The sequence below is a fragment of the Shewanella frigidimarina genome, assembly GCF_003797125.1.
In the GTDB taxonomy this organism is placed as follows: Bacteria; Pseudomonadota; Gammaproteobacteria; order Enterobacterales; family Shewanellaceae; genus Shewanella; species Shewanella frigidimarina.
In genome coordinates this window covers 1038084-1095754 of the sequence record NZ_RKKE01000001.1, presented here as the reverse complement: position 1 = coordinate 1095754, position 57671 = coordinate 1038084, and the positions used below count along the sequence as shown (strand labels likewise).

The 57671-nt window shown below is 42.7% G+C and carries 41 protein-coding genes (1 of these 41 only partly in view); 30 read left to right on the top strand and 11 right to left on the bottom strand.

All coding sequences use genetic code 11. The features are described from left to right. The 24 genes from EGC86_RS04820 to EGC86_RS04705 all read left to right on the top strand — a co-directional run. On the top strand, window positions 1–184 hold the 3' end of the coding sequence (locus EGC86_RS04820; protein ID WP_011639165.1) for an ExeA family protein. It extends 761 nt beyond the left edge of the window; the window shows 184 of its 945 coding nt (coding positions 762–945); the start codon falls outside the window, past its left edge; its stop codon occupies window positions 182–184. Then, on the top strand, window positions 181–1476 hold the full coding sequence (locus tag EGC86_RS04815) for a tetratricopeptide repeat protein (protein ID WP_123776791.1): 1296 nt from the start codon (window positions 181–183) through the stop codon (window positions 1474–1476). Before EGC86_RS04820 ends, EGC86_RS04815 begins: the two co-directional genes overlap by 4 nt. Beyond that, window positions 1473–3233, top strand: a complete 1761-nt coding sequence (locus tag EGC86_RS04810) for a GspE/PulE family protein (RefSeq protein ID WP_123776790.1) — start codon at window positions 1473–1475, stop codon at window positions 3231–3233. The genes EGC86_RS04815 and EGC86_RS04810 overlap by 4 nt, the downstream gene beginning before the upstream one ends. Before the next feature lie 2 nt (window positions 3234–3235). After that, window positions 3236–4450, top strand: coding sequence for a type II secretion system F family protein (locus tag EGC86_RS04805; protein ID WP_123776789.1), 1215 nt, complete (start codon window positions 3236–3238; stop codon window positions 4448–4450). A gap of 44 nt (window positions 4451–4494) precedes the next feature. Then, window positions 4495–5073 (top strand): hypothetical protein, encoded by a 579-nt coding sequence (locus tag EGC86_RS04800; protein WP_123776788.1) that lies wholly within the window; start codon window positions 4495–4497, stop codon window positions 5071–5073. Between the two features lie 109 nt (window positions 5074–5182). After that, window positions 5183–5788: a prepilin-type N-terminal cleavage/methylation domain-containing protein gene (locus EGC86_RS04795; RefSeq protein ID WP_011639160.1), complete on the top strand. Its 606-nt coding sequence runs from the start codon at window positions 5183–5185 to the stop codon at window positions 5786–5788. A gap of 65 nt (window positions 5789–5853) precedes the next feature. Then, a complete protein-coding gene (locus EGC86_RS04790; RefSeq protein WP_011639159.1) occupies window positions 5854–6375 on the top strand; it encodes a type II secretion system protein in 522 nt (173 codons plus the stop codon). Window positions 6376–6615: 240 nt separating this feature from the next. Beyond that, entirely contained in the window at window positions 6616–7095 is a 480-nt protein-coding gene (locus tag EGC86_RS04785; protein ID WP_011639158.1) for a prepilin-type N-terminal cleavage/methylation domain-containing protein, read from the top strand. Beyond that, complete coding sequence (locus EGC86_RS04780; RefSeq protein WP_123776787.1) at window positions 7085–7621, top strand: type II secretion system protein; 537 nt, start codon at window positions 7085–7087, stop codon at window positions 7619–7621. The genes EGC86_RS04785 and EGC86_RS04780 overlap by 11 nt, the downstream gene beginning before the upstream one ends. Then, window positions 7621–8448, top strand: a complete 828-nt coding sequence (locus EGC86_RS04775; protein ID WP_123776786.1) for a prepilin-type N-terminal cleavage/methylation domain-containing protein — start codon at window positions 7621–7623, stop codon at window positions 8446–8448. The genes EGC86_RS04780 and EGC86_RS04775 overlap by 1 nt, the downstream gene beginning before the upstream one ends. Next, window positions 8438–8893, top strand: coding sequence for a hypothetical protein (locus EGC86_RS04770; RefSeq protein ID WP_011639155.1), 456 nt, complete (start codon window positions 8438–8440; stop codon window positions 8891–8893). Before EGC86_RS04775 ends, EGC86_RS04770 begins: the two co-directional genes overlap by 11 nt. Continuing rightward, window positions 8883–13481: a DUF6701 domain-containing protein gene (locus EGC86_RS04765; RefSeq protein WP_245423099.1), complete on the top strand. Its 4599-nt coding sequence runs from the start codon at window positions 8883–8885 to the stop codon at window positions 13479–13481. Before EGC86_RS04770 ends, EGC86_RS04765 begins: the two co-directional genes overlap by 11 nt. A 192-nt stretch (window positions 13482–13673) precedes the next feature. Further along, window positions 13674–14723 carry a rod shape-determining protein gene (locus tag EGC86_RS04760; protein WP_011639153.1) on the top strand — a complete coding sequence of 350 codons (1050 nt, stop codon included), beginning with the start codon at window positions 13674–13676 and terminating at the stop codon, window positions 14721–14723. Between the two features lie 63 nt (window positions 14724–14786). After that, window positions 14787–15743, top strand: a complete 957-nt coding sequence (gene mreC, locus EGC86_RS04755) for a rod shape-determining protein MreC (RefSeq protein ID WP_123776785.1) — start codon at window positions 14787–14789, stop codon at window positions 15741–15743. Continuing rightward, window positions 15740–16231 (top strand): rod shape-determining protein MreD, encoded by a 492-nt coding sequence (mreD, locus tag EGC86_RS04750; protein WP_011639151.1) that lies wholly within the window; start codon window positions 15740–15742, stop codon window positions 16229–16231. Before mreC ends, mreD begins: the two co-directional genes overlap by 4 nt. 57 nt (window positions 16232–16288) lie before the next feature. Then, window positions 16289–16876 (top strand): Maf family protein, encoded by a 588-nt coding sequence (locus tag EGC86_RS04745; RefSeq protein WP_123776784.1) that lies wholly within the window; start codon window positions 16289–16291, stop codon window positions 16874–16876. A gap of 81 nt (window positions 16877–16957) precedes the next feature. Continuing rightward, window positions 16958–18448, top strand: coding sequence for a ribonuclease G (gene rng, locus EGC86_RS04740; protein WP_059747760.1), 1491 nt, complete (start codon window positions 16958–16960; stop codon window positions 18446–18448). Continuing rightward, window positions 18448–22728 (top strand): YhdP family protein, encoded by a 4281-nt coding sequence (locus EGC86_RS04735; RefSeq protein ID WP_123776783.1) that lies wholly within the window; start codon window positions 18448–18450, stop codon window positions 22726–22728. Before rng ends, EGC86_RS04735 begins: the two co-directional genes overlap by 1 nt. After that, window positions 22652–23482, top strand: a complete 831-nt coding sequence (locus tag EGC86_RS04730; protein WP_123776782.1) for a carbon-nitrogen hydrolase family protein — start codon at window positions 22652–22654, stop codon at window positions 23480–23482. Before EGC86_RS04735 ends, EGC86_RS04730 begins: the two co-directional genes overlap by 77 nt. Before the next feature lie 95 nt (window positions 23483–23577). Then, the gene (gene tldD / locus EGC86_RS04725) at window positions 23578–25026 is read left to right on the top strand and encodes a metalloprotease TldD (RefSeq protein ID WP_059747763.1); all 1449 of its coding nucleotides are present in this window, start codon (window positions 23578–23580) and stop codon (window positions 25024–25026) included. Window positions 25027–25209: 183 nt separating this feature from the next. Continuing rightward, window positions 25210–26643, top strand: a complete 1434-nt coding sequence (locus EGC86_RS04720; RefSeq protein ID WP_245423098.1) for a TolC family protein — start codon at window positions 25210–25212, stop codon at window positions 26641–26643. Next, window positions 26633–27622 (top strand): HlyD family secretion protein, encoded by a 990-nt coding sequence (locus EGC86_RS04715; protein WP_123776781.1) that lies wholly within the window; start codon window positions 26633–26635, stop codon window positions 27620–27622. The genes EGC86_RS04720 and EGC86_RS04715 overlap by 11 nt, the downstream gene beginning before the upstream one ends. Before the next feature lie 12 nt (window positions 27623–27634). Then, complete coding sequence (locus EGC86_RS04710) at window positions 27635–28807, top strand: ABC transporter permease (RefSeq protein ID WP_123776780.1); 1173 nt, start codon at window positions 27635–27637, stop codon at window positions 28805–28807. After that, window positions 28804–29949 carry an ABC transporter permease gene (locus tag EGC86_RS04705; protein WP_102036057.1) on the top strand — a complete coding sequence of 382 codons (1146 nt, stop codon included), beginning with the start codon at window positions 28804–28806 and terminating at the stop codon, window positions 29947–29949. The genes EGC86_RS04710 and EGC86_RS04705 overlap by 4 nt, the downstream gene beginning before the upstream one ends. Window positions 29950–30127: 178 nt before the next feature. Here the strand turns inward: EGC86_RS04705 and EGC86_RS04700 are convergent, their stop codons facing one another. The 5 genes from EGC86_RS04700 to yjgA form a co-directional block, all read right to left on the bottom strand. Then, on the bottom strand, window positions 30128–30640 hold the full coding sequence (locus EGC86_RS04700) for a tetratricopeptide repeat protein (RefSeq protein WP_102036056.1): 513 nt from the start codon (window positions 30638–30640) through the stop codon (window positions 30128–30130). A gap of 395 nt (window positions 30641–31035) precedes the next feature. Continuing rightward, entirely contained in the window at window positions 31036–31926 is an 891-nt protein-coding gene (locus EGC86_RS04695) for a LysR family transcriptional regulator (protein ID WP_207893031.1), read from the bottom strand. Between the two features lie 336 nt (window positions 31927–32262). Then, the gene (locus EGC86_RS04690) at window positions 32263–32664 is read right to left on the bottom strand and encodes a YajG family lipoprotein (protein ID WP_011639139.1); all 402 of its coding nucleotides are present in this window, start codon (window positions 32662–32664) and stop codon (window positions 32263–32265) included. Between the two features lie 309 nt (window positions 32665–32973). After that, window positions 32974–35454 carry an autotransporter outer membrane beta-barrel domain-containing protein gene (locus EGC86_RS04685; protein ID WP_123776779.1) on the bottom strand — a complete coding sequence of 827 codons (2481 nt, stop codon included), beginning with the start codon at window positions 35452–35454 and terminating at the stop codon, window positions 32974–32976. A gap of 47 nt (window positions 35455–35501) precedes the next feature. Then, window positions 35502–36035, bottom strand: a complete 534-nt coding sequence (yjgA, locus tag EGC86_RS04680) for a ribosome biogenesis factor YjgA (RefSeq protein ID WP_123776778.1) — start codon at window positions 36033–36035, stop codon at window positions 35502–35504. Window positions 36036–36194: 159 nt separating this feature from the next. Here yjgA and pmbA point away from each other — a divergent pair, with 159 nt between their 5' ends. Beyond that, the gene (gene pmbA / locus EGC86_RS04675) at window positions 36195–37574 is read left to right on the top strand and encodes a metalloprotease PmbA (RefSeq protein WP_011639136.1); all 1380 of its coding nucleotides are present in this window, start codon (window positions 36195–36197) and stop codon (window positions 37572–37574) included. A gap of 199 nt (window positions 37575–37773) precedes the next feature. Beyond that, entirely contained in the window at window positions 37774–39141 is a 1368-nt protein-coding gene (locus tag EGC86_RS04670) for a hypothetical protein (protein WP_123776777.1), read from the top strand. Between the two features lie 136 nt (window positions 39142–39277). Here EGC86_RS04670 and EGC86_RS04665 read toward each other — a convergent pair whose 3' ends face one another. Then, a complete protein-coding gene (locus tag EGC86_RS04665; RefSeq protein WP_123776776.1) occupies window positions 39278–40717 on the bottom strand; it encodes a methyl-accepting chemotaxis protein in 1440 nt (479 codons plus the stop codon). A gap of 579 nt (window positions 40718–41296) precedes the next feature. On the opposite strand from EGC86_RS04665, the gene exeM reads away from it, so the two are divergent. After that, entirely contained in the window at window positions 41297–43909 is a 2613-nt protein-coding gene (gene exeM, locus EGC86_RS04660) for an extracellular exonuclease ExeM (protein ID WP_123776775.1), read from the top strand. A gap of 122 nt (window positions 43910–44031) precedes the next feature. On the opposite strand, the gene EGC86_RS04655 is transcribed toward exeM, so the two are convergent. Together EGC86_RS04655 and EGC86_RS04650 are read right to left on the bottom strand one after the other, a co-directional pair. Further along, window positions 44032–46176, bottom strand: a complete 2145-nt coding sequence (locus tag EGC86_RS04655) for a TonB-dependent siderophore receptor (RefSeq protein ID WP_245423097.1) — start codon at window positions 46174–46176, stop codon at window positions 44032–44034. 369 nt (window positions 46177–46545) lie between these two features. Further along, window positions 46546–47649, bottom strand: coding sequence for a phosphoribosylaminoimidazolesuccinocarboxamide synthase (locus tag EGC86_RS04650; protein WP_011639131.1), 1104 nt, complete (start codon window positions 47647–47649; stop codon window positions 46546–46548). A gap of 208 nt (window positions 47650–47857) precedes the next feature. Here EGC86_RS04650 and EGC86_RS04645 point away from each other — a divergent pair, with 208 nt between their 5' ends. Then, on the top strand, window positions 47858–48826 hold the full coding sequence (locus EGC86_RS04645; RefSeq protein ID WP_123776773.1) for a DMT family transporter: 969 nt from the start codon (window positions 47858–47860) through the stop codon (window positions 48824–48826). Between the two features lie 337 nt (window positions 48827–49163). Here the strand turns inward: EGC86_RS04645 and EGC86_RS04640 are convergent, their stop codons facing one another. The 3 genes from EGC86_RS04640 to uvrA all read right to left on the bottom strand — a co-directional run bounded on the left by EGC86_RS04640 (window position 49164) and on the right by uvrA (window position 55191). After that, entirely contained in the window at window positions 49164–51053 is a 1890-nt protein-coding gene (locus EGC86_RS04640; RefSeq protein ID WP_102036559.1) for a DEAD/DEAH box helicase, read from the bottom strand. A gap of 254 nt (window positions 51054–51307) precedes the next feature. Beyond that, window positions 51308–52279 carry a M20/M25/M40 family metallo-hydrolase gene (locus EGC86_RS04635; RefSeq protein ID WP_123776772.1) on the bottom strand — a complete coding sequence of 324 codons (972 nt, stop codon included), beginning with the start codon at window positions 52277–52279 and terminating at the stop codon, window positions 51308–51310. A 50-nt stretch (window positions 52280–52329) separates the two neighbouring features. Then, entirely contained in the window at window positions 52330–55191 is a 2862-nt protein-coding gene (uvrA, locus tag EGC86_RS04630; protein WP_123776771.1) for an excinuclease ABC subunit UvrA, read from the bottom strand. A gap of 244 nt (window positions 55192–55435) precedes the next feature. On the opposite strand from uvrA, the gene EGC86_RS04625 reads away from it, so the two are divergent. Further along, on the top strand, window positions 55436–56803 hold the full coding sequence (locus tag EGC86_RS04625; RefSeq protein WP_011639126.1) for an MFS transporter: 1368 nt from the start codon (window positions 55436–55438) through the stop codon (window positions 56801–56803). A 65-nt stretch (window positions 56804–56868) separates the two neighbouring features. Beyond that, window positions 56869–57597, top strand: coding sequence for a single-stranded DNA-binding protein (locus EGC86_RS04620; RefSeq protein WP_011639125.1), 729 nt, complete (start codon window positions 56869–56871; stop codon window positions 57595–57597). Window positions 57598–57671 lie beyond the last annotated feature (74 nt).

The window sequence follows — 57671 nt, the reverse complement described above, 5'->3', positions numbered from 1 at the left end:
GACGTCTCAACATTGTCTGGCTGCAATAACGGATACAGAAGATATTAATTTACAACATAAAGTAGGGTTTTCTCGTGTCAGCATACTGATAATTATGTTGCTTGTAACAGTGATGGTGGTTATTGGGTTCAATGGTGATAATTGTTGTGGTGAATGGATGACACAAATAGGCGAGATTAAATGAGCGTGATTATCAAGATGTTGAAAGATTTAGAGCAGCATCAGCAACCCGGAACAGACAAACCACCGGTGCAACCCGCGGGTGAATTTGTGCGACCTCAAATTCAGTATCAATCCGTTGCTAAATCTCGCTCACCATTGATTAGCCTTATTGTTGTTGCCGTACTATTGATCCCTACATTGTGGTTTGGTGTATCTATGTACCGCCAAGCCAATATTCAAATGGCCAATCAGCCAACAGATAGCAATGCATCGGTTACCGAAGATACTCAGTCATCGCTGGCGAGTCAGCCACAAGATAATGGTGTTGCTGTTGAGCTGAAGTCTGCTCAAATCTCAACTGAAGTACTAACCCAAGCACCAGCTCAAACGCTAAATCAAGTACCTATTCAAGCGAGCACGCCAGAAATCACTGCTGAGGTTATTGAACCAACGGATCGCATATCTGAGCTTGAACTATCCGAAGTGAGCACTGCATCAGTCGTTAATAACGAAACCGTCAACACACAAGCAGTGCTAGCTTCAACCGTAGACGCAGAGAAGCCCAATATTTCGGTAGATCATAATTCACAGAATATGGCTTCACTGCTGAATACTGAACTCACTCAAGATCAAATCACAGCGCAAACATCTCGCTTCTTACCCGCAGAAGTACCCGCAGAAATCCCTGCTGCAGCAAAAACTGTTGATATGAGCGTTAACGAAGTGGTGCTTTCCAAAACACAAATGGCGCAGCTGCAATATCGCAAAGCGATGGATGCTGAGCAAGCGCAACGTCTGGACGATGCGGCGGGTTACTATTTAGAAGCCATTATTTTACAACCGAGTTTACATAAAGCTCGTAAGCAATTAGTCGAAATTTATTTTGCGCAAAATAATCCAACAACTGCGATGAGATTACTCGAGAGTGGGATCAGTATGTTTCCGCAACAGTGGGAGTTTTATGTGATTTTGTCGCAAATTCAAACCGCAATTAAAGCTTATGATGAAGCCTTAACTACGGTGGCGATGATCCCAGATAGCTCATCGTGGGCTCGTGATAAGTGGATCGCACAAACGGATTTGGCACAAAACTCTAAAAATTTTGCTTTAGCTGAGGAAGCTTACCGAAACTTATTGGTATCTGAGTCGACTCAATCTCGCTGGTGGATGGGGCTAGGTTATGCGCTCGATTCACAACAAAAATATCCACAAGCCGCGCAAGCTTACCGATCGGCATTAAGCTATGAAGGGTTATCAACTTCAGCCATGACATTTATTGAACAACGTTTAGTTCAGCTAGGAGAAAACCGATGAAGCCTAAGTTAAAGATGCGGTTAGGAGATCTTCTTGTTCAAGAGCTGATTATTACTGACACCCAATTACAGCAAGCATTGGCGGAACAGCGCAATTCAGGTAAAAAGCTCGGCCGCACCTTAATTGATTTGAAGAGTATTACAGAAGACCAGTTACTTAAGTTTTTATCTCAACAACTTAATTTACCGTACCTCGATATTAGTCGTCGTCCGATAGCCGCTGAAGTGGTGAATATACTCCCCGAAGTACAAGCGAGGCGCTATCGAGCATTAGTGGTGGAAAGTCATTCCGACCACGTGTTAGTTGCTATGAGCGACCCTGCCGATTTGCAGGCTATCGATAATATTGAAGTGTTAGTTGCTCCTAAGCAGTTGATGATTGCGGTGGCACCAGAGCAACAATTACTCGATGCGTTTGATAACCTTTATCGCCGTACTGGGCAAATCGCTGAGATTGCCGGCAAGCTTGATGAAGAATATGCTGCAGATGACATGTTCGATTTGGCTAATTTGACTCAAAGCGACAGTGATAACGAAACCACGGTGGTGAAGTTATTGCAGTCAATTTTTGAAGATGCGGTGCAAATGCGTGCGTCAGATATTCACATTGAACCTGGCGAAAAAGTATTGCGGATCCGTCAGCGTATTGATGGCCAATTACATGAAAACCTCCTCAGTGAAGTTAATATTGCTTCTGCTTTAGTGTTACGACTTAAGTTAATGGCAGGACTGGATATTTCAGAAAAACGTATGCCACAAGATGGCCGTTTTCATATGGAAATAAAAGGTCATAAAATCGACGTGCGAATGTCGACCATGCCGATTTATCATGGTGAGTCAGTGGTGATGCGTTTATTGGATCAAACCACAGGTTTACGTACGTTAGATGAAACTGGTATGCCACCGCATATTGTGGCACGTATTCGTAAACAGATTAAACGCCCTCACGGTATGTTGTTAGTCACAGGGCCAACAGGTAGTGGTAAAACGACTACCCTGTACGGTATTTTAAGTGAGCTTAACACTGCCGATAGAAAGATTATCACTGTAGAAGATCCGGTTGAGTATCAATTACCGCGAATTAACCAAGTGCAAGTCAATCACAAGATTGGTTTAGACTTTTCTAACGTATTGCGTACTACACTTCGTCAAGATCCCGACATTATCATGGTGGGAGAGATGCGTGACCAAGAGACCGTGGAAATTGGCTTACGAGGTGCGTTGACTGGTCACTTTGTATTATCGACTTTGCACACTAATGATGCGGTTACCAGTGCGTTGCGATTACTCGATATGGGTGCGGCAAGTTATTTGGTCGCTAGTGCGCTGCGGGTCATTATCGCTCAACGTCTTGTTAGGCGCGTTTGTCACAATTGTGCCATGGATTATCAACCAACAGCAGCTGAACGCAGTTGGCTTGTAAGTGTGACGAAAAGAGATATCAGCAGCGCCACCTTTAAAGTAGGTAGTGGTTGTCAAACCTGTAATGGTTCTGGTTATCGTGGTCGAATTGGTATTTTCGAAATACTTGAACTTGACGAAAATATGATAGATGCCATGCGAACAGGTAATCCGCAAGATTTTGCCCGTGCAGCACTGCGCAGTCCTAACTTTATTCCCCTCGCGCATTCTGCGATGGAGTATCTATTCCTTGGCACGACAACACTCGAAGAAGTGTCAAAACTGGTTGAAGATGTCAGTGAATCAAAAGTGCCTTTATCGGAAGATATCGTTAGCCAACAAGATATTGGGTTATAACAATGCCAATATATCAATATCGAGGACGTAATTCACAAGGGCAGGCGGTCAGTGCACAGCTTGAGTCTGCTAATGAAAGTTCTGCGGCCGATGCGTTACTTTCTCGTGGGATCATTCCGCTAGAATTGCGCGAAGTGAAAACGAAGCAATCTTTTTCGATGAGCTTATTTCAAGGCAAAGTGTCGCTGGAAGAATTGCAAATTTTTAGTCGACAAATGTATTCGTTAACGCGTTCTGGTATTCCTATTTTAAGGGCTATTGCTGGCTTATCTGAAACGACCCATTCCGATCGAATGAAAAAAGCCTTAGATGATATTTCTGAACAGCTGACGTCGGGAAGACCGTTATCTTCGGCAATGAATCAACATCCAGATATATTTGATTCGTTGTTTGTATCGATGATCCATGTTGGTGAGAACACCGGTAAGTTGGAAGATGCCTTTATCCAGTTGTCTGGTTATATCGAGCGAGAACAAGAAACTCGTCGACGGATTAAAGCTGCAATGCGTTATCCGATGTTTGTCTTGATTGCCATTACCATAGCGATGGTTATTTTGAATATTATGGTGATCCCAAAATTTGCCGATATGTTCTCTCGTTTTGGCGCTGAATTACCTTGGGCGACAAAAATATTAATCGGCACGTCTAATCTATTTGTTAATTTTTGGCCTCATATGATTGTGCTATCAATCGGCATCGTAGTTGCGATTCGATATTGGCATCACTCTGAAAAAGGCGAGAAGCAATGGGATTTATGGAAGCTGCACATACCTGTTATTGGATCAATTATTGAACGCTCAACCTTGTCACGTTATTGTCGCTGTTTTTCGATGATGCTCAGCGCGGGAGTTCCGATGACCCAAGCACTCAGTTTGGTAGCAGATGCGGTCGATAACGCATATATGCATGACAAAATAGTCGGTATGCGCCGGGGTATTGAATCAGGTGAGTCAATGCTAAGGGTATCAAATAGCAGCCAACTGTTTACCCCATTGGTATTGCAAATGGTTGCTGTGGGTGAAGAAACCGGTCAAATAGATCAGCTGCTCAATGATGCCGCTGATTTTTATGAAGGCGAGGTTGATTACGATTTAAAAAATCTCACCGCAAAACTCGAACCTATTTTAATCGCATTTGTTGCTGGCATTGTATTGATATTGGCACTGGGTATTTATCTTCCTATGTGGGATATGCTGAATGTGGTAAAAGGCGGTTAGCAAAGCATGCAACAAAGAAAGCAAACAGATCATTGGATATCGCGATGTTGAGCCAGCAAAAAGCGGATGGTGATCTGCTTAAAGTCTATGGTCGGGTTATTGCTATTGTTGTGGTGTTAACGCTGCTGGCTATTTTTGGTGGGCGTTATGTCAATACTACTTCAAACATAGGTGGGCGTGGTTTAGAGTTTGAACATAATCGTTTTTTGAATGTCTTAGCTATGGTGCATAGTCAATGGTTAGCTTCTGGCCGACCACATAAAATGCAGTTGTCCTGGCATCATATGGCATCGAATGTAGCATCGAGTAAAGTAAGCAATGACAATGCTGTATTACAAGACGCTGCGAGTAAAATAGATGCTATAGATACTGATACCGATTTGGTTGGCACCGATAATTGGATTTCTATGTCTGATCAAGGTTGGCCTACCATTGATACTAATGATGTCCAAGGTTGTGAGCAACTGTGGGGCCATTTATTGGCAACTAATGTTCAAGAATTAAATATAGCGGTAGATTATCAGTCTGATGAGAACATTTGTCGCTACCATTCAGGTAATGAAGCCAGTTTAAGTTATCAACTACAAACAGGAAGAGTTATTTTTTTGATGCGTGACCGATAAAGTTTGTGCCATTAGTGTTAAATTTTTAATAAGCTGCTAATATTAGTGAAGTTATAGCTGAATTAGTATTATTTCCTGTTGTAGGCGCTATAGATAAGAGTGAGTTATTATGAAATTGAAACAACAAGGTTTTTCATTGATCGAGTTGGTCATTGTTATTGTCATCCTCGGTTTATTAGCCGCTACAGCGATCCCGCGTTTTTTAAATGTAACCGATGATGCTGAAGACGCCAGCGTTGATGGTGTTGCTGGTGGTTTAGCCACAGCAGTGAGCTTTGTACGTGCACAATGGGAAGTTGATGGTCGTCGTAACAACAGCGTTATTTTAGATGGTACTAGCGTATCACTCGATACACGTTTTGGTTTTCCAACTGGCACAACCAATACTGATGTTACCTCAATGACAAACGAAACATGTCAGGAAGTATTTGATTCAGTTTTGCAAAATGCTCCAAGAAATGTACTGTTCGATCAAGACGCCCGTAAACATCGTTATACCGTAAGAATGCAAAATGGTGTCGGCGGTTCATCTACCAGTATTGATGGTCAAACAGTTACAGGTCTAGATTTGTGTGTTTATCATCAAGTAGCTACTTTAGCGCTAAATCAGACTTCGGGTGTCGCAGACCCAGCGCCTGATTTAGACACGGTTGGTGCTAACGGTGTAACATATAATGCAGGTACAGGTCAGGTCGTATCATTTACTAACAACTAATTTGATTTATCACTGTCCGCAGTGATGTTGGTTTACCCATTTATTTTCTATAGAGGTTATTTAATATGCAAAAACAACAAGGTTTTACATTAATCGAATTAGTGGTTGTGATAATTATTCTAGGTATTTTAGCGGTTACGGCAGCGCCGAAGTTTATTAACTTGCAAGGTGATGCGCGCGCGTCAGCATTATCAGGAATGAAAGCGGCAATTCAAGGTGCAAACACCTTAGTTTATTCAAAAGCGGCTTTAGCGGGTAAAGAAAAGGGTGGTACCGGTGGCGTTGCGCTTTTAGATATTGCTGGTACAACAGCTACAACAGATGACGTTAATATTGTTTATGGTTATATTGCTGCGACAGAAGCTGATTTAGAAAGAGCATTGGATGTAACATTTGCTGCTGGTGCTGATGGCACTGCTACTGTTACGGATCCTGTGACAGTAGGAGATTGGATTATAGAAGCAGGTACAGGTAGTGTCGAAATTTGGCAAGCCGGTGCACCTGCTGCTTGTTCTTTTACTTATACTCAAGCAACTTCAACTGCAATTCCAGTGCTTTCTCAAGTTCCTGATGCTGACGATTGTTAACACTTGATTTTTAAGTAATAAAGCCTGCTCATGCAGGTTTTTTTTTGAGTTTTTTGATTTTAAAAAAATATTAATTGACTCACTTAGCTTCCCTATAAAATGGTACAAGGTAATAAATAAACAGACAATCTTGGTTGTTTTTGCCATACTAAATTCGATAGTATAACTCTATGACATTATTATGATTTAGCTTTTTTAGGTGTCGAAGTATTCATTGAATTAAATGAGGAAATCATTAAAGTGAGTCAACAACGTAATGTTCAGCTTGGGTTTACCTTGGTTGAATTGGTTACCACCATGATTGTGATTGCTATTATTGCCGTGGCGGTGTTGCCGCGTTTGATGTCTGATTCATCTTTTAGTGCCTACAGTTTACGCAGTGAATTTATCAGTGAGTTACGCCAGGTCCAGCTTAAAGCCATTCAAAATACCGATCAGTGTTATCAAATTGATGTGACATCAAGCGGTTATACGTTACGCCATTTTAGCGAAAGGGCCGCTAGCTTATGTACAAACCAGGTACGTATTGAGCAACAACAAACTTTCAGTGGCAATGCTCATATTGCTTTAAGCAGTAATGCTAGCCAAGTATTTTCGATTACCTTTGACAGCTTAGGTCGCATGCTGTCTCCAGCGTGTGCAGGTAATTGTTTTAATGTAGTAGCAGATGAGACCTTAACCATTGCGGTTGAGTCAGAGGGGTATATTTATGCTCCGTAACATTCAATTTCATCGTTTATCACAACCTACTCGTGGTTTTACTTTAATCGAACTCGTCATTGGTATGATGGTGATCGGCATTGCGATAGTGATGCTCACTAGCATGCTATTTCCCCAAGCAGATAGAGCTGCATCGACATTACAAAGAGTACGTTCGGCAGAATTAGCTCATTCGGTAATGAATGAGATCTGGGGTAAACGATATGATCAAAATACTAATCCTAATGGTGGTATTCCGGCGTGTAATGCACCTACAGGTATCGCTTGTACAACAGAGTCAGCATTAGGCCTAGACGGTGAAAGCCGAGACACGTTCAACGACGTTGATGATTATAATGGCTTGGATGAAACCGATAACATGCTCGACTCTAGCCAAACTTATACCCAAGCTTATCCTCGCTATCAGTTGCAAGTGTCAGTTGAGTATCTTGACGCTGCGACGAAGGGACAAAAATTAATTACCGTTGCAGTAACAACGCCTGCCAATGAAGTGATCACTTACCAAGCGGTAAGGAGTAACTACTAATGCCTTTACGACGAGGATTGAAAGCTGCAGGTTTTACCTTAATTGAAATGGTTACGGTCATTTTAATCTTAGGGATTATTATTGTTGGTATCAGTAGTTTTGTGATTTTTGGCACCCGCATTTTTGTTGAATCAAGTGCGGTAGATCAGGTGCTCAGTCAAAGCCGTTTTGGTATCGAGCGTATGACCCGAGATATTCGGCGTGCAGTGCCCAATAGTGTGCGGGTACTTACCGCAACCGATGGCAGTTATCAGTGTTTGGAGTTACTGCCTATTTCGGCCAGTACTTCTTATCTTGATGCGCCATTTGTGCCTCAATCTGCGCAAAATACTTTAACCGCGATTAAAAGTATTCGTCCCATTAATGCGGCTCAGTCAGTGCTAATTTATCCTTTAACCAATAGCGAAATTTATAATCCTCAAGGGACTATCGCCAAACGATTTATTGTGCAAAGTGTGGCTGAAACAAGTGATCAACTCACCATTACATTAACTCAAAATGTGCGTTTTACCGAGGCCTCACCGTTAAAACGCTTATATGTTGCCGATAGCCCATTAAGTTACTGTTTTGTTAATACAGCTAGCAATGTTGATCTGCTCCTGTACCAAAACTACGGTTATAAGGTCAATCAGCCTGCACCAGCTGCAATGGGCAGTGGCGCATTGATGGCACAAAATGTCACTAATGCCTTAACTGTTAATCCCGCGGTGATAATGACTCCATCGACACTGGTGACTAATGCAATTGTGCATTTACAGCCACTATTTAGCGTTAATGGCGAAACATTTCAATATCAACATCAAGTGCAGGTGATGAATGTTCCCTAAGCTGAAATTAACCCAGCATTCACAACAAGGTAGCGCACTCATCATTGGTGTGTTTGTGCTAACGGTGATGTTTTTACTTGCCGCGAGTTTAATTCGTATTGTTGGCGATGCTGATGAGTCCGTGAACATGGAAGTGTGGGGCACTCGAGCTTTATTTAGCGCTAATAGTGGCGCCGATGCAGCGCTGGCTGAGTTATTTCCGGTTGGTGGCACTGTGGCAACTTGTACTAGTGTTAGCTCTACATGGACACCGCCAAATAACGCCGTTGGATTCCATAATTGTAGTGTCACCATTAGTTGTAATACCGCTAGCGTTGGCAGTGTTGTTCAATATCGAATTAATAGTTTAGCGGTATGCGAAACAGCTAACTGTGTAGGAAACTCAAACAGTTCAACATGTTTGCGAGTCAGTCGCCAAGTGGAGGTAGAAGCCCGTGGGAATTAATTCAATTAGTCGCTTTGTTGCTAGTTCTTTTGTGGTCATGGCTTTACTGGTTCAGAGTGTTTTTGCGTTTGATATTATTGATGAGTCTGTAATGTGGCCTGACGTAGCTCAAGGGCATCACCAGTACAATAATAATAGTTGTCATAAAATTACGAATCCCCAGCTAATGATGCAAAGCGGTTCAAGAATCAATGGTACGTTAGGGGATAGTTTAGCGTTTTGTTCAATTAATACCGGTTCAGGTTTACCTAGTGATAGTTGTGACACTGCTACTGGAGGCGATCGCTATTGTGATGTAATGAAAAGTGATATAAGTGGATTGCAATTAACTGGTGGCAATAAATTTCAAAGTAGTAAAGGGACAAGTGGTGGATTGGGCTCTTGTACAGGCAATCAAAACATTGTTTTGGGAAATACTGGTCTAAACCAATTTAATTCAATTACGCTATATTCTGCTTGTACTGTAACAATGTCTTCGACACAACAAGAATATTATTTTAACAAAATAGAAGCTGGAAATGGGGCTAAATTAATTTTTCCAGCCGGTGATTATTGGATCGATTCTTTAATATTAAATCAAAATGCAGAAATCGTATTACAAGGGGATGTTAGATTATTTATCGGTAGTGATTCTGAATTAAATAACGGTAAAATAAATGCTGTAAATTCGAGTGCTTTACAACTAATCGCGTATAAAAATTTAACTTTGAATACTGGTTCTGTTATTGGTGGGTATATTTATAGCGATGAAAAATTGACTCTTAATAACAACTCAATTATTAACGGGCGCGTAACATCTAAATATTTATGGCTTAATTCTAACAATCAAATTAATGATACCGTTTCAACACCTGCTGTGTTCCATATTCAATATGGTAAAGCGACGGCAAATAGTATTACTTTTGACAAACAATTTCCTACAGGTGTGACGCCCTTAGTCTTTTTAATGCCGACTGTAGAGAATAGTAATAACGACGGCCCTGCATCAGTATTTATTGATAGTGTATCGGAACAAGGGTTTACCTGGTCAAAAAAAGAGCCTGAATCACCTAATAACCGTTATGTAGCATCAAAGGAAATGGCTGAAATTCACTGGATAGCTGTCACTCCTGGAACCTATAAATTACCAAACGACACAAAACTTATCGCCGGTGCTGTTGACTACGATCAGGCTTTAATTGGTTCGAATTCACCTTATACACCTGTTGCTTTACCTCCTACTCAAGATGTTTTGTTAAATCAAATCCAAACTAAAAATAATAACTGTTGGTTCACTAGCACGTCGGAATTTACCAAGTCAGGTATACAACTTGCGTTAGATACTTCAGAGGTCAGAAGTAACAATAGAAAATGCCAACCAGGTGATTTGAACAATAATCAAATTCAAAATGAAACCATTGGCTATTTATCATTTAAATCGGGTAGTGGCACAATGAAATTAAATGGTGTCGACGCTAATTATCATTTTGGCAAAGCGCAAACCTTTACAGATAATGGTACCAAAGATATTAGTGATCAATGTCGTTATACCACGCCTTTAATTGGCTTTAAGGGAGTCCCTATATTAGTTGCGGGTAAAAACAGCCGCTTAGGTGGCGATGGCGGCTGGCTTCGTCGTTGTCAGTTGACTAACGACAAAGTGAGTATGGTCGTTGACGAAGATACTTTTAGAGATAACGACCGCAAACATCGTTGGGAGAATTACAGTTTTGTGGCTTTTGAGAAAAAAGTAGACACCTTAACGTGTTTTACCGACGATTTTAATCGCACTGATGTCGGTGATGATTGGGCTCTTAAGGTATTAGGCTCTTCATTACCGCCCTCAATAAAGGAAGGGCGTCTGCGTTTTACCTCTGCTAGCGGTAATCAAGCGACATCCAGTACTTATCAGCGATTATTCCCTGCTGCGAATAATTTAGTTGAGCTGGAGTTTGACTATTATGCTTGGTCGAGTCTAAGTGGCACAGGGGCTGACGGCATTGCAATTATCTTGTCCGATGCCAGTATTACTCCTCAGCCTGGCAGTTTTGGTGGTGCCTTAGGATATGCCCAGCGTAACAACGGCACTCCCGGTTTTGCTGGTGGTTGGTTAGGTATCGCACTGGATGAGTATGGTAATTTTTCTAGCCCCAATGAAGGTAAAGTGGGTGGACCAGGCTTTAGAAGTCAGGCGGTGGCTATCCGTGGTTCCTCAGGCACAAATTACCAATATCTAACAGGTACTAATGCCAACATTTCCCCCAGAATTGATGTGCGCAATACGGCCAGTGCTCAGCCAAACCATAAATATAAAATCATCATCGATTCGCGAACACCAGGCAAAGCCATGGTATCAGTGCTGCGTGATACGTTAAATAGAGATAATCCAGCTGACTTCGTGACTTTAATCGCTCCTTTTGATGCATTAAGTTTCTCGGGGCAAGCTCCTGTCCCTAAAGATTTTTACCTATCTATAACTGGCTCTACGGGTGGCTCTAACAATAATCATGAGATGGATAACTTTAAGGTTTGTGCGCTTAAATCCAATCCGGTCGGTCAACAAATTCATCATTTTGAGTTTGACTATACAAATTCACCATTCACCTGTAAGGCCGAAACCATGACGGTCAGAGCCTGTAAAGATGCGGTATGTAATTTGTTTACTGATCCCGTAGAGGCTAATTTGTCGCTTACTCCTAATTCCAATGGTGCTTGGTATGTCGACGGTAGTAAAACAAATGTAGTGAGGTTTGAAAATGGCAGTGCAACGGTCGCTTTACGCAACAATGTGACTACGCCAACCACTATTGGGGTGACATCTTCCATTCCTTCAACCATAGCAGGCAGTAACACCTTGTGCCGTCGTGGTTCGGGAGGGCTAACTACAGCAAGTTGTACCTTAAGCTTTGCCGAAAGCGGTTTTATTTTTGCTGTGCCAGATAAGCTGGCAAACAAGCCAACTGACAACATTACTATTAGTGCAGTGAAAACCTCAGATATCACTCAACAGTGCGTACCTCTGTTTTCCAAAACCACTAAAAATGTCAATTTTTGGAGCTCTTATATCGACCCCATCAATCCAATTAATGGCCAGTCATTAACAGTAAATAGTACCGTGGTGGGTAAACAGAGTAGTGCAGCAACCACGCTTGCGTTGGCATTTGATGCAGAAGGTAAAGCAGATATTATTGTTAACTATCCAGATGCAGGAAAAATGCAGCTAGATGCAAAGTTTACTGGCACAGGTGATGAACAAGGCTTGGTGATGGTTGGTTCAGATCAGTTTGTGAGCTTTCCGGTAGGTTTATGCGTTACCCCCAAAGATAATGCTGCACAGTGGTCTAAAAATAACGGTATTTATAATCCATATAAAAAAGCAGGCGAGTCATTTGATCTAATTATTCAAGGCAAAGCATGGCAAGTGGATGGTGACACAAATTACTGTGATAATTTAAATACCCCTAATTACGCCCATGAAAAAATTGAGTTAGGCCATCAATTGATTGATCCGCTCGGAGGAGTGTTGGGTGCTGTGGGCTCATCGCGATACAATCATGTTGCGCAAACCACTAACAGTAATACCGTGTCTCAGTCGGTAACCGAAGTTGGTGTGTTTCAGTTTACAGTTAACCCACCACTTGGCTATTTAGGTTCGAATTTTCATGATATTCCACTCGCTGTATCACCTACCATGGGTCGCTTTGTGCCAGACCGATTTGTTGTGAGTAGTTCAAGTGTGTTGCCATCTTGCGGTAGCTTTACTTACATGGATCAACCTTTTGGCCTGACGTTGACTTTGAGCGCATTTAATACCGGTACTTATATCACCAAAAATTATCAAGGTGCTTTTGCTAAAGGTACTGCAAACCTTGTGGGTGAAAACATTAACAATGGTGTAGATTTGAGTGGCAGATTAAGCACTCTACCTATTAATGCTGGGTCTTGGGCGTTGGGTGAAGCAAACGTAGGATTATCTTATCAAGCTAATTTTAGTCGTACAGTGTCCCCAAGTGTTGATGGACCATTTAGTCAGTTAGCTATTGGTGTGCAAGCTTTTGATAATGATGGTGACTGGTCGTTTATTGCATCACCAGATATGCGAGCCAACAGCAGTGCTATTTGTGCTGATAATAGTAACTGCAACGCGAAACTGTTGTCGACTCAGGATTTTCGTCATGGCAGAGTGGTGATGGACAATACTTATGGCCCTGAAAATGAAATTTTACGCATGCCAACGTATGCCCAATATTGGAATGGTAGTACTTGGGTAACGAACATTAGTGATAGCTGTACTCAAGTTATCGATCCGCTTGATGGCAGCGAAATATACACACCATTATTAACTTCTGGCCAAACGGTTACCCGCAGTGATGGCAACAGTACCGTGAACATTCCGATTACCAGTGGTCAGCTCCCTTTATTATGGCAAAACACCGGTTCTGCAGCATATCGGGGTCAAGTGACTGCACCGCTACAAGTGGAGGATTGGCTTAAATGGTATTGGGACCAAGCAAGTCCGACTCAACTCTATGATCCAAGAGCAAGTGCGTACTTTGGTCGCTACCGAGGACATGATAAGATCATTTATTGGCGTGAGGTGAGTCAATAATCCGAATAAAAAAGCATCTCTTTTACGCTTTTTAGGATTAAATTTGACCGATTAGCATTTTTTTAGATACTTTTATAAAAAAAAACGTCAGATTAGCAATTGTTAACCTGTTCGGTCTTGTAGAATGGGGGTGTCATTGATAAAGTTAGCTGATTTTTCTTCTTCTGATTTCACAGAATACAGGCCTGATACATGTTCAAAAAGCTGCGCGGCATTTTTTCTAACGACCTATCCATCGATTTAGGTACGGCAAACACTCTTATTTATGTTCGCGATGAAGGCATCGTGTTGAACGAACCCTCAGTGGTTGCCATTCGCGGCGAACGCAATAGCAATGGGCCAAAGTCAGTTGCTGCAGTCGGTAGAGAGGCAAAACAAATGCTAGGCAGAACGCCTGGTAATATTCAAGCTATTCGTCCAATGAAAGACGGCGTAATTGCCGATTTTTATGTTACCGAGAAAATGCTTCAGCACTTTATCAAACAAGTGCACAACAACAGTTTCTTCCGTCCTAGTCCTCGTGTACTCGTGTGTGTTCCGGTAGGCGCGACTCAAGTTGAACGCCGTGCTATTCGCGAATCAGCGATGGGCGCTGGTGCTCGTGAGGTTTACCTAATTGAAGAGCCAATGGCTGCGGCGATTGGTGCAGGTTTGCCCGTATCTGAAGCGACCGGTTCTATGGTTGTCGATATTGGTGGTGGTACTACCGAAGTCGCGATTATTTCATTGAATGGCGTGGTGTATTCTTCATCAGTGCGTATCGGTGGAGATAAGTTTGACGATGCTATTATCAATTATGTGCGCCGTAACTACGGTAGTTTAATTGGTGAAGCAACCGCTGAACGTATTAAGCATACTATTGGTACCGCATACCCTGGTGACGAAGTGCTTGAAATTGAAGTGCGCGGTCGTAACCTTGCTGAAGGTGTGCCAAGAAGTTTCACCTTAAACAGCAACGAAATCCTAGAAGCATTACAAGAGCCGTTATCTGGCATTGTGAGCGCGGTAATGGTTGCCCTTGAGCAATCACCTCCAGAACTAGCTTCAGATATCTCTGAACGTGGCATGGTATTAACTGGCGGTGGAGCGTTATTACGTGACCTAGACCGTTTATTAATGCAAGAAACGGGTATTCCCGTTATGGTTGCTGACGATCCACTGACTTGTGTAGCTCGTGGTGGTGGTAAAGCCCTTGAAATGATTGATATGCACGGTGGTGATTTGTTCTCTGAAGAGAACTAATTATCAACTGCTGAGCGGCTTTGTTAATGACGTTTTATGGGTTAACAAAGTTGCGAACAATTTATGAAACCAATTTTCGTTCGTGGCGTCTCGAGTCAATTTAGATTGACACTGGCAATTATATTGTCGGTGGCATTACTTATGACCAATAATCGCCTAGATCCTATACGCCAATCTTTATCCTCAGTATTAAGTCCTCTACAGTATTTAGCCAATGTGCCAGGGGTGATGCTCGACTGGTCGGCCGAGGCATTTGCCACCCGCAATATGCTTGAACTGCAAAACAAAGAATTATTACGCCAACAACTGGTTATGTCAGAACGTTTACAACGTTTTGAGCATGTACGTCAAGAAAATGAGCGTTTACGCGCATTACTTGGTTCGCCTGTGCATATGGATTCTCGTAAAATGGTGGCTGAGGTCATGGAAGTTGCCAGTGACCCATTTCGTCAATTTGTGGTGTTAAATCATGGTTCGCAAACTGGCATTTATGTTGGTCAACCTGTAGTTGATGCCCAAGGTGTTGTGGGGCAGGTGGTTGAAGTGAGTGAGTTTACCAGTCGAGTATTGATGGTGTCAGATACCACGCATGGTATTCCGGTACGCGTTACCCGTAACGATGTGCGCGCAATAGCGAATGGCATGGGTGATATTGATCAAATTGAACTACGTCATGTGGCTAAAAGTACTGACATTATAGTGGGTGATTTATTAGTTACTTCAGGCTTGGGTAATCGTTTTCCTGAAGGGTATCCCGTCGCGCGTGTTATTAGTGTGTCGCGTGATGATGGTCAGAGTTATGCCGTGATTTATGCTCAACCTTTGGCAGCGCTAGATCGTATTCGATACGTGTTACTTATTTGGCCTGATGAAACCAAACCGTTTACGCTTCCTAATGACGTACAAGAGTTAATAAAAGAAGCGGCAGATAAAGCAGCTGCCACTGTAAACTCTTCAGATCCCCAACCTCAACCCGTAGAAACAACCACTACACCAGTAACAAGCGAGGTAAACCAATGAGCGCACATATTGCAAATGGTCGCTTAGTGGTATGGCTGACCTTATTCATCGGGATGATGTTTCAGATTATGCCGTTGCCAAAAATGGTAGAAGCCTGGCGACCGGATTGGCTATTGATGGTGATGATGTATTGGGCCATGGCGCTACCGCATCGTTACAGTATTCTCACTGCGTGGTTGTTAGGGGTGATGCTTGATGTGTTGTTGGGAGCTCATCTAGGGATCCGTTCATTAGCATTATCATTAGTGATTTATATTGTGGTGTTGTTGTGCCAACAGTTACGTAACTATCCTCGCTGGCAACAGTCGTTACTAGTTGCTTGTTTTATTTGTATTTATCATGCAGTGATATTTTGGGTGCAGTTTGTTGTTGTAGGCGCAGCCCCATTTAATGTGGACATGTTTTTACCCGCTATTTCGAGTTTATTTATTTGGTGGTGGGTGTTTTGGGTGTTACGCAATATGCGCCGCCATTATAAAGTACGTTAATCCTTACGCACTAAAGTGAGTATGATTTTAATGTACACTAATTAGAGTAAATAACCGATGGCATGGGTACTGGCTTCAACATCACCAAGAAGAAAAGAATTATTGGCACAAGCAGGATTTAGTCATCTCGACTTTTCATTTCAGCTCGTCGCACCCAATATTGATGAAACACCTTTGTTGACTGAAACCGCAGAGCAATATGTATGTCGCCTCGCACTTGAAAAAGCCCAAGCGGGTCTAGCGCTTAGCAGTCATGTGGTTAAGCCTCAAGTTCTGGGGTCTGATACGATAGTGGTGTTAAATGGTCTGATATTAGGCAAACCAATAGATCAAAATGATGCCAAGCGTATGCTGGCATTATTATCCGGTCAAACTCACGAAGTGATGACCGCGGTAGCATTAACAGACGGTGAACATACCTTTAACCGACTATGTCGTACCCAAGTGAGCTTTTGTGAATTATCTGCGGCAGACATAGATGCTTATGTTGGCTCGGGTGAACCAATGGACAAGGCTGGTGCTTACGGCATACAAGCACTGGGTGGTTGTTTTGTTAAATCAATTACTGGCAGTTACTCTGCTGTGGTCGGTCTACCGTTAGTTGAAACACGTGAATTATTAGCCTGCATGATGCAGCAAACTTAACCTTTGCTTTAATCGGTCATCTACGGTGGTGCAACTGCTGTCAATATTACGATTGGAGCATGACCCGAATACTGGTGGCTTATGAACATAAAAGCACAACGTAAAAAAGGCACAGAATTACTTATCAATGTCACGCCAACTGAAGCGCGTGTAGCATTAGTCGAGCATGGTGTTTTACAAGAAGTGCATATCGAACGTCGTATGAAACGAGGTTTGGTCGGCAATATTTATAAAGGTAAAATTAGCCGTGTCCTCCCAGGTATGCAAGCCGCGTTTGTGGATATTGGCTTAGATAAAGCCGCTTTCTTACATGCCTCAGATATTGTTCCTCATACTGAATGTGTTGCTGATGTCGAAAAAGGCAACTTTGTGGTACGTGATATTGCTGAGCTCGTGCGTCAAGGGCAAGACATTATGGTGCAAGTGGTCAAAGACCCACTCGGTACCAAAGGCGCCCGCCTCACTACTGACATTACCTTACCCTCACGTTATTTAGTCTTTATGCCTGGCTCTAGTCATGTTGGCGTATCACAACGTATTGAGCTTGAAGACGAACGGCAACGCCTTAAAAATATTACTCTCCCTTATGTTGATGATGACGGCGGCTTTATTATTCGTACCGCTGCGGAAAATGTGGGTGAAGATGAGCTTGCTCAAGATGCGGCCTTTTTACGCCGGGTGTGGGCTAAAGTAAGCGAACGTCGTAAGCGTAAAGGCGTCACGTTACTGTATCAAGACTTAGCCTTACCAGTGCGGATCATTCGTGATTTTGTCGGAACCGAGCTTGACCATATTCAAGTCGATTCGCGCCGAACTTATGCCGAACTGCAACAGTTTGTGCAAGAGTTTATGCCTGAAATCGCGGATAAAATTGAGCATTATGCTGGCCCTGCACCTATCTTTGAATTGTACGATGTTGAAAACGAAGTTCAACGGGCTTTAGGCCGTAAAGTTGAACTCAAGTCTGGCGGTTATTTAATTATTGACCAAACAGAAGCCATGACCACCGTTGACATTAATACCGGCGCATTTGTTGGCCATCGCAATTTAGAAGAAACCATTTTCAATACTAATCTTGAAGCCACTCAAGCAATTGCAAGACAACTACGATTACGTAATTTGGGTGGGATTATCATTATCGACTTTATCGATATGTTAAGTAAGGAACACCAAGCACGGGTGCTAGAAAGCTTAAATGCAGCATTGGCGTTAGATCGCGTCAAAACCAGCGTCAGTGGTTTTTCGGGCTTAGGTTTAGTGGAAATGACCCGTAAACGTACTCGCGAAAGTTTAGAACATGTCGTGTGTGGTGAATGCCCTTCCTGTAAAGGCACCGGCACCATGAAAACGATTGAAACCGTGTCTTATGAAATTTTTCGAGAGATTATCCGTTTAGACCGAGCATATAAAGCCGATGAATTTTTGCTTTATTGCTCGCCGGCGGTGTATATGAGCTTTAGTGGTGATGAATCGCATTTGCTGGCAGAATTAGAAGTCTACATTGGTAAGCGTATTCGTTTGCAAAATGAACCGTTATACATTCAAAGTAAATATGATGTGGTGATGATGTAGTGTCGACAACTCAGGCAGTAACTATCAACAGATTATGTTGGCAAATTTTGGCTATCGCGCTGGTGCTTTTTGCACTGGTAGTGAGCCTTATTCGTGGTTTATTGCCTCATATTCCTGAAGTCCGTACTGAGTTAATTCATTATCTTGAAAGCGAATACCAACTGCATGTGCAGATGGATAAACTGAGTGCAGAGTGGCAAGCTTTTGGGCCAGCACTTACCGTTAATCATTTAGTCTTACCACCACAAGATAATCTACCGATTACCGTTATTAGCGACAACGTGCATATCAAACTCGATTTTTGGCAGTCGCTTTTCACCTTAAGCCCACAGATTGAAACTGTGGTATTTGATGGCGTTAAAGTGGCGTTAAACCTTGATGAGTTAACCGCTAGTGAGGACCAGCCTACAGTGGGCGATAAAGCTAATCTTGATTGGTTATATGGTTTGTTATTAGAACAGCTGGGGCATTTTTCAATTACCGACGCGTCCTTACAACTGGTGAGTAAGCAACATGCTTATCAACCGATTTTTATCGATAATCTGCTATGGCAAAACACCGCTAATCGTCACCAAGCACAAGGTATGATCCACGTCGATCAACTTAAGTCGCAGCAAGAGCAATTAACATTGCGCATTGACCTTACAGGTGATGGTTATCAACCCGATACTGTAGCAGGCCAGCTTTATGTTACTGCAGACTCATTAGACTTAGGTGAATGGGCCTCTAGGCAGCATACCGCTCAAACAAACACCGACAATATTGAATTTCAAGGTGTGATAAACCTCGATGCGTGGATGACATTTGCCAATCGTCAAATTCGTGATGGTATATTGGTTTTTAAACCGAGTTGGCTACAATGGCGCGATGCCGACACTCAGCAAAAGTTTGCAATTAACTCTGGTTCATTGCAATGGACCCCACAACCGGATGGCTGGAAAATCGACAGTCACGATTTAGATTTATCGACTAACGATCAAACTTGGCCATCATTGACGTTGGCCATAGGTAGTCGCGAGGGGGATTTTTTTGGTTATGCTAACCAGATTGTTCCTGCAAACTTAACTCCAATGTTACCGTTAGTGCCCGATTTGGGTAAGCAGCAAGTGAACATTTGGCAACAACTCAATCCTCAAGGGCTAATTGGGCCGATGAGGCTGTATAAATCTGCCGACAAACCTATTATCGCCAAAGTCGAGTTACAGCAGTTACAGTGGCAACCTTATCAATCAATACCTGGCATTAGCCCTATTGATGCTCAATTAACCTGGGCCAATAATCAACTTGAATTTGCATTACCAGAGCAGGAATATTCGCTCGATTTTAGCGGTGATTTTAGTCAACCTATTGCACTGCGCGGCAGCCCAATTACGGGGCGTTATAATCTCGGCGAGCAACGCTTAACAGTACCCAATATTGAATTTATTAATGATGATATTGCCCTGCAAGCCGGTTTGAATCTTGAGTTTTCTCAACAAACACATTTGGGCTTAGCGGCCCATGCCACTATAAATGATGTTTCCCATCTTGGGCGTTATTTTCCATTAATGGCGATGAGCCCTAATTTAATCACCTACCTTAATGATGGTTTAGTGGCAGGACAGATTAACGATGCGCAAGTCGTTTGGCATGGTGCATTAGGCGATTACCCTTATCAAGACAGCAGTGGCGTATTTCAAGCCGACTTTACCCTTGATAAAGGCATCTTTAAATTCCAACCAGATTGGCCTGCCGTTAGTTCGCTAACGCTTTCTGCATTGTTTGAAAATGACATGATGGATTTGCATATTGACCAGGGCAAACTCGATAACGTGGTGGTGGATGGTGCACGAGTTTCTATTCCACATCTTGGTAAAGAATCTTTATTAAGAGTTGAAGCTGATATCACTACCGATGCGCAAGCCGCCACCAAGGTGATTAATGCTTCTTCATTGCAGGATTCTGTCGGGGCAACGTTAGACGTGGTGCAGATCCAAAAGCAAATTAATACCACATTAGATCTTTCCATTCCCTTATATGAAGGGGGGGAACAATTAATTAAAGGCCAAGTTACCCTTAATAATAATCCAGTGTTTATTAGCACACCCGGCTTAGATTTACAGGGTGTATCTGGGCAAGTGAGCTTTGTGAATCAATTGATTGAAGGTAAAAATATTAAGGCTCGATTATTTCAACAACCGTTAACGTTTAGCGTAAAAACCGGACAATACAACAGCAATTTAGCATTGAATGTCGATATGCGTGGTAAATGGGATCTTGATACTCTGCCTGCCAGTTTAGATAACCCACTGACAGAAACGTATCATGGACAACTAGACTGGAATGGCGGGCTAACCATGATTTTTGACCCAAGTGGTTATAGTTTACAAGTCTCCGCTAATTCTGATCTTATCGGTACGTCATTGGATTTACCGATGCCTTATCAAAAATCGGCAGACGAGCCGAGAAAACTGAGCGCAGATCTTATTGGCGATAACAAACAATCATCATTGAGCATTAAACTGGGTAATGATGTGGAGTTTTGGGGCGGATTTAATGCTGATAGTGGCAGTCAGCTTGCATTTTATGATGTCATGATTGGTCGTCACTTTAGACTAGGTGATAACTTAAATAAGCAACAAGGGCATCTACATTTAGATATGCCAAAAGTGGATTTAGCGCAATGGCTTCCGCTTATTAATCGCTTTAGTGCTACTGCAGAACCTGAAGTGATCTCCTCATCGGTACGCGACCGCATCTTATCGGCTGCAGAGCTACCTGGTGCTACGGCACAACAAAATACCACCTCATCGATTGACGCTAAAGCACCTGCATTTCCCACATTAGCCGGTATTCATGCCAACATCGCCCAATTAAATGTATTGGGACAATCATTTGATAAACTGCATTTTGATGCTCAACCCACTGAACATGTGTGGCGCGTTGATGCTGATTCACAACAGTTTGATGGGCGTATCGATTTTTATCCTAACTGGCGCGACCAAGGCATCAAAGTGGTTGCGAAAAAGCTGCATTTATCTCCAGCCGTGAGTGGCGTTGAAACCGTTGCGTTAGCGCCAACTTCGATGCTAGAACATCTGCCTACTTTAGCCGTAGATGTGGATGACTTTAGCGTTAATGATTTATCTCTAGGCCACTTAGTGTTGCAAGGTTTACCACATAAGCAAGGCTACCAATTTCAAACTATTTCCATCACAAAGCCGACGGTAGCATTACAGGCCAATGGCTTATGGTCTGTCGAAAATGGAACCGATAAAACCCTATTTGAGGTTAATTTACAGGCTGACAAGTTTGATGATCTATCGACGATGTTAAAAATTAACCCTGGGCTACAAGATGCACCACTGGATCTCTCTGGTCAGTTATCTTGGCAAGGTGCGCCTTATCACTTCACCTTAGATACCTTAAATGGCCAACTTAAGTTTGATTTGGGCAAAGGTCATTTATCAGAAATTAGTGATAAAGGCGCCCGAGTGTTTTCGTTATTTAGTTTAGATTCGTTATTACGTAAATTATCGTTAGATTTTTCGGATGTGTTCGGCGAAGGTTTATATTTCAATACCTTTAACGGTAATCTGACGATTGATAATGGTGTGGTTAAAACCACCGACACTGAAATGGATGCCATTGCAGGTAATATGCGAGTAAGAGGTTATACCGACCTAACTACCCAAAGCTTGAATTATGATATTCGTTTTGTACCACAACTTGCGTCAAGTGTGCCAACCGTGGTGTTATTGAGTACGAGTGCATGGACCTTGGGCTTAGGGGCGTTTGCCCTAACGAAAGTGTTAGAACCCGTTATTGAAATTATCTCTGAAATTCGTTTCCGAGTCACCGGTACCATGGACAACCCACAGCTTGAAGAGCTTGAGCGTAAGAGCAAAGAAATCGAAATACCTAAAGCTATTTTGCCGCAAGCGGATGAGACCAGTGTAGAGACGACTATTGGAACTAAAGCCAAGGCTAACATAGACAGTAAAGCAGAAAATAACGTTGATGCAGATGTTCAGCGTGGCGATAACAGCCGTGAAGCGGAAGATAAATCGCTACCAAGAAGTTCGCCATCCACGCAACTTATGCCAGATATCGATAATTCATCTGATGCAAATCAACAATCAGCGACCGACACTGAAGTTGATCGAATACGCAAAACTTTAGCCGAGCCAGCAACTAATGTAGTTATGCTACCAGGAGTGAGAAATGCAAATCAGCTTATTACAATGTCAAAGCAGTCGCGATGTCAAAGCCAATCTCGCGTTTGTCGACTCGCAGCTTAAAGACTTGCCTAGGGTTGCCAATGAACCACAATTAGTGGTGTTACCTGAGTGTTGTTTATTGTTTGGTGGCCATGAAAGCCAGCAACTTGAACATGCTGGCAGCGAGCATCAAAGTGAGCTTAAAGACGCATTAGCGGCAATGGCGAAACAATACCAAGTGTACTTTATTGCAGGCACCATTCCGATGCGCGCTGATGATGGTAGAGTCTTTAGTCGCTGTTATTTTTTTGATGATCATGGCGCCACCCTAGGTCATTACGATAAACTGCATTTATTCGATGTTGAAGTGGCTGATGGCACCAAGACTTACCGCGAAAGTGATACTTTTCATCCCGGTGATCGTATTTGTGTCATAGACACCCCTTTTGGCAAAGTCGGCTTAGCCGTTTGTTACGACATCCGCTTTGGCGATATGTTTCGAGCGTTGCGTTTAGCCGGAGCAGACTACATTGCGTTACCTTCTGCTTTTACCAAAGTCACTGGCGAAGCGCATTGGCAGGTGTTATTACAAGCCCGAGCCATTGAAACTCAATGTTATTTGCTGGGAGCGGGCCAATGGGGACAGCATAATCAAGGCAGTCGAGAAACATGGGGTCACAGTATGATCGTCGACCCATGGGGCCGAGTGATTGCAGAGCAAGCCACTGAATGCGGCTGGGTACAAGCTAAAGTCGATTTAACAGAACTACGGCGTATTCGTCAACAAATGCCGGTGATAGGCCATAATCGATTTTTAGAGCCGCAGTTGAAATAACACGGGTTTAAATAATACTGGTAGAAATAACACTGAACGAGCCTGACAGAAACTAAATTCGCAGTACGCGTTACCAATTAAAAAAGAGAGTTTTAATGCCATTTTTAACCCAAGTAGAGCAGAGTTTATTGCAAGATGGATTAACCTTAGATGGACTGCAAGGTTACTTAAATACCATTCATCAACACAATATCGATTTTTCAGACCTGTATTTCCAAGCTTGTCGCCATGAGTCTTGGGTATTAGAAGATGGCATTGTAAAAGAAGGCAGCTTTCATATTGAGCGCGGAGTGGGTGTGCGCGCCATTACTGGCGAAAAAACTGGTTTTGCTTATGCTGACGAAATTACCCCAGCAGCTTTAGATGCAGCAGCAAAAGCTGCCCGCGGTATCGCCAGTGCTGGTGAGCAACATAAAGTACAAGCTTTTAAACGTCAAACAGCCCATAAATTGTATGACAGTGCCGATCCCATTGCTGCTATGGACGAAGTGAAGAAAATCGATTTGTTAAAGCAAGCCGATGCTTATATTCGTAGCCTCGACAGCCGAATTATTCAGGTAGTCGTGAGTTTATCTGGCGTGCATGAAGAAATATTGATTGCCGCCAGTGACGGAACATTAGCGGCTGATATTCGTCCATTAGTGCGCTTTAACTGTAGTGTTATCTTAGAAGACAAAGGTAAGCGCGAACGTGGTAGTGCAGGTGGCGGCGGTCGTCACGATTACAGCGCCTTTTTGGCCACCGATGAAGCTGGCTTACCGCAGAGTTTTGAGTTTGCCCGCGAAGCAGTGCGCCAAGCACAAGTTAATGTCAATGCTATTGATGCGCCAGCCGGTGAAATGACCGTAGTATTAGGTAATGGGTGGCCTGGTGTTTTACTACATGAAGCAGTTGGTCACGGTTTAGAGGGTGACTTTAACCGTAAAGGCAGCAGTGCATTTAGCGGTAAAATGGGTCAGCAAGTGGCGTCTACTTTAGTGACCATCGTGGATGACGGTACCTTGGAAAATCGTCGCGGTTCATTAAGCATCGATGATGAAGGCGTGCCAAGTCAAAAAACCACCTTAATTGAAAACGGTATATTAAAAGGTTACATGCAAGATAAGTTAAATGCCCGCTTAATGGGGCAAGAGCCTACAGGTAACGGTCGCCGCGAGTCTTATGCGCATTTACCAATGCCGCGCATGACCAACACTTATATGAATGCAGGTGAGTCAAACCCTGCCGACATTATTAAGTCAGTTAAAAAAGGCATTTATGCGCCTAACTTTGGTGGCGGACAGGTCGATATTACCTCTGGTAAGTTTGTGTTCTCTGCTTCCGAAGCCTATTTGATTGAAGACGGTGAAGTGACTCAGGCAATTAAAGGCGCGACCTTAATTGGTAATGGCCCTGAAGCCATGGGGCTGATTTCAATGGTCGGTAATGACTTAGCCTTAGATAAAGGCGTTGGCGTGTGCGGTAAAGACGGACAAAGCGTGCCCGTTGGTGTTGGCCAGCCTACTCTAAAAATTGATCGTCTAACGGTTGGTGGCACCGCTTAACAACCCCCTTCATTGTGTTGGCAACTCTCTGAGCGTTTATGCTCAGTGGGTTATTGTGATCTAAACTGCATTCACAAGCTTATGTAAGTAAGTGAATATTCACTTTATGATCTAGCGACTGTGATAATAACGGAACTACGTTATTATCCATCAAAAATTAGAGTGTTAACTCTAGGGGTGTTTATGTTTGCACAACGTCATATCAGTACATATTGTCGCAAACGAGTGAAATTTGCGCTGTGTTTCAGTGTTTTATTTGTCCATCTTAGTGTCTTTGCTGAACCTGTCACCTTTAGTCATGCTTGGCAGCAATTGGCGCAAGTGAGTGATCAGCTTCAAGCTAAAGCTCAGCTAGTCAACCGCGCCAAAGCGGAAGAAGATGCAGGCGATGCGTTAAATTACCCATCGCTTAATATTGCTGGCAGCTATACTCACCTCGAAAAACCTATCGAACTAGATTTACGAGATTTAAACCCACTTGCGGTGCTTGATAGCAGTACATTGCCACCGGCGCTTGGCAGTGCTCTAGCGAGTATTCCGGGTTCTCTTTTTGTGACGCCTTTTACTGAACAAGATGTGTTTCGTGCCAGCTTACAAGCTATGTGGCCCATTTATACCGGCGGTAAAATTACTGCAGCCCAAGGAATACATGCTGCCCAAGTTTCAGAGAGAGAACAAGAGTTTGCCCTAGCTCGGCGTGAGTTATTTCTTCAGCTAGTTGATCGCTACTACGCAGTGTCGGTGACAAAAACTTTAGTCGATACCCAAAGGCAGCTGGTGGACTCGTTAACCTTGCATGTCAATCATGCGCAAAAATTAGAGCAACAAGGGCAAATCGCTAAAGTTGAACGCTTAAATGCCCAAGTCGCGTTAGAAAATGCCAAAGTAAACTGGGGTAAAACCAAGCGTCAATACGAAATGACCGAAATTGCTTTAGCAAGGATGTTACACATACCGTCGGTCGATCCTATTTCGGCACTGTTTTTACTCGAACAACAACCTTCATTGCCACGCCTTAGCCAGCTGACATTAACTCAGCATCCGGCATTAAAACTACTCGAAGCTAAAGAAGCCCAAGCCAATGGTTTAGTCGACTTAGAAAAAGGCAGTTACTACCCCACAGTGTATTTATATGGTAATTACACCTTATATGAAGATGACAGCTTATTTTCTCAAGTGGAGCCCGACTGGATGGTAGGTGTTGGTATGAGCATACCGCTTATTAGCCGTGATGGCCGCAGCGGAAAAGTGCAAGCGGCGAAAAGTGCTTTACTGCAAGCGCGTTATACCAAAGCTCAAACCAAACAAGATTTAAGTTTGCTGATTGATCAGAGTTATCGGCAGATGCTGCAAGCTAAAGAAGAAGCGGATGCACTGGATGTGTCATTAGCATTAGCGACCGAAAATTTACGTTTGCGAGAATTGTCCTTTAACCAAGGATTATCCACTTCAATCGATAGAATCGATGCGGAGTTAAGCTTAACTGCGGTTAAAACTCAGCAATTAGGGGCTAAATATCGTTATATGCAAGCCTACGCCAAAGTGATGGCCATTAGTGGTCAAGTAGATGAATTTATTAACCGAACTCAACTTCAAGGGGCTGCTTATGCGGGCTAACAAGATCATTGCAGTGGTCGCATTCGTGCTAGTTTTATTACTGCTAGGATACGGCGTAAAGCTGGCTTTTACGCCTCAACCGACAGTGTTACAAGGGCAAATAGAAGCTCGTGAATATAATATTTCGTCTAAAGTTCCTGGCCGAGTTGAGCAAGTTTTAGTTCGCAAAGGAGATCAAGTCGACGTGGATGATATTTTGTTTGCTATCAGCAGCCCAGAATTAGATGCCAAGCTATTGCAGGCCCAAGGCGGTCTCGAAGCGGCAACCGCTATGCAACAACAAGCTAATAACGGTGCAAGGCAGCAACAAGTTACCGCGGCTAAAGAGCAATGGTTAAAAGCGAAAGCTGCGACCGAACTCAGCCTAAAAACTTATCAACGAATTGAAAACTTATTTGATGAAGGTGTTGTTGCACGGCAAAAACGCGATGAAGCTTATACCCAATGGCAAGCCGCTAAATATACCGAGCAAGCAGCTTATGCTATGTATCAAATGACTAATGAAGGCGCCCGGGTTGAAACTAAAGCCGCAGCAGCAGGTAAAACTCGTATGGCAGAAGGCGCAGTTAACGAGGTGAATGCCATTTTAGCCGACAGCCAAATGCGCTCACCTAAAAAAGCTGAGGTGAGTGAAGTATTATTACAAGCTGGTGAGCTTGCGCCGAGTGGTTTTCCGGTGGTGAGCATTATTGATATGAGTGATGCGTGGGCTGTGTTGCAAGTTCGAGAAGATCAATTGTTGCAATTTAAGCAAGATCAAACCGTCATGTTAGATATTCCAGCATTACAGCAGCAAGTCGAATTTACCGTGTCGCACGTGAGTGTCATGGGTAACTTTGCTACTTGGCGCTCGACCGAGAGCGGCCACGACTTTGATATGCGTACCTTCGAAGTTGAACTGACACCTAAGCAAAAAATTGCCGACTTACGAGTTGGAATGTCGGTGTTGTTTCGTGCCGATAAGCTTGCCGAACATTAATAAGGCTTGCTGATGAGGCATCTATTCAGACGTGAATGTAAAGCGTTGTGGCATTCACCATGGCAACTGGCTTTGGTGAGCTATATTCCGCTAATTGGCGTGATCGCACTTTGGTGGTTATTCAGTGCGGGCTTGCCAAGGCAGCTTCCCGTTGCCGTAGTTGACTTAGATAACAGTCAAATTAGCCGCATGCTAACAAGGCAATTATCGGCTAATGCCGTGATTGCACCGCGCTCATTTGCCAATGAGGCAGCAGCGATTGAAGCTATGCGCCAAGCGCAAGTATACGGGCTAGTTATTTTACCTTACCAGCTCAGAAAAGATTTACTCACATCAAAACAACCTACTATTGATATTCGCTATAACAGCCAATTTTTGTTAGTGGGAAAGTTATTATCCAGCCAGCTACAACTCAGCCTTGCAGAGGGGTTAACGCAAATTGGCGAGGTGAGCCTATTACTTAAAGGCGCAAATAAAGCCACCGTTGATGTGAGCTTAACGCCTATTAGTAACCAAACGACGGCGTTATTTAACCGAAATAATAACTATGTTGGTTTTTTAGTCCCGCCGATATTGATTGCATTATGGCAATTACTGTCGATGTTGGTTTTTGTTAATAGTGTTAATGCTGAGCTTATTCCTCAAGGTGAACGCTATTATTTAGCCCGAAACATTTGGCCAAAAGTGTGGGTTAAAGTGTTATTTTATAGTCCGATAATGCTCGTGCATAGTGGCTTTATTTTAGTGTGGTTATACCACTATTTAGCTTTGCCCGTGTCGGGTTCATTATGGTTATTGCTATTGGCTCAGGCATTCATGCTCATGGCATTGTGGTTGTTAGTGTTGGTTATTTTTATGATTATGCGTGACAGTGCTCGCACGGTCAGTTTCTGTACCGCATTATTTGCTCCAGCATTTGCGTTTATGGGGATAACCTTCCCGGTAAACGATATGCCCATATTGGCTAAATGGTGGCGGTTGGTGATGCCATCGAGTCACTATATCGACTCTCATGTCAGCGTCGTCAGCTATGGTGTTGGCTTGCCGCAAGTATTGACTCAAATCAGTTCTTATTGGGGCTTTTTACTGTTATTGCCTTTGCTTTATGTGCTGGGGCGTCAGGCGCAGAAAATACCGCCACAGGGTCAAGTTAGTCTCCCGGTTAATCTGGAGGTCAACCGATGAACTTCTGGCAATTAATCGTAGCAGAATGCAAAGCTATATTGGCTGACAAAGCGATTGTGATGACGCTATTTGGTGGAGTGTTATTTTACTCGGTTCTGTATCCGTTACCGTATTTGAATCAGGTGCCGACAGAGCAACAGGTCGTGGTGGTTGATCACGATAATTCGTCACTCAGTAGGCTGGTGACTCGCCACGCAGATGCCAGTGCTAAGATAAAAATACTCGCTAATGTAAACAGTATTGATCAAGCACAAACGTGGATCGATCAAGGTAAAGCACATGGGTTATTGGTTATTCCGGCTAACTTTAGACGCGATTTATTGCTAGGTAAGGGCGCAACATTAAGTTACGGCGGCGATGCGAGTTACTTTCTGATTTATTCTGCCGTAGCTGAAGGCTTAGTGTCAGCAGGCATAGATGCAAGTAAACAAGTGCAGTTAATTGGTTTGTTGGCTCGCGGTCAAAATCCCCAACTTGCCCTGCAAGCGGTTAATTCTGTCAATATTAATTCAGTTCCAGCGTTTAACCCCAGTTTAGGCTACACACCGTATGTGGTGCCGGGATTATTCTTATTAATTCTGCATCAAACGTTATTAATTGGCACCGGTATTTTGGGCGCAGGCCAATGGCGCAAATCCGGTTATTGGCAGCAAGTACGCCCAGTAACCTTGGTGCTTGCACGGTTAAGTGTGTTTATGATGATTTACGCACTATTTAGTAGTTTTTATTTAGGCTTTTGTTTCTATTGGTACAAAGTGAGCGTGGTTGCAACGGTGGTTGAGGTCGGATTATTTATGTTGCCCTTTTTATTAGCCACAGGATCGCTAGGTATTTATCTCAGTAGTTTATTTAATCGTCGGGAATTACCTACCCAATTGTATTTACTGGTGTCTATGCCGATTTTATTTGTGTCAGGTTTTGTGTGGCCGATTGCATTAATTCCAGAACCATTAGTATTAGCATCTCAAGTTATCCCAGCTGTTCCAGCGATTATGGGGATGCTCGAGTTAAATCAATTAGGAGCAGGTTGGTCGGCGGTAATGCCTAAATGGTTACAATTATGGGGCTTGTTTGCAGTCTTCGCCACCATGGCCATAGTCGCTATAGCACGTAAACAGAAAAGCGTTAGTGTTACATCATAGAAGACCTACAGATGCTAGGTTGGTTCTATCATATCGAAATTACCTTATCGCTAGATTTGTCACTTGGCAAACAAAAATAGACAGCTATCATCTGGATAGACCTGTCTATTTCATTTTTTATGAGGTTTATTGCGGACTGATAAAGAGTAACCGTAAGGTTTTTTTGGTCTAGATCCAATTACATCATTCCGTTTTGGGCATTGTTTAAAGCTGCCTCTAAACGTTCAACGTTATGTTGGTATATAGCGCTGTGATCGACTTTTGCTGCATACTTAAAATCGGCTAATGCGCCTATATTGTCATTATTCATTAATTTCATTACACCACGATTATTATAGGCATAAGCCCGAACCGTCATTGAAGGAATAGCCACTTGGGTACGAGCACTTTTCACGGCTGCGCTACAGGCTTTTTGGGCTTTTTCCATATCCGCTAGTTGCACATATCCAGCACACAAGTTCACGTTACGAGAATAGTCATCCACGGCGAACTTACTTGCAGATAAAGTAGCGGTTAAGCCAGCTTCGACATCACCTGATTGCAATGCATTAACACCAGGCACATCTTCCACTAATACCATTTTGTAGGCATTACTCTTGATATGCTGACCTTGCTCGTCAGCCATAACATTTGCCGATGCTGCTAGTACTAATGTGGCACAAATTAGGCCATTAACGATGCTCTTTTTCATGATGTCGCTCCTTTAAACGTTTGTGTAGCGCCGCGCTACAGGTGAACTTTAGTCAAAACGACTAGCGTCGACAAACGATAAAAAACGCATTAATGGGTTAAAAAAATTCACTTATGATGATGAAATAATTAATTGGTTTAAATTGTGAATCAGCAGATATAGTAGTCATTACAGTTTTACTTAAGTCTACATGGATGCACCTACGGCGTTTGTTTCCTTATCATTACTCAGTCGCTCACGATGTTGCGACATGCTCTACGTCCTGTCGATCTAGGTAATGGATATTAAGAACGACATGGTTTGAGAGAAATTTTTTAAATAACAGTTAAGTTCATCTAATCAGCTCCCCCGCTTTGTCAAATCTTTGCTACAAAGTCTACCTTGAAGTTTGATACCTAATGACTTTCATCATGGAAACTTTTGAGGATCCAATCGATCAGCAATTGCACTTCTGGCCGCTGCTGTTCATTAGTATGACGGATGAGGTAATAGCGATCATGGCTAAAAAGTGGATGAGGAAATAATGACAGAAGGGTGCCGTTATCGAACCATGCTTGGCTGATGGGTAATGGAATGAGAGCAATACCTAATCCTTGTTCTGCGGCACGGGCGACACTGAACATACTGTCTAGTTGAATTATCTGCTTAGGCTGAAATGCATCAAAGCCAACATTTTCGGCCCATTGATGCCAAGCGTAAGGTCGAGCTTTATGCAATATTAATGGCACCTGAGTTAATGCTTTAAAACCTTGTGAAGACAATTCAGCATGCAATTGTGCATTACACGCAGGGATATAAGTGATTGGAAATAAATCATACACATCGGCATTAGTTTGTTGTTTACCAGAGAGCATAATGGATGCATCAGTGTGCTTAATCGTATCGCTGCGCGACTTAATGGTTTCGAGCTTAAGATTGATGTTGGGATATTTAGATGACCAACCAATGAGTTTAGGCATAAACAGTTCACTGGCAAAGAATTCTGGCATTGAAATACTGACTTCGAGCATTCTGTCTGATTGGTTAAATTCACTGACTGTGTTGACTAATTGCTGCATTACCGGCTCGATGGCCTGGTAAAAGCGTGCGCCAACTTCGGTCAATGTCACCGCGCGGGTTTGACGAATAAACAAGCTCTGGTTTAGAGATTCTTCTAACTGTTTAATCTGATGACTTACCGCCGAAGGGGTTAGATACAGTCTTTTAGCGGTTTCTTTAAAACTTAAGCATTCAGCAGCGACGCAAAAACAACGTAGGCCGCGCATGGAGGTGTGTAAAGGGATCATTCAATTCTCAACAAGGACAGTTTATCAACTCACTTCCCCTTGATGATAATCAATTGTGATGACATCTGTAATGTGTTCGGGTCGACTACTGAGTAATCGTTTAGTGAGACTAGGGTTATTCTTGAAGAGAAAGCAAGGATTAGACCAGTAGTTAAAGTCTATTATAAACATAGGTTTAACTAGTTTTATAAAAATTGATTGAGTTGCTCTGGTGCTGAATGTATCTTGTTCGCACCAACTTGGTGCTAACTGACTTTACGTTATCTCTGCTGAAATAACGAAATAGATTAATAGATAGGTGGGTAAGCAGGGCTAGCGCTTAATTAATATGTCTAATTAGAAGTACAGTGTTTCTTGCTTAGTGCCATCGATAAAGATGTCGCATTTATCTGCAGTGCTCGATTTTGCCGATTGAACAATGCTAGCAACAATACCAAAGCTTCCACCTTGATCTCCTAGTACCGAACCAAAGTAACAATCACCTTTAAATTTCATATCTTTAAAGTTTGCATTAAGATTTTGAGTAGGCGTCATTGGCGGGAATCGACCCTGCATGATCGGGTCACCATTAGCGGTCAATAGCAGTTTATTTTTTGCTTTATCATACGAGCCACCAAGTACGAAAGTTTGGTCATTGACGACAACCGTTTTGTTTTGAGCCACAATGGGTGGTTTAGCTGCACAAGCGGTGAGTAGTACGCCTGCTGTAATGGTAAGAAGTAGAGAAATTTTGCGCATTAGTATTCCTTAGTATGCGTCGAGAGTCGTAAATCGGTCCCTCGGAGTAGTAAACTAGCCCTGTTTACAGATGCTATTGATGGTATCGAAACGAGAGGTGTTGTGCGCTATTTACTCGCAGAACAATTTGTTAGCTGAACATAAAGTCAGTTAGAAAAATAGTTCTTAATTTCAACAAAGTATCGATCTAATACCGTATAACATGTCTTATTGTATCAACATATTTGTTAATGCCAAGTATAAAAAAAGCCTGCTTAAGTAGCAGGCATTAATGATCGGTAAATATTATAGGACGTGAGAATATTGAGCTTATGACAAGGTCACATAAAATATCAATTCAGTGACCACACCTTTAGGCGTAGTTGCTGTCAGTGTGACTTGGCTTGTGCCGGGTGTACCATTATTTTTCAAGGTAAATGAGGTTGATGTTCCTCCTGCTGAACTCTTGTTAGGTACGGTATAACCAGTGAACTGCAATTCACCTTCGGTGCTAGTAACCGTTAAAGTTGTACCTGAAGGCAATATCTGATTGGCGCTATCAGTGAGTACCACATCAAACTTTGCCGTTGCATCTAGTGCAATAGGCTGAACATCAGTGTCGTAATTATTAATCAAGCTGCCATCTTGGCTAACCACGAAATTAGCATCAGAGCCTGACATTGTTAATACTAATGCTTTACGGATATAAGTGCTCATAGCCGTGCTATCACATAATGTACCTTGGCATTGTGGGCCGTTAAATTTACCGTCAGCTAATTGATATGTGTTACTCGCTTGAATATTAAAGTACGGTTCACCTGAATCATGGACGCGAGATTCGTTGTCATCTCTAAAGGCGTCAGGCAAGTCAACAAAACCACCGTCATGGTAAGTTTCTACATCCATGCCATTTCCACTACATGCTACTGACGTTGTATCGCTTAAACAGCCGTTAACTACGCCGCCATCAGCATCGTCAAATACATTGTTGCCATTGATATCGAAGAAGGTTTCGTGCCCTAGCGCATAAGCCATAATCGTTACGCGATGGTCACTGACTCGTGGTGATGCTGATGTCCAAATGACGGAACACCTGCCATTTGCAATCGTACATGATGGTTGGATTTGACCACCTTCAGCGGTAAAGTTGATGGTAGTGTCGTCTGGTGCAGGGTTTGCAAAACTATCAGAGGCATACGCTGTAATGGTAACTTCTTCACCATTGTAGTCGCCCGCTTCAGGGTTGCCATTTGATCTTGAAATACTAAAACCAAGCTGTTGTGGCAAACCGGTATTGACGGTCAGCTGTTCTGATTGGCTGGTAATGGTTTGGTTAGTGTCGGCGTCTGTGGTTGATGCCACCACTCTTACAGGGGTTGGAATGGTGCCAGCTTGCACTCGCACACTGACTAATCCCTGGGAATTGGTAATACTGTTGTCCGTCACTTTACCATTAGCAAATTGTAAACCGCCCACACTGGTGTCTAAGCTAAAATTAACCGTTTGTTGTGCTGCTGGTTGGCCATTTGCACTAGTCACTAAGAAGGTCACTAACGATGATTCAGTTGAACCGGTGCCGCCTGAACCTTTGATGCGGATTTGGCTTGGGTCAGCTGACACAAAGCTCACATTAGATAACGTTTGACGGGCTAAGGTAAAAGGTAAACTTGCGTTTAAGCTACTGCCATTAACAGTTGCTGTCGCAATGATGGTGTCATTACGTTCACTATTGCCACTACAACTGACATCTGAAAAAGTTGAGCTAGCGGAGCCTGATAAGCTAGTGACAGGTGAATCAAGTGTGGCGTTGTCATTGGTAGAACAGTCAGAACTAAAGCTGATGCTGGTTGGACTTTGCAAGCGTGTTAATGTGCCATCGGTGTTTTCGGTAACTAACGTAGCTGTAATCCCAAATGTGCCACCGGCGCTAATGTTATAACTGCCATCAGTTGTTGCGGCTAGCGTTGTCGCCAATTCACTTTCAACAAACTCACCATTAGCATTATACGAGCCCATCTTAACATTACCATTCGTAGCAATATCGTCAGACGCTAACACTTCAAAAGCGCTGCTGCTGGTGAGAGTACTACCTTGATATTCTGTGGTGACGGTTAACAGACTGGCACCTAACTCTGCCTCGGACGGCGTATAGTTGAGCGTAGCAATGCCTGAAGATTTTGTTAGTGCAGTTGCTGGCGCTAACGAAGCACTACCAGCATTGAATGTCACAATTTGGTTAGCAATAGCTTGATTATTACTGTCAGTAAGCAAGGCATTGAGTTGAACTGTTTTATCAATATTAAAGCGAGTAATCGGACCGGTTGCATCACTTATAGAAGCGGTTAATTTAATTGCTTCGACAGGAACACTGGTGTCATATTCTTTAAATTGATAATTGCGAGTCGCACTAACTGCATCAGCATCACTTGGAGAGTAACTCACGCTAAGCGTGCCGGCGTTGGTGCTGCTTGATGTGACAACTGTTGTCGCAAGACCAGAAGACAAGGTTAACACCGTTGTAGGCGTTATTGCTGTATTGGTGGTACTAAAAGTAATGAGTGCGCCACTGACGTTGGCATTACCTAACTTAAGGTGTGCAACGGCACAGAAGCTACTATCAAGATCAAAAATCAGTGAGTCAGTACTCGTATCACATTGGCCATTAACGACATTTTGATAGCTGACGGTAATACTATAACTATCATTCGATGTGTCAGTATCGGTGCCGTCCGCGGCACCGTTACAACCTGTAAATAACAACACTGAAGTTAATAATAACAATAGTGTGCGAGTCATCATTTTTAGCCGCATTAGCAACATCCTTATTCTATTAAACAGACTATTTTTAGAGATGGACCCTAGTCTTGTATTTCAGATCTTAAATACTTATATAACTCTTTAGACGATTTTGACTCTGGGCCTTTAGCCAGTTCTTTATTCGCTTGGCGGATCAGTTGACGCATTTTTTGACGATCAAGTTGTGGATGCAAATCCAGTAATACTTGGACCTCATCATCGCCATTTGCTAATAAACGCTCACGCATTTTTTCAAAAATCTGTATTTGAGCAGCTTCATTATTGTTTTTGTTCAACACTTTATCCAGTGCTGCTTCAATAGGCTCATGCTCAAAGCCACGCATTAATTTACCAATGTATTGTAAATGGCGGCGATAGGCTTCAGTTTTTTGTTTAATCAGTTTTGTTTTTAGAATCGCATCATACAGAAATTCATCTAAACCCATTTTGTCTAATTGAGTTTTGCTCAGGGCCACTAAACGCATGCCAAGTGCTTGAGCATCCTCACTTTCTTTTTTAACGCCTGTTCTGCTGACATAGTTGTCATCATTATCATAGGGCTGCTGAAATAGCTCAGAATCGCCAACAATTTTCATAGTCATAAACCTCAAGTCAATATGCGTTAATGATAGCATTTATTTGGCCTAGAATATGCAGAATTTATTGATGATCAACTGCGATATAAATGCGCGGTTATCAATCGCCAATTGAATTTGATATGCTAGCGTCAATTAGACTAATCAAAGAGTAAATTTGTGGCTTCTCATCCTTCTTCAGCGCCTCGCGCAACTGAACCAACACCTAGAATTGATTCTGAATTATCGGCGTTAAAAGACGCTGTATCTGTCGCATTAGAATATGCGAAAGAGTTAGGCACTTCGGCCGCTGAAGTGGCTATCAGTAAGCAGCAAGGTTTGTCGGTTTCAACCCGTGAAAAAGAAGTTGAAACCGTTGAGTTTAATAAAGACGGTGCGTTAGGCATTACCATTTACCGTGATGGTCGCAAAGGCAGCTCATCAACCTCAGACTTAAGCCCAGAGGCGATTCGCCAAGCGGTAAAAGCGGCTGATGGTATTGCAAAATATACTTCAGAAGATCCTTTCAGCGGTTTGGCTGATCCCGCTTTGATGGCGCAAGATATTCGCGACTTAGAGTTATATCATCCACAAGATATCGATGCAGAAGAGCTCGCTCAGTTGGCTATTCGTGCTGAAGAAGCCAGCTTGTCGGTTGATAGCCGTATCCGTAATTCAGACGGTGCGAGTGCTAATGCCCATACTGCCGCCAGAGTTTATGGTAATAGCCATGGGTTTCTTAACGGCTATTGCAGCTCTCGCTACAGTTTAAGTTGTGTGGTCATAGGCGAAGAGTCTGATGGCAATATGCAGCGCGACTATGACTATACAGTTGCCCGTAAATATCATGATTTACTGTCACCTGAAGCGGTAGGTTTACAAGCGGCAAACAAAACCTTAAGTCGATTGGATGCCCGTAAAATTGCGACTGCAAAAATGCCAGTGTTGTTTGCGCCAGAAATTGCCACTGGCTTAATGGGGCATTTAATCGGCGCAATTAGTGGCAGCAGTATTTATCGTAAGTCGAGCTTCTTAATGGAAGCATTGAATACTCAAATATTCCCAGACTGGTTTAGTATTGAAGAACAACCGCATTTAATTGGTGCTCTGGCCAGTGCTAATTACGACAGTGAAGGCGTGGCAACCCAAGACCGTCGTATTATTGATCGTGGCCAGCTAGAAACTTACTTATTAACCAGTTATTCGGCGCGTAAATTATCGATGACCAATACAGGCCATGCTGGTGGTATTTATAACTGGACCCTAAGCCATTCAAATCAAACCTTTGATGACTTGGTTAAAGCCATGAATACCGGCTTAATTGTTACGGAAGTGATGGGCCAAGGCGTTAATGGCGTTACTGGTGATTATTCTCGTGGCGCGGCAGGTTTTTATGTTGAAAATGGCGAAGTGTTGTATCCAGTAGAAGAAATTACTATCGCGGGTAATTTAAAAGATATGTTTATGGGAATACAAGGCGTAGGTAAAGATCGCGATTTACGTTCATCAATCCGCACCGGCGGTATTTTACTGAGCGAGATGAAAATCGCGGGTAATTAACCCCTTTTGCTGAAAATGCATTTATGGTTCAAATGCAAAAAGAATTAAAGCCTCTTATCTAATTGATTAAGAGGATTTTTTTTAACTTTAATTTGGCTCTTTACGTTTTATATCTTTACTTTACCTTTCTTGACAGTCGTTTACAGGCAAGGGTTGTCATAACTCTTGCAAATGTAACTAGATGGTTAATGGAGTAAATATGTTTAACAAAAAAATAAGTCGATTGATGATGGTGTCTGTAATGGGAGCCTTGTTACTAGGGTGTGGCTCAGACAGTGAAGAAAGCAGTGATGATGTCGCTTATGTGCAGTTTTATAATGCATCACCTAATAGCACATCGACTTCGTTAGTACTGGATGACTATTCATATACGGCGGTTGATTTTGCTGATGCAATGCCGCGCTATGCTTATAGTACAGGGAGTACAGAACTGGAAATTTATGGTCAAGATGAAGATAGTGAAACGGTAACCGTTTACAGCGACACCGTTGATTTAGCGAGCGACTCGAACCATTTGTATGTTTTGTATGGTGACTATCATGATCCCGAACTACTGGATATTAACTATTCACGTGATGAAATGGACGAGTTAAATGCCGACGATGATAATGACTACAGTAAAATGGAAGTGTTGGTGGCTAACGTAGCCACTGATGAAGGTGCGTTTGATACCTATATTTCACTCGATACCCAAACCATTGACGAAGCGGTGATGCTGGGTAATGTGCCATACAGTAGTTACACCAGCGAACAGATATTCGATACAGATGATTATATTGTCTATCTTACCGAAACAGGCACTAAAAATGTGCTCTACACCACAGGTAGCATGAGTTTAACCTCCGAAACCGCCTATAAATTGATTATTCGTAATAGCTTTGGTGCGGGTGATATTAACGTCACTATCGACAGTATTGACTCAACCACAACGCCTGTCACTTACGCCGCGTTAGAGGCAACTGCCGATTACCGGGTGTTTAATGGTTTAGAAACGCAAAGCATTGATGTTGATGTGGCCAGCAAGCAAGAAACACAATACTTGTATGGTATTTCACCCTTCACAGTAACGGCTTACCAATCAACATCGTTTAATGATTATGGTCTCACCACTAAAGATGCGACCAGTAAAGCCAAGTTGTTTGATAACTTGTTGGTAACGTTTAACCAAGATGAAGTGAAGTCTTTACTGATTTATCAGCAAGAAGACAGTTCTGTTAAAGGTATGGTAATCGAGCAAGACTTACGACCTCGAGCTTTTGAATATAAAGTCGATGTGGTGAATTTAGCTTATGATTATGATGACCTAACCGTGTATTTTGTCCGCGCTTCAGAAACCATTGAAACCGCCGAATACACCTTAACGGATTTAGATTTTGTGGAACAACTCAGCCTGACACTGCCTGAAGATGATTATGAAATTAACATTGTTTACGAAGCCGATAATGGCACGCAAACCTTAGTTTATCAGTCTGATTCAATCAGCTTTGATGGCGACAGTAATTATACTTTTGTGCTGACTCCAGACAGTACAAGCGCTTTAGGTCATAGACTTACGTCATTACAGTAATATTAAGTTTAATTGATAGTGAGTTAAATCACCGCTTATAAAGCATAAAAAAGCCGATATCATCGATATCGGCTTTTCATTTAGCGCTTATATTCAAATAAACATACAAACTAATAAGTTATAATCTGAGCTGAGATTAATTAGTACGGTATCGACTAAGAATTTTACCCAAATCAGCTGATGCTTTTGCAAGATCTTTAACACCACTTGAAGACTGTTGCGATAAGCTTCTAATAATATTTGATTTCAGTCTTATGTCCGTCAGCTCTTTTGCAATGTCATTGGCCACTGCACTTTGTTCTTCTGACGATGTAGAAATTTGGAAGCTCATGTCCATAATTGAATTTGCTGATTCAGAAATGGCATTAATATCGGTTCCAATATTAGTAATTAGATCGCTACTGGTTTGTGCTTGCTTGACGGTATCTTGAGTAATGCTGTCAATATTGAGCGTTTCACTTTGCAGTAATTCAATCATTTTATGAATTTCAACCGTCGCAGCTTGTGTACGACCCGCAAGGGTTCTTACTTCGTCTGCAACCACCGCAAAACCACGGCCCATTTCACCTGCGCGTGCTGCTTCAATTGCTGCGTTTAATGCCAGTAAGTTGGTTTGATCTGAAATAGCATTAATGGTGGTGATCACTTCATTAATATTAGTCGCATTAATTTTTAGGGTATTGACCGAATTTGATGTTTGTTCAATGTAGGTCGATAACTGCTTAATTTCATTAATCGCACGCTTAGCTCGGTCATAACTCTGACGTGTATACTCTGAATCTTGTTCAACGCGTTGAGTTGAATTTCGAGCGATATTAGATACTTCGGCAGCTGATGCCGTCATTTCTTCCATTGCTGTAGCAACTGAGTCAAGTGAAGCATATTGTAAATCAATTTGTTCCGCGCTTTGCACTGCGTCATTGGCAAATGAACTGGAGGTCGTTTGCAAGGTATCGGCACTTTTTTTCACTGCAACAACGAGCTCGGTCAATGTATCCATGGCTTTATCGAGTGCGCAACCAATGGTACCGAATTCATCACGGCCAGGATGGAAACCTAAACGAGAAGTTAAATCTCCTTTAGCAATTTTTTCCGTAGTATCCCATAACACCCAAAGTGCACCACCAAGGAAAGTTGCTGTCCAGTAAATCACTACTATAAAAGGTATTATCCATAAGAATGACATTAGCAGTGACATTAATGCAGCTTGTTTAGCATTGGCTTCTTGTCCAGAAACTGATTCGCTCAATGTATAATATTGGCCATCTAATGCATACACAGCGGTAATAGTATCTTGTTGGCGTGAACTGGTTTGCGAACGACCTGAGACTTGCAAACCTAAGTTTGAAGCTTGGTCTAGCTGACTTGTCGCCTCAAGAGCTTGGACAGTAGCAGCGGTTTTTTGTTCTAAAACATGTAACGATTGCTGTTCAATATTTTCAATTTTACTAAAGTAACTACTAATCGATACACTTGATAAAATGATCAGGAACAGTCCGAAAATAGCCCAAAATTTATCATTAATGGACATTTTGATGAAAAGTTTATCGATAGTTCTGAAATCAACTTGTTTCATGGTTTGAGCACCTAAACCGGTAAAGACAATAAATTCAAATATTAGATGAGCTATTAGCATTTGGATACTAAAATAGTCAACTTTATAATATTCTTCTGTGACCAACATAACATTGAGTCATGATCAATATCGACAATAAATCACATATCTTAAGTGATTTATTGGTTTATATGCATGGTGTACTTAACATTCGAGCAGTGTAAATGACCAATGTTAATGTAATGATCGGGTAAAAATCCTAAATGTTCAATATTATTTGATGACGTGAGATAAAATATTAAACCGTATGTCGTTAATTTTATAGTTTTTTGTATATAAGTGTTACAGAATTTATATTTTTTAACATCTAAATCCCTGCCTCTTGTTCTTGTGCTAGCTATTGTTTTAGTTGAAGTATTTTTAACTTTATCTATTACCGTTTTCTAATTAAAACAAAATTACTTGGTAATCAATCAGATAGAAAATTTGTTTACCTCATTAATGTGATCAATGTTCTTTTTTCTGTAAACAAACTTTGGGACAATCGCCCCGCATATTACAAAAAAATAGCATTTATATTACAAAATATGGGGTTTAAAAATGAAAGGACTGACTAAACTAACGGCGGTTTCACTCGCAGTTGCAGCAGCATTGCCGATAATGGCAAATGCAGAAGTGTTAATTAGTGAATACGTTGAAGGTAGTTCAAACAACAAAGCGATTGAACTGTATAACAACAGTGACGTTGCAATTGATTTAACAGGCTACAAATTAGTACGTTATAAAGACGGTGACTCGGCATCGCTTGATATGGTGGAGTTAACTGACACTATTGCGGCAAAAAGTGTCAAAGTCATTTTGCACCCAAGTGCAGCGATTACCTTACCAGCCTCAACCGACTCTATGACTGGTAACTTGTACTTTAATGGTGGTGATGCTGTCGGCCTATTAAAAGACGGTGTGTTGGTTGATGTTGTTGGTGAAATTCCAACGCCAGCAGGTTGGGGGTTCGACACCACATTTCAGCGTAAATTAGACTCCTTAACCGCTAGCACCACTTATGATGCTAGCCAATGGGCCACATTAGATAAAGACACCTTTAGTGGTTTGGGCTCGCTTGACGCCGCTGTTACACCAGAACCAAGTACATTTACTTGTAACGGTGCAACGCTAACGAATATTTATGACATTCAAGGCGCTGGTGATTCAAGCCCATTAATTGTCGATGGTAGTTATGAGTCGGCTAATGAAGTGACCGTAAAAGGCATTGTTACTTCTAGAAGCGACAGTTTATACAAAGGTTTCTTTATTCAAGACATGCAAGGTGACAACTCACCTTATACTTCAGACGGCATTTTTGTCTTCTTGAACGAAGCCGCTCCAGACACTATTCAGCCAGGTACTGAAGTGTGTGTGCAAGGTAAAGTAAACGAGTATTACGGCTCGACTCAGATTAACCTTAAAGACGAACAAAAATTTGAAGTTGGTGCATTAGGTGAAGTGCCTGTAGCCAGTGCATTTTATGTTGCAGATGGCGAAACCCTAACGCAAGCATTAGAGCGTGTTGAAGGCATGAAAGTGGTATTAGATGCGGGCAGTGAGATGAAAATCACCCGTACCTTTAGCTACGATTATGACGGACGTCGTAACAATATGGTGTTGTCACATAAAGCGCCATTAATGAAACCTACTCAAGTATTTGAGCCAAACTCTGCAGATTCTATTGCACTGGCTAAAGCTAACACAATAAACCAGTTATTTGTTGAATCTGATTTCAAAGCGAAAGATGGCGAAGTGCCTTACTTCCCAGATTTTAACGCTGAAACTGGTTACATTCGTGTTGGCGATCAACTCACTAACCTTGAAGGCGTTATTGGTTATAGCTACAACGCATACCGCATCTTACCTACTAACCTTATTTCTGCTGGCGATTTTATCCGTGTAAATGATCGTACCGATGCGCCTACAGTGGCAGATATGGGTGACATTCGCGTGGCGAGCTTTAACGTGTTGAACTTCTTCAATGACGTCGTTGGCGGTGATGCTAATCCATCAGGCAGCAACCGTGGTGCATTAATAGAAGAAGAAATGGTGTTACAGCGTACTAAAATTGTGAATGCGCTTGTAGCCATGAATGCTGATGTTGTTGGCTTAATGGAAATCGCTAACAATGGCTTTGGCGAGTTAAGTGCTATTCAAAACCTAGTAGATGCATTGAACGCAGAATTAACTGATGATCAAGCGTATCGTTTTGTTGAAATTGAAGATGCTGATAAGTATGAAGACAAGTTTATCGGCAGTGATGCGATTACGGTTGGCATGTTATATCGCCCAGCCCGTATTACATTAGACGGTGCGGCAAAAGTGATTGCGACGCCAGAACAACATGCAGCAGAAGGTGCTCAAACCCGCGAGAAAGATGGCGTTGTTGAGCAAAACCCTAGCTATGACAAGTTCCAACGTCATAGCTTAGTGCAAACCTTTAGCATTAATGATGAAAAACTGACGATTGTGGTTAACCACTTAAAATCGAAAGGTTCAGGTTGTATTGAAGATTGGGCTGAATTTAACGAAAACGGTGAGCCAGCGGATTTACAAGGAAAGTGTAACTCTTTCCGTGTATCGGCAGCTAAAGTACTCGGTGAGTCACTAAAAGATGTTGAAGGTGATGTACTGGTTATTGGTGATTTAAATGCCTATGGCAAAGAAGATCCGGTTGCAGTATTAACTGATTATGATGCCTCAACCACTGACCATGTTATCCGCACCGCATCGTGGACTACCTTAAACGGTAAAGTGTACGAGCGTGAAGGCAGCGTGATTGATAAAGGTTATGGTTTAATTAACTTAAACACTCAAGCACATGGTGCAGATACTTACTCATATAGCTATAACGGCGAATTAGGTAATTTAGACCATGCGTTAGCCAATGAAAGTTTAGCGGCTAAATTAGTGGGTATTGACGACTGGCACATTAACTCAGTTGAATCTAACCTGTTTGAATATGGTAGCAAGTACACCGGAGAGCTGGTTAAAACTGAAAGTCCATTTTCAGCTTCAGACCACGATCCAGTGATTATTGCATTAAGCTATCCAGCGCCAGTAACGCCAGTAACACCAACACCAGAGCCTGTTCAAGACAGTGATGGTGGTAGCTTAGGCTACTTTGCGTTGATGTTATTAGGTGCGCTAGGCTTACGCCGTCGCAGTTAATTTTTATTGACTGTTTAAGCACTAATAAAAAAGGATGACCATTGGGTCATCCTTTTTTTATGTAAGTGACGCAGGCCATTAGCGGGTTACATCATTTACTCTTTAATTGATGCTGTTTAAACTTACATTTTCCAGGTTAAGGTCGCGCTATAATTGGCAGGTACACCGTAATACCCTTGAGCCCAATATAAACTATTGATGTATTTCTCATCGCCAACGTTATTGGCATTAACCGCTAAACCTAAGTTGTCGGTGATTTGATATTTAGCCATGAGGTCGATAATGGTGTAAGCGTCTTGCTTAGTGACAATGTCAGCACCTGCATTATCAAACCCTACGGCAACGACGCCTTGGTTGCGAGAAATATCATCTTGCCAACGCATGTTCATGCCGACAGAGAATCCTTCAATGGCTTCAAAGTCATAAGTGGCTGCTAGTTTGAATAACTTGCTCGGTGTGTAAGCTGCAACGATATCATCACCTTCGATATCAAAATCGGTATAACCAATACTGACATTAAGACCTGAATAAATTTCACCAGCAATATCGATTTCATAACCTGTGCTGCTGATACCGTCGGAACCATAATACTTCTGTAAGTCTATTGGTAACCCTTCAGTGGCAGGGTCAAGTACTGCTATATTGGTTTGAACCACATCAAAGTACGCTAGGCTGGCAATTAAACGTCCATTAAACAATTCACTTTTTAAACCAATTTCGCGGCTTTCACCGGTAATGGGATCAAGGAATCGATTGTCAATATCCACTTCATCTTGTTGTACGAAGGTTTCGGTGTAGCTTGCATAAGCCACTAACTCTGGCATAAAGCGATAAACGGCGCCTAAATAAGGGATAAACTTTTGGTAGTCAGCTTCTTGGTCTACTTCATAAGACACACCTTCTGCCTGCCAGTCGTTGTAGCGACCACCAACGATAACGTGCAAATCATCAACGATGTTAAATCGTCCGGTGAAATAGGCGGCTTGCTGTTCACGCGAGACATCACTGCCACGTAAGCTATCTTTGAAGGTCGGCTTTGGTGTATTGCCGTCCCAGGTGTTGAGATCTGGCATCTTGGGGAAGCCGTTGCCGGTAGTGTAATCGTAAAGTGAGCTGTCGGTGTAGCTCATTTTAGAGTAATTCACCCCCGCTACAATCTGATGATCTCGGCCGAACAAGCTGAAGTTACCATCAACATACATATCGATTAGGTCATGCTTATCATCTAAATCATATTCGCTACCATAACCGGTTAAGCCTAATTCGGTATCCTTGTCTGGCGTACCGAAAACATAAAATAGCTCAGTATCTTCATCGGTTGTTTTATGTGAATAAGTCGCCCGTAAACGCCAATCATCATTAAAATGATGGCTAAGCTCTAACACAGTATTATTTTTAACAACTTGCCAGTTTGACCAGTCGGCAGAGGTATTGGTCGATCTGTCGTAATTAGTCGCGCTGCCGTCAGTATAATATAACGGTAACGCGCCCCAGTTATTGCCGGTAGCATCGTTATTCATGTAACTGTGGCTTAGTGACAAACTAGTGTCGTCAGATAAGTTGGCTTCTAAAAACACATAAAAGACATTTTTGTCTGTTTGGTAGCGATCTAAGTAAGAGTCTTTGCTTTGGGTAACGGCAACTGCACGAGCGGCAAAGGTGTCATTTATTCTGACCGTTCCGTCTGCTTCTAAGCGGGTATTATTAAAGCTGCCATAAGTACCATTAACCGTAAGTTGATTGTCTGCTGTTGGGCGTTTACGAATGAAGTTAATGGTTGCCGATGGATTACCTACGCCAGTCATTAAACCGTTGGCTCCACGGATGACCTCAATACGGTCGTAAATAGCTGTGTCTTCGTCGGCATGGTTGTTACCAGATGTTAGCGGTAAACCAATACCATCGATTTGGAAGTTCGTAATGTCAAAACCACGAGCGGTATAATACGTACGGTCAGTCTCAATACGTTCAACATTGACGCCGGTAGCGGTATCGAGTGCCGCGTTAATGTCATGCAACTGAAAATCTTGCAATTGGGCATCGGTAATGACTGAAACAGATTGGGGAATATCGGTAATGGCTAAATCTAAGCGTGATGCGCCGCTGGCTGAGTGGGCGTTATAGCCGGCAATGTAACTGCCTTTTACTTCAATTGTTTCGATATTTTCTTTTTTAGTGTTTTCATCAGGCACTGTGTCGGCGGCAATGGCCTGCTGACTGAGGCTGATGGCACATAATACAGCTAAATTAATTTTATTTAATTTCATGGTGTTATCATCTTTTACTGCTATGAACGAATCCATGTTCTGAGTGTTTACCAAGTCGGTTTTTGTAGCGTAATTATTCAACCGCCATGATGATACAGAAACATCAAATAGAAATCATTATCATTTACAATTGTAAGTATTGTAAATTTTGGTTAGCGCGGGGAATTTTTTGCTAGGTGATGCTGTCGTTGAGCTTGTTAAGCAGCGAAAGGGTATTAAGTGGTGAAAAGGTACTAAGCGAACATACAGCGTGAGTTACTGGCAATGGTTTTTAGGAAGGAGATAATCTTTTTTGATAGGCATTAATTGGGTCAGCTAATAATAAATAAGGCGCTATTAGCGCCTTATTTATTATACCGTTAAATTAATTTACACAATTAAATCATACTGTTCACGTAACACTTTAATAATGTCAGCTTTTGGATTGGCTGGTAATGGAATGCTTGAACCTGTGACTTTTTCTGCAACACCTATATAAGTGCGAGATACATTCATCATTGCGTCTAATGGTAAGTCATTGTCACGAGCAAGCGCTTCACGTTCTGGCATTCTGTCTTTGTTTAGCAAAATGTCGGCATCGTCAAAATGATTCAGTAAGAACTGGCGGAAGCCTTCTTTTGAGTTTTCAACAATCTTGCCCTCACGATAAGCGGCTCCGTCCCAAATACGTGATGAATCAGGCGTACCGACTTCATCCATGTAAATCAGTTTTGATTGGCCATTTTTGTCATTGACGTAGCCAAACTCAAACTTAGTATCGACAAACACTTGATCGAGCTTTGCTAGCGCATCTGAAATTACTTTAAAGCCTTGCTTTAGCAAGGTTTCATACAAGTCGATATCTTGTGGTTTTTCAAATCCAAAGGCTTGGTAGTTGGCTTCAATATCACTACGGCTAATGTTAACGTCATCTTGCGCTGGCACACCTGGGATACCGGTTAAAATCCCTTTGGTTGATGGAGTGATCAGTAACTCTGGCAGTTTTTGATCTTTGCTTAACCCTTCTGGCAAGGTGATACCGCAAAATACCCGTTCGCCTTTTGAATAAGCACGCCACATTGAGCCGGTAATGTATTGACGGCAAATCGCTTCTACTTTAATTGGACGGGCTTTTTGCACTATCCATACAAAAGGATGCGGAATATCTAGAATGTGGCTGTCGGCTAAACCATTTTCGGCAAATAAACCAAACCAATGATTTGAAATCGCATTCAGTGCAGCGCCTTTACCTGGAATACCTTGCAAGTCACCTTCGCCATGAAAAATACAATCGAACGCCGAGATCCTGTCGCTGATCACCATAATCGCTAGCGGAGTATCTTCAGGTACATCGTAACCTTTGTCGCGAATTAAGCGACGGCTATCGGTGTCGGTTAACCAGTAAACACTGCGTACTTTGCCACTGTGGACAGGCTTGTCGGTACGGATAGGTAAATCATTGTTCACGGCAAGAACGGAATCGGCAAGACTCATGCGAGTGTTCCTTAGGTAGTAGGGTACAAAGGGTTTTTATGGCGGCTATTTTACCTGCATTCAATGCGTTTGCACGATAAAAGGAGGTGTTGAAATAGGCTTTTTTGTTATGCGAACAATCAAGGGTAAGGTTAGCCTTTCTTGATAAAGACTTTATTGGGTTAATCAGGCAGAATTCACGCCTTAATGATGTGATGGATAAACCAACGTGAACAGTGAACAAGCAAGCGAGAATACCCGTTTAGGACTGATATTTGTTTCTATAGCAGTATTCTTCTGGGGTATTTTGCCTATAGCATTAAAGCTATCGGGTGGATTTATTACACCAGTGACGTTGACCTGGTTTCGGTTTGTCATGGCATTAGTCGTGACCTTGTTAATTCAATGGCGCTTAGGTGCATTACGTCAATTTGTCGGTTTACCTTCATTAGTATGGTTGAAATTGGTGCTCGCTGGCGTGCTGTTGATGTGCAATTACGTGTCGTTTGTTTATTCGTTAGGATATTTAGCCCCAGGTACTGCCCAGCTTAACTTTCAAACCGCGCCTTTTTTCTTGGCATTTGGTGGGGTGTTGTTTTTCAAAGAGCGTTTCAATGCATTTCAGCTAAGTTGTTTTGCCACGCTTGGACTGGGCATGCTGATGTTTTTCCACCCGCAGCTCGATTTGGAACAAACGAGCGATCACCAAGTGTTGGTTGGGATTATGATTGTGCAGTTTTCGGTGATCTCGTGGACCAGCTATGCCTTATTACAAAAGTCGGTAAGCCAACGGTTATCGCCGAGCAATGTGCTGTTATTTATCTATGCATTAGGCATTGTGCTTATGGCGCCATTGAGTGACTTTAGTCAGTTTGAAGCGATGACGCTCGATCAATGGTGGATAGTACTTTTTTGCGGTGCCAATACTTTGATTGCGTACGGCTGTTTTGGTCAAGCTTTACATTATTGGCCCACTGCGCAAGTGAGTGCGATGTTATCGTTAACGCCGGTATTGAGTTTTAGTGCTACCGAATTGGTGGTCAGTTTTGGCTGGTGGAGCGGGGTGTTTACCACTGCGAACATCGATGTATTGTCATTTATGGGGATAGTGCTGATTGTGTGTGCGGTATTTGTGGTGCAAATTGTGCCTATGTATCAAAAGCGTAAACAGGCAAAAGCGTTCAGGACTGTATTGTAGTTAAATTGACTGTAAGCCAATGCAGTTTAGTTTAAGTTAGTGCTGTTGCAGTATGAGTGTTATTTAATGAGTACTGTTGATGGGATTAACTATGCTTAGCAAGGTAATAGAGCGTTAAGCCAAATATTTGTGCAACGACGACTAAAAAATCCATTTATATTACCTATCGGGTTAATTCATTCGAGAATGATAATATTACCTACATTCTTGCAGTAACCAAATTAATTAGTGTTAATTGGTTTTATCATTTTTAGCTTATAAAGAATTGCTTTAACCAAACGCAGAAAACAAAAATGGAGCCCTTAGGCTCCATTTTTTGTGTCATTCAACTGAATGATTAACCGTTGTCACGTGGCTTACGTGGACGACGCTCTGCACTTGCAGGGCGGTCACTAGCCGGACGATCACCCGCTGGGCGATCAGTACGTGGACGGTCACTACGAGCACGATCACTACGTGGGCGACGTGGAGCGCCTGCGCCGCGAGTCGTGTCAGCAAACACTTCATCACCCGCTTCACGAATGTTTAAAGGACGACCACACACACGCACTTTTCTTAGGTGTGAAAGGATATCTTTAGGCATTCCGTCTGGTAAATCAACCGTTGTGACTTGATCAAACAATTGGATTTGACCAATGAAACGGCTATCGATGTTTGCTTCGTTAGCAATAGCGCCAACGATGTTACCTACACCAACACCATTTTCACGACCTACATCGATAACATAACGATTCATTTTCACGTCTGGGTTATCTTTTAAGCCTTCTGCATCACCAAAGCTATTTGGTGCTGGACGGCTACTACGCTCGCCACGGTCACTGCGTTCACGACGTGGACGGTCGCTGCTATTGCGGTCACCACGGTCGCTACCACGATCACTACGCTCGTCACGTGAATCACGTTGACGTTCGGTAATAGTTGGTAACTGTAGTGGACGCTCTTGTTGTACTTGTTGTAACAACGCAGCAGCTAGTAAATCGGTATCAACTTCAAGCTGTTGACATAATTCAGCTACAGCGTTTTTCATGAAATCTAAGTCGCCGTTAATGGTTTCTTGGATTTGTTCGCCTAAACGAGATAAACGACGCTCTGCAACTGATTCAGGGCTAGGCACTTTCATTGGCGAAATACGGCTGTTTGTAGCGCGTTCGATAGTGCGTAACATGCGCATTTCACGATTGGTTACAAATAGGATTGCCATACCAGTACGACCAGCACGACCTGTACGACCGATACGGTGAACATAGGCTTCTGAATCATAAGGAATATCGTAGTTTACTACGTGTCCAATACGTTCAACGTCTAGACCACGTGCCGCAACGTCAGTCGCGATTAAAATGTCTAACTTGCCGCGCTTAAGCTGCTCAACAGCACGTTCACGTGCTTGTTGATTCATGTCACCATGTAATGGAGATGAAGCATAACCACGGGCTTCTAATTTTTCGGCTAATTCAACACAGCTGTTACGGGTACGAACGAAGATGATAATACCTTCAGTATTTTCAACTTCTAAAACACGTACTAACGCTTCTAGTTTGTTGTGTTGTGATACTTGCACATAACGTTGGTCGATAGACTCAACAGTTGTCTGGCTAGACGCTATGCTGATGTTCACTGGGTTTGTTAAGTGCTTAGCTGCAACACGCTTAATTTGCTCAGGCATAGTGGCAGAGAATAATGCAAGTTGGCTGTCAGCAGGCTTGTGCTCTAATACCCATTCGATATCATCGATGAAGCCCATTTTTAGCATTTCATCGGCTTCGTCTAATACTAAGGCTTTTAGATTATCTAGCTTTAATGTGCCACGACGCATGTGATCCATTACACGACCAGGAGTACCAACAATTACTTGTGGTCCACGCTTAAGGGCGTTTAATTGTTGTTGCATGCTTTGACCACCGTAAATCGGTAGTACGTGGAAGCCTTTCATGAATTTGGCATAACTACCAAATGCTTCGGCAACTTGAACCGCTAATTCGCGGGTTGGTGCTAACACTAAAATCTGTGGAGCGTTGATTTTCATGTCGATTTTGTTTAGTAAAGGCAGGGCAAACGCGCCTGTTTTACCGGTACCGGTTTGTGCTTGACCGATAATATCTTTACCAGCCATAAGCGGGTCGATACTAGCAGCTTGAATAGGAGTAGGGTTTTCATAACCTAACTCGTCAAGCGAACGCAACAAAGACTCAGACAGGCCGAGTTCGCGGAAAGTTCTTTCAGATGACATTGAGTTGTAGCCTTGTGGATGCGCACGAAGTTCGGAAGCTCGTGCTAAAGTTTCACAGACAGAAAATCAACCCCGTGTCGATTTCCCGCGCCGATAAGGGGGCGTATTATAGCAGCAACAAAGCGTGTTGACCACGTAAAAACTGAAAATAAACATTAAATTGCCTATTCTAGTTTAAGATTGGCCTGATTCTTGATTTTTAAGATTTGTTAATTGGTTGAAAAATGAACATTTGTTGGCGTGAATTAGGCTGTTTATGGGGCCTTGGTCAGCTTATCGATACTGAGCATTTGATATACTGTTTCAGCAACCGCCACTATAAAGTCGATGTCTAACGTGGCTATTGTGTCGTCGGCCGTGTGATATTGCGCGTGGGGTGGCACGCCAAAATACACCCAGGAGTAGCCAGCTTTATGAAATGGATAGTGGTCTGACGCTCTGAGCCAATCACTTTTTTTCATCCGGCCACTTAGTAAATTTGTGTGATGAGTTCGAATACATAATTGGGTCTGTTGCATCAACAATGGTTTGATTGACTCAAAATTTGACAGATTTTTTTGCCCTTCCATGTAGATTGCTCTACGACGATCTGGATGACCTATCATGTCCAAGTTTACGCTTAGCTCAATGTCCATAAGTGGGTATTGCTGCAATAACGTCACTAATGCATAGCTACCATATAAGCCGGGTTCTTCAGCGTCGGTTGCGACAATCATCAAATTAACATCATCTAACGGTGGATTTTCCTGCCATTGGGCTGCAATTGCCATCATTCCGGCAATGCCTGAGGCATTATCATCAGCACCTGGATACATTTTACTGGCCGTTTGACCTAAGTGATCATAATGAGCTGTAATCACTCGCCATCGGTTTGAGCTATTTTTTGCCGCAATAGTGGCAATAATATTGACCCCAGAAACAGTTGAAAATTGATGTTGAAAGCTAAACGGGACGGCAAAAGTTGGCTGCCAGGGTTGTAATCCCATTTCTGTAAATCGTTTGATTAAATACTCTTGAGTCAGGCGGGCGCCTTCGGTGGTTGTCTTACGGCCTTGAAATTCAGTGGAACTCAGTGTGGTGATATCTTGAGTAATTTGCTGATGGGCGCTAGACCAAGTGGTGATAATAGCTGACGAGCATTGTTGAGGTGTTTCGCTGCAGGCATTGAGTAAGCCGCACAATAACATCATAGCCAATACCTTAAGGTGAATTTGAGTAGTAAACATAGTGTGTTCTCCTCTTATTCACCTAAGGTTTGGTATTTGATCTCAGCGTGTTATTTGGCTTTTTTAGCCTTTATACGTTTGCTGTGAAGCGCCAACATCGGCTTTAAGAATCTCGCAGTATGAGACTCTGGGTGCTCTGCTACTTCTTCTGGAGTGCCTGCAGCTAAAATCATGCCACCGCCAGCACCACCTTCAGGGCCTAAATCGATAATCCAATCTGCGGTTTTAATCACATCTAGATTATGCTCAATCACCACAACAGTGTTGCCATGAGACTTTAAGCGATGCAGTACTTCTAACAATAGTTGAATATCGGCAAAGTGAAGCCCTGTAGTGGGTTCATCTAAAATGTATAAGGTTTTACCTGTATCGCGTTTAGACAACTCTTTGGCCAGTTTAACGCGCTGAGCTTCACCGCCAGATAAGGTTGTCGCGCTTTGTCCTAAGCGAATGTACGACAAGCCGACATCCATTAAGGTTTGCAATTTACGTGAAATAGATGGAATCGCATCAAAATAGCCACGAGCATCTTCAACCGTCATTTGCAGCACTTCGTGAATGTTTTTGCCTTTGTATTTTACTTCTAAGGTTTCGCGGTTATAACGCTTACCTTTACACGAATCACAAGGCACATAAACATCAGGTAAAAAGTGCATTTCCACTTTAATTAACCCATCACCTTGGCAGGCTTCACAACGACCGCCCTTGACGTTAAACGAGAAGCGACCCACCTGATAACCACGGGTGCGCGATTCTTGTGTGCCAGCAAACAGTTCACGTATTGGGGTGAAAATACCCGTATAGGTGGCAGGGTTCGAGCGTGGCGTACGACCAATAGGGCTTTGATCAATATCGACTACTTTATCGCAATGATCCATGCCTTCAATGCTTCTGTAGGGTGCAGGTTCATCAACGGTAGCGCCATTGAGCATCCGATGGGCAATTTTAAAGAAGGTGTCGTTAATCAGTGTTGATTTACCTGAACCCGATACGCCAGTAACACTGGTAAACAATCCAACTGGAATGGTTAAATCAACATCTCTTAGGTTATTACCCGATGCGCCAAATAACTCAATCACCTTTTTCGGATCGATAGGGGTGCGCTGGTCACTAATGTGAATTTGCTTTTTACCGGAAATATATTGGCCCGTAACCGACTCTTCACAGTTAAGAATATCTTCTAGGGTCCCGTCACAAATCACTTCACCACCATGTACACCAGCACCAGGGCCAATATCGATAATGTGATCCGCTAAGCGAATCGCATCTTCATCATGTTCAACCACAATCACGGTATTGCCTAAATCACGCAGATGGATAAGGGTTTGTAATAAACGTTCGTTATCGCGTTGATGCAAACCAATTGAAGGCTCATCAAGCACGTACATTACGCCCACTAACCCCGCACCAATTTGGCTGGCTAAGCGAATACGTTGCGCCTCGCCACCCGATAAGGTTTCAGCTGAGCGCGACAAGCTTAAATAGTTAAGCCCCACATTGACCAAGAAGCCAAGGCGTTGACTGATCTCTTTTAATATTTTCTCGGCAATTTGCGCGCGTTGGCCTTCAAACACTACGGTGTCGAAGTATTCTTTAGCTTCGCCAATCGACCAAATGGTCAGTTGCGGTAGGTTTAACTCACCAATAAATACGTTACGGGCTTCTTCACGTAAACGCGAACCACCACAGCTGTTACACGGCTGCATGTTAATAAATTTAGACAGCTCATCGCGCACCGAGTTACTTTCGGTTTCACGATAACGGCGATCCATATTATTTAAAATGCCCTCAAACGGATGATTACGGATCACAACATCGCCGCGGTCATTAATGTATTTAAAGGCAATATTTTGTTTGCCTGAACCATATAAGACGATCTTTCTAACTTTGTCGCTTAGTTCGGCATATGGCTTCTCAACATCAAACTTATAATGTTCGGCTAGCGAGCTGAGCATCTGGAAATAGTAAAAGTTGCGTCGGTCCCAACCTCTAATCGCGCCGCCTGCTAATGAGAGTTCATCATTAGCAATTACTCGCTCAGGGTCAAAAAACTGCTGTACACCTAAACCATCACAAGTTTGACAAGCACCGGCCGGATTGTTAAACGAGAAAATACGCGGCTCAAGTTCGGCCATCGAATAGCCACAATGCGGACACGCGAAATTAGCTGAAAATATCAGTTCTTCGGCTTTGCTATCATCCATACTGGCAATTTTTGCAATGCCACCAGATAATTCTAAAGCGGTTTCAAACGACTCAGCCAAACGCTGTTTCATGTCTTCGCGTACTTTGAAGCGATCGACAACCACTTCAATAGTATGTTTGATGTGCAAATCTAATGTTGGAGGATCCGTTAAGTCACACACTTCACCGTCAATACGGGCGCGGATGTAGCCTTGTGCCGATAAGCTTTCAAGCAGCTTAACGTGTTCACCTTTACGGTCGTTAACCACTGGAGCAAGCAGCATTTGACGGCTGTCTGCTGGCATCGCCAACACTTTATCAACCATCTGGCTGACTGTTTGCGCCGACAAGGGTTGATTATGCGTTGGGCAGCGAGGCTCACCCACACGGGCAAACAACAAGCGTAAATAGTCATAGATTTCGGTAATGGTACCGACCGTAGATCGTGGATTGTGCGAGGTTGATTTTTGCTCAATTGAAATGGCAGGGCTTAAGCCTTCAATATGATCAACATCGGGTTTTTCCATTAAGCTCAAGAATTGACGTGCATACGCCGACAGCGATTCGACATAACGACGTTGGCCTTCTGCATACAAAGTATCGAAGGCTAATGATGATTTTCCTGAACCGGATAACCCAGTTATCACAATGAGTTTGTCACGGGGAATGGTTAGATTGATGTTCTTAAGATTGTGGGTTCTGGCACCGCGTATTTCAATTTTATCCATCTATATCACTCTATGACTTATGTAAAACAAAACAGCGATCAGTATCGCATAGTTTGTTGGGGGACTTCATATCAATTTTGACTATGGTGGTTTTATGGTACGCATCAAACTCCGCTAAAGTTTAACATGTGCAGATAAAACACCTTATATCAAAAACTGTGATTTCCTTTTGAGCTAATTTATGGCGCTGTGATAATATGCGCACCTTATAATATTGTTGAATTACTTATCAAAGGGCAACAGCATGGCCAGTAATGGACTGTCGGGTATGGAGAAAAAGGTCGCATTTTCGTTAGCCAGTGTGTTTGGTTTACGAATGATGGGATTGTTTATGATTATGCCTGTCTTCGCGCTGTATGGTCAGCACCTCGAAGGCTTTTCGCCGCTATGGGTGGGTATTGCCATTGGTGCGTACGGATTAACTCAAGCTTTTTTACAAATACCAATGGGCATTCTGTCCGATAAATACGGACGTAAGCCGATTATTCTAGGTGGCTTGGTATTGTTTGCCATTGGTAGTTTAATTGCCGCATCATCTGATCACATTTACGGGGTGGTGTTTGGTCGTGCAGTACAAGGTATGGGCGCAATAGCTGCCGCAGTATTAGCACTTGCCGCCGATTTAACCCGAGACGAGCAACGCACTAAAGTCATGGCGATTATCGGCATGTGTATTGGCTTTTCATTTGCCTTGTCATTATTGGTCGGGCCTATTGTGGCGCAATACATGGGCTTAACGGGGCTGTTTTTATTAACCGCAGTATTAGCGGTATTAGGCATGTTAATTGTACAGTTTTTTGTTCCCAATCCTATTAGCCAAGCACCTAAAGGCGATACGGTCGCGACTCCGACAAAATTAAAACGTATGTTGTTAGACCCGCAGTTATTTCGCCTAGATGCTGGCATTTTTATTCTGCATTTAGTGCTCACTGCTGTGTTTGTGGCATTGCCGCTCGATTTAGTGGATGCCGGTTTAGTCAAAGAAAAGCATTGGATGTTGTACTTCCCCGCTTTTGTTGGCGCATTTTTCTTAATGGTGCCGTTAATTATCATTGGGGTGAAACGCAACAACACCAAAACCATGTTCCAATTGTCGTTAATGATCATGATGGTGTCACTTGCCGCGATGGGGTTTTATGCCGATAACCTTTGGGTGTTAAGTGGTGCGGTAGTGTTATTTTTCACCGGCTTTAATTACCTTGAAGCATCACTGCCGAGTTTGATTGCTAAGTTTTGTCCTGTTGGCGATAAAGGTTCAGCAATGGGCGTGTATTCAACTAGCCAGTTTTTAGGCGCATTTTGTGGCGGCATGTTAGGCGGTGGAGCTTATCAACTTGTAGGCGCATCTGGGGTGTTTTTTGTTGCGCTAGGGCTAATGTGTGTGTGGTTATTTTTGACCATTGGCATGCAAAAGCCTGTGTTATTGAAAAGCTATACGCTTGAAGCTACAGTAAAAGATAGAAGCGATGCACAAGATATGGCCAGTAAACTGTCACAGTTAATCGGCGTTGTAGAAGCCATTGTGGTGCTCGAAGAGAAAGTGGCTTATTTAAAGGTCGATGATAAATTCAATTTAAGCGAAGCGCGAGCTGTGTTAGGCTCTGTGAATTAGATCGTGTAGATCATTAAGCTTAGTATTCAGTTAAAGTAAACAGATAAAAATCTCAGGAGATTTCGATGGCTAGTCGTGGTGTGAATAAAGTGATTTTGGTCGGTAACTTAGGTAAAGATCCTGAGGTTCGTTACATGCCAAACGGCAATGCTGTTGCCAACTTTACTATAGCGACAAGTGAGTCGTGGAAAGACCAACAAGGTCAAATGCAAGAACGTACCGAGTGGCACAACATTGTTATGTATCGTCGTCTTGCGGAAATTGCTGGCGAGTACTTAAAGAAAGGCTCTAAAGTATATTTAGAAGGCAAATTGCAAACCAGTAAGTGGCAGGATCAGACTACCGGTCAAGACCGTTATAAGACTGAAATCAACGCTATGGAAATGCAAATGTTAGACAGCCGCAACTCAGGTGATAATGCCGGTGGTGGTCAATATCAAGGGCAAGGCCAAAGCTCTGGTCAAAACGCCGGACAAAATATGGGACAACAACAGTCTCGTCCTGCACCAGCGCCTCAAGCTCGTCCGCCACAAGCGCAATACAATCAAACTGCGCCAGCCGCAGGTAATGCCGCTTACCAAGCTCAGCCTAATGCTGGCCAGCAAGGTGGTGGTTACCAGCAACAATCTGCGCCAGCGCAACAAGCTGCACCTGCTTATGCACCAAAGCCAGCAGCTGCACCTCAGGGGAATTTCCAACAACAAAATGCTCCTGCACAGCGTCCAGCACCACAGCCACAACAGAACTTCACTCCAGATTTAGATGAAGGCTGGGATGACGATATTCCGTTCTAATTCACACTTGATATTACACAATATAATGTGTTGATTAAAACCTTTAAGGCCTGCGTTTGCAGGCCTTTTTGTTT

Bases quoted from the DNA above. Each gene is read 5' to 3' on its own strand.
- EGC86_RS04650 (WP_011639131.1), bottom strand. From the start codon at position 47,649: ATGAGTCTTGCCGATTCCGTTCTTGCCGTGAACAATGATTTACCTATC.
- EGC86_RS04690 (WP_011639139.1), bottom strand. From the start codon at position 32,664: ATGCGCAAAATTTCTCTACTTCTTACCATTACAGCAGGCGTACTACTC.
- yjgA (WP_123776778.1), bottom strand. From the start codon at position 36,035: ATGAAAATTGTTGGCGATTCTGAGCTATTTCAGCAGCCCTATGATAAT.
- EGC86_RS04710 (WP_123776780.1), top strand. From the start codon at position 27,635: ATGAGGCATCTATTCAGACGTGAATGTAAAGCGTTGTGGCATTCACCA.
- EGC86_RS04655 (WP_245423097.1), bottom strand. From the start codon at position 46,176: ATGAAATTAAATAAAATTAATTTAGCTGTATTATGTGCCATCAGCCTC.
- EGC86_RS04665 (WP_123776776.1), bottom strand. From the start codon at position 40,717: ATGAAACAAGTTGATTTCAGAACTATCGATAAACTTTTCATCAAAATG.
- EGC86_RS04720 (WP_245423098.1), top strand. From the start codon at position 25,210: ATGTTTGCACAACGTCATATCAGTACATATTGTCGCAAACGAGTGAAA.
- EGC86_RS04790 (WP_011639159.1), top strand. From the start codon at position 5,854: ATGCAAAAACAACAAGGTTTTACATTAATCGAATTAGTGGTTGTGATA.
- mreD (WP_011639151.1), top strand. From the start codon at position 15,740: ATGAGCGCACATATTGCAAATGGTCGCTTAGTGGTATGGCTGACCTTA.
- EGC86_RS04705 (WP_102036057.1), top strand. From the start codon at position 28,804: ATGAACTTCTGGCAATTAATCGTAGCAGAATGCAAAGCTATATTGGCT.
- EGC86_RS04810 (WP_123776790.1), top strand. From the start codon at position 1,473: ATGAAGCCTAAGTTAAAGATGCGGTTAGGAGATCTTCTTGTTCAAGAG.
- EGC86_RS04620 (WP_011639125.1), top strand. From the start codon at position 56,869: ATGGCTAGTCGTGGTGTGAATAAAGTGATTTTGGTCGGTAACTTAGGT.
- EGC86_RS04670 (WP_123776777.1), top strand. From the start codon at position 37,774: ATGTTTAACAAAAAAATAAGTCGATTGATGATGGTGTCTGTAATGGGA.
- EGC86_RS04760 (WP_011639153.1), top strand. From the start codon at position 13,674: ATGTTCAAAAAGCTGCGCGGCATTTTTTCTAACGACCTATCCATCGAT.
- rng (WP_059747760.1), top strand. From the start codon at position 16,958: ATGAACATAAAAGCACAACGTAAAAAAGGCACAGAATTACTTATCAAT.
- EGC86_RS04695 (WP_207893031.1), bottom strand. From the start codon at position 31,926: ATGATCCCTTTACACACCTCCATGCGCGGCCTACGTTGTTTTTGCGTC.
- EGC86_RS04780 (WP_123776787.1), top strand. From the start codon at position 7,085: ATGCTCCGTAACATTCAATTTCATCGTTTATCACAACCTACTCGTGGT.
- EGC86_RS04625 (WP_011639126.1), top strand. From the start codon at position 55,436: ATGGCCAGTAATGGACTGTCGGGTATGGAGAAAAAGGTCGCATTTTCG.
- EGC86_RS04795 (WP_011639160.1), top strand. From the start codon at position 5,183: ATGAAATTGAAACAACAAGGTTTTTCATTGATCGAGTTGGTCATTGTT.
- tldD (WP_059747763.1), top strand. From the start codon at position 23,578: ATGCCATTTTTAACCCAAGTAGAGCAGAGTTTATTGCAAGATGGATTA.
- EGC86_RS04640 (WP_102036559.1), bottom strand. From the start codon at position 51,053: ATGTCATCTGAAAGAACTTTCCGCGAACTCGGCCTGTCTGAGTCTTTG.
- EGC86_RS04775 (WP_123776786.1), top strand. From the start codon at position 7,621: ATGCCTTTACGACGAGGATTGAAAGCTGCAGGTTTTACCTTAATTGAA.
- EGC86_RS04700 (WP_102036056.1), bottom strand. From the start codon at position 30,640: ATGAAAAAGAGCATCGTTAATGGCCTAATTTGTGCCACATTAGTACTA.
- exeM (WP_123776775.1), top strand. From the start codon at position 41,297: ATGAAAGGACTGACTAAACTAACGGCGGTTTCACTCGCAGTTGCAGCA.
- EGC86_RS04800 (WP_123776788.1), top strand. From the start codon at position 4,495: ATGTTGAGCCAGCAAAAAGCGGATGGTGATCTGCTTAAAGTCTATGGT.
- EGC86_RS04685 (WP_123776779.1), bottom strand. From the start codon at position 35,454: ATGCGGCTAAAAATGATGACTCGCACACTATTGTTATTATTAACTTCA.
- mreC (WP_123776785.1), top strand. From the start codon at position 14,787: ATGAAACCAATTTTCGTTCGTGGCGTCTCGAGTCAATTTAGATTGACA.
- EGC86_RS04805 (WP_123776789.1), top strand. From the start codon at position 3,236: ATGCCAATATATCAATATCGAGGACGTAATTCACAAGGGCAGGCGGTC.
- EGC86_RS04770 (WP_011639155.1), top strand. From the start codon at position 8,438: ATGTTCCCTAAGCTGAAATTAACCCAGCATTCACAACAAGGTAGCGCA.
- EGC86_RS04730 (WP_123776782.1), top strand. From the start codon at position 22,652: ATGCAAATCAGCTTATTACAATGTCAAAGCAGTCGCGATGTCAAAGCC.
- EGC86_RS04815 (WP_123776791.1), top strand. From the start codon at position 181: ATGAGCGTGATTATCAAGATGTTGAAAGATTTAGAGCAGCATCAGCAA.
- EGC86_RS04745 (WP_123776784.1), top strand. From the start codon at position 16,289: ATGGCATGGGTACTGGCTTCAACATCACCAAGAAGAAAAGAATTATTG.
- EGC86_RS04635 (WP_123776772.1), bottom strand. From the start codon at position 52,279: ATGTTTACTACTCAAATTCACCTTAAGGTATTGGCTATGATGTTATTG.
- uvrA (WP_123776771.1), bottom strand. From the start codon at position 55,191: ATGGATAAAATTGAAATACGCGGTGCCAGAACCCACAATCTTAAGAAC.
- EGC86_RS04715 (WP_123776781.1), top strand. From the start codon at position 26,633: ATGCGGGCTAACAAGATCATTGCAGTGGTCGCATTCGTGCTAGTTTTA.